This is a genomic window from Caryophanon latum (assembly GCF_001700325.1).
In the GTDB taxonomy this organism is placed as follows: Bacteria; Bacillota; Bacilli; order Bacillales_A; family Planococcaceae; genus Caryophanon; species Caryophanon latum.
Map to the genome: position 1 here is coordinate 1 of NZ_MATO01000035.1, position 57,671 is coordinate 57,671.

A 57,671-nucleotide genomic window follows, 5' to 3' on the forward strand; every position below is an offset into this window, starting at 1 on the left:
GCTAGCTCTTTTTCAAAATGTCCTTTACAAAGGGTACACTTTACTTGCAGCGTTTTTTATCGACGCTCGTTTATGAAGGATTTTTATATCGAGATGAGCAAACGAAGCAATACGAGCTTGGCTTATCAATGCTTTTTTTAGGGCGTCTTGTTGATAAGCAGTCAAGTTTTTTACAAATTGTGAAGCCGATTTTAAAGGAGCTGAATCAATTTTCAGGGGAAAGTGTAAGCTACAACATACTTGATGGTTATGAGCGTCGCTGCGTGCTCAATTTTGAGAGCGTGTACTTAAATAGTCATAAAAGCTCAGTTGGCGATACAGCACCGCTTTATATCGGAGCAACGTCAAAAAGCATTTTAGCGTTTTTACCAGAGGAGGAGCGCGAAGTGTATTTAGCGCAAGTAGTCATTGAGCCGCGCACGAAGCAAACAGTGAAATCGGTGGACGAACTGCGCACACAGCTAGAGGAAGTGCGTGAAAATGGCTATGCGGTAAGCTACGGTGAGCGCGTAGCACATACATGTTCAATTAGTGCGCCAATTCGACTTGTCGACCGCCCAATTGGTTCCGTCACACTCGCTGTGCCGACCGATCGTTTCCATCAATACGACGAACAAAAGCTTGCGAAGCATTTAATGATTGCTGCACAAAAAATTGAGCAAAAGATTCATTCTTAAAACGTTCTATTGGAATGAAAGAATGGTGTAAGAACATATTTTAGTCAATAGCCTTTTAAAAAAGAGGAAAACTTCCACCGAGTATGGTATGGTTAGCTGAATGCAAAAAAATTGCATGTTAGGCTATCAGTGATATCCTGCAAATATACGTGATAGGTGGAAAACGAACGATGGAATACCAAGTATTATTATATTATCATTACACACATATTGAAGACCCAGTTGCATTTGCACAAAAGCATTTAGCCGACTGTAAAGAAATTGGCTTACTTGGGCGCATTTTAGTCGCACAAGAAGGCATTAACGGTACAGTATCGGGCACGATCGAGCAAACGGAGGCGTATGCAGAAATGATGCAAAACGACCCTGTATTTGAAGGCATCGTCTTTAAAATCGATTCAGCAGAGCACCACGCGTTCAAAAAAATGCACGTGCGCCCGCGTCCGGAGCTTGTCAACTTAAGCTTAGAAAACGATATTAATCCACATGAAATTACAGGCGATTATTTATCACCTGCTGAGTTTATGGAAGAAATGAAGCGCGAAGATACGATTATTTTAGACGTGCGCAACAACTATGAATACGAAGTAGGACATTTCCGCGGTGCGATTATGCCTGAAGTCGATACGTTCCGCGACACGCCGGAATGGGTGCTAGAAAACAAGCATTTATTCGAAGGAAAACGCGTCTTAACATATTGCACAGGCGGTATTCGTTGTGAGAAATTTTCAGGCTGGTTAAAGCGTGAGGGTATTGGCGAGTCAGTAGGGCAATTACACGGTGGTGTGGCGACATACGCAAAAGACGAGGAGACGAAAGGGCAGCTGTGGGACGGTCAAATGTACGTGTTTGACGAGCGTTTAACGGTGCCAATTAACCAAGTCGAGCATGTCGTTGTCGGCAAAGATCACTTTGATGGTGAGCCGTGTGAGCGCTGCATTAACTGCGCAAACCCAGAGTGTAACAAAAAAATTATCGCGTCTGAAGAAAACGAGCAAAAGCATTTAGGAGGCTGCACGATCGAATGTACGAAGCACCCACGCAATCGCTTCATCGCGCGCTATGAGTTATCAAAAGAATACGTAGATGCACGCATCGCAGCGCTTGAAAAAGAGCTAGCACAGCACGCATAAACGACAAAAGCGTTAGAGGAAACGATGTAGTTTCTTCTAACGCTTTATTTACGTATATTATCAATTTTGTTTATATCAATGAGCAAAAGGAGTTTCGGACAGAAGTGAATTTTCATTATGCAACTGATAATATTCATCGTGAAAATTTGCTGACGGAGCTCGTGAAGCGGCGACTCCTAGGGGAAAAGAACGTGCCGAGAGACTTGCGATAGCAAGGCTCGAGTGCGGCGGTTGCGCCACGTCCATGTGGCACCGCCCGCATGACCAACATCGTGTTCGCCGCCGTTCCCCCAGGAAAGCGTCCGCGTAACGTAGCGTCGTCAAAAAGTAGACAAGTGCCATTAAGAAATTCTACATTTCCTGATGGCACTTGTTTTGTTTAATTAGAATTGTAAATGAGACTCGATATACGCTTTCACGTCTGCGATTGGCATGCGTACTTGCTCCATCGAATCGCGGTGACGCACTGTTACTTGACCGTCTTCTTTTGAATCGAAGTCGTACGTAATACAGAACGGCGTACCGATTTCGTCTTGGCGACGGTAACGTTTACCGATTGATTGTGATTCGTCAAAGTCTACTGGGAATGATTTGCGTAAGTCCGCCCATACGTCGCCAGCTTCTTCTGATAATTTTTTAGACAGTGGTAATACTGCCGCTTTAAATGGTGCAAGTGCTGGGTGGAAGCGTAATACTGTACGTACGTCGCCGCCTTCTAATTCTTCTTCATCGAATGCATCGCAAAGGAATGCAAGTGTTACGCGGTCTGCACCTAAAGATGGCTCGATGCAGTATGGTACGTAGCGCTCGTTCGTCGTTTGATCGATGTACGTGAAGTCTTCACCAGAGTGCTCCATATGTTGCTTTAAGTCGAAGTCTGTACGGTCTGCGATACCCCATAGCTCGCCCCAACCGAATGGGAAGCGGAACTCGATGTCTGTTGTCGCGTTTGAGTAGTGTGATAACTCGTCGTCTTCGTGGTCACGTAGGCGCATTGATTCTTCTTTCATGCCTAAGTTTAATAACCAGTTTTTGCAGAACTCTTTCCAATATGCGTGCCACTCAAGGTCTTCACCTGGCTTACAGAAAAATTCAAGCTCCATTTGCTCGAACTCGCGCGTACGGAACGTGAAGTTACCAGGTGTAATTTCGTTACGGAATGATTTACCGATTTGTGCGATACCAAACGGCGTCTTTTTACGCATTGAGCGTTGAACGTTTTTAAAGTTCACGAAAATACCTTGTGCTGTTTCAGGGCGTAAGTAAATTTCGTTTGAAGAAGATTCCGTTACACCTTGGTGCGTTTTGAACATTAAGTTAAATTGACGAATGTCTGTGAAATCGATTTTACCGCAATCTGGGCAAACGACTTCTAGCTCGTCCATTTTTGCTTTCATTTGGTCAAATGACATACCATCAACGATAATTTCTTCACCTGTTTTTGCAAGGTTAGCGTCTTCGATTAATTTGTCTGCACGGTGACGCGCTTTACATGCTTTACAGTCGATCATCGGGTCGTTGAAGTTACCTACGTGACCTGATGCTACCCAAGCTTTCGGGTTCATAAGAATTGCGGCGTCAAGACCTACGTTATGCTCAGATTCTTGAACGAATTTTTGCCACCAAGCTTTTTTTACGTTGTTTTTAAGTTCCACACCTAGTGGACCGTAATCCCACGTGTTTGCTAAGCCGCCGTAGATTTCAGAACCTGGGAAGACGAAGCCGCGTTGTTTTGCGATTGATACGATTGTTTCCATTGTTTTAGCCATGAAAATGACCTCCTTTGAATTGGTTGTGTCGATTCGCTTATCGCTGTCTATGCGTGGCGGCTCGCGTTCCTGGGGCGTGGCGTGAGCCTGTAGTCTCACGCTCACGCTGTTCCCTAAGGAGTCTCACCGCCGCACAGTCAGCGAACAAGTCTTTCAACATACATGATGATAGCACGTTACATAGATAGTGACAGATGGCTCGAAACAAGAGGCGGACTCCAGCGGGAAAAGCTCGTGCCTCAAGACCCCACAGACGCGAAGTATGAGCGGCGAGGAGGCTTGAGCCGAGCCCGCGGAAAGCCTGCCTCGATGTGAAGAGCCAGCTTATGCCACCATTTCTATACAATTGTGTAAATCAACAGAAAATGAAAAGCACCCGTCGCTGGGCACTAGTCATGCCCAGGGACGAGTGCTATTACCCGCGGTTCCACCCTGATTGATTTACATGGAAAGTATGCAATGAATTGTTTGAATATTCATCCTTTTATGTAAATCCACTTTATAAAAAAATAGCTCGGGGCTGCCGTTTCGCTTATGTTACAGGCTTTCACCATCCCTGCTCGCTTCGTGTATAAGCTACTTATTAAAATCCCGTCATCGCCTAGTTATGCAATTTGTATACAAAAAACTTTGTAACATGGTATCATTGTAGCACGAGAAACTTTTCTTCGCAATACAAGAAGAATTAGTATATACTAAATAAGAAAAGTATAACACATTATTATAGATTGAGGCGGTGAGTCCAATAGAACTCAATAAACGTCAGGAAGAAATTTTACAAATTGTGAAAGAGAACGGTCCGATCACAGGTGAGCAAATAGCGGAGCGTCTTGGGTTAACGCGTGCAACATTGCGCCCAGATTTAGCGATTTTAACGATGGCTGGTTTTTTAGATGCGCGCCCACGAGTGGGTTATTTTTATGCGGGGAAAAAAAATACCGGAGCGTTAACGGAAAATATGCTCAGCTTGAAGGTAAAAGACTTTATGTCGATGCCGATTGTCGTATCGGAAAATATGACGGTGTATGATGCGATTTGCCACATGTTTTTAGAGGACGTCGGCACGTTATTTGTGATTGATAAAAACATGCGCTTAGCGGGTGTTTTATCGCGCAAAGACTTACTGCGTACGAGTATTGGATCACAAGATTTAAATACAATTCCTGTCCACATTATTATGACGCGTATGCCGAATATTGCGTATTGTGAAAAAGGAGACCCGTTAATTGCGACGGCTAAAAAATTAATTGAACGCGAAGTTGATTCATTACCGGTTATTATTGAGCAGGACAATGGCTTGGAAATTATCGGTCGCTTAACGAAGACGAGCATTACGCGTGCGTTTATTTCTCTTGCAGAAACACATGAACTGTAAGGAGGTATGAAAGTGGAGCAACCATTAAAAGTATTTATCATTTCTGATTCTGTCGGTGAAACGGGCGAGCATGTTGCGAAGGCGGCGATTAGCCAATTTCGCCCGATGCTGCAGCAAGTTGATTTACGCAAGTTTGCTCATATAGATACGGTCGAGCACGTGAAAAATATCGTTAAAATTGCAAAGCAGCAGCAGGCGCTTATTATTTATACGCTTGTGCGACAAGAGATGCGCGCGTATATGGAGCAAGTAGCAGCAGAGGAGCAGTTAGCAGCAATTGATGTGCTTGGCCCAATTATGCATGCGGTGCAGCGAGTTACAAGTGAATCACCTAAGGAAGAGCCGGGACTTGTATATCAGCTAGATGATGGATATTTTAAAAAAATTGAAGCGATTGAGTTTGCGGTGAAATATGATGATGGCAAAGACCCTCGTGGCATTTTAAAGGCAGACATTGTGCTGATCGGTGTGTCACGTACGTCGAAAACACCATTGTCACAATATTTAGCGCATAAAAAGCTCAAGGTTGCGAACATTCCACTCGTGCCCGAAGTTGAGCCGCCAGAGGAATTGTATATGATGGACCCACACAAATGCTTCGGACTTGTCATTTCAAAGGAGAAGCTGCATTCCATTCGTAGAGAGCGACTGCTTGCACTCGGCTTGCGAGATGATGCGTCGTATGCAACTGATGCGCGCATTGAGGCGGAAATTGCACATTTTCAAAAAGTTGTCGAGCAAATCGGCTGTGACGTTATTGATGTAACGAACAAAGCGGTAGAAGAAACTGCGAATGATATTTTACAGCGACGTCGCATGCGTTAAGTAGAGGCTGTCTGAGCCAATCAGATAGCTTCTTTTTATTCGCTTATAACGCAGCATTTGTTTATGTAAACAAATAGCTAGCGCGTCTATGTAGATTGTTTTATAATAAGAGAATTGTGGTAAAAAATATTAACGAATGTTTCAATGTTTTTTTAAAATATTGAAGGAAAATGTGAAGTTGTCACGAATATGTATGTAAGATGAAACGAAAAATAGACGGTGATAAAATGACTCAAAAAATAGATGAGCATAAAATTGAGGAAATTCGTTCAAATTCGGATATCGTCAATGTCATTAGCGATTATATGCATTTGACAAAGCGAGGTCGAAACTGGTTTGGTCTTTGCCCGTTCCACCAGGAGCAAAGTCCCTCTTTTTCTGTTTCAGAAGATAAACAAATTTTTCATTGCTTCGGCTGTGGTGCAGGTGGTAATGTCATTACGTTCGTGATGGATATTGAGCAAGTTCCATTTCCAGAAGCAGTATCAAAACTTGGCGAGCGTGTAGGCATTACGGTTGATGTTGCCCCTCGTGAGCAGCAAGTGAGCACGCCAGAAGCACAACTGCAGCGACGCATGAAAGAGGCACACCAAATCGCTGCTGATTATTATCATCATATGCTCATGCATACGGAAGATGGCGAAGTCGCGCTTCAATATTTAGAAAGTCGTGGCTTTACCGAGGCATTAATTGAAGAGTACCAAATTGGCTATGCGTTGCCAGCGTGGGATGGCTTGACGAACTTGTTAACAGCGCGTGGGCTTGATTTACAAGAGGCAGCGCAAAGTGGCTTAATTGTACAGCGCGAGCAAGATGGCAGCTGCTTTGATCGCTTTCGTGGACGCGTCATGTTCCCGATTCGCGATGAGCAAGGCAAAACGATTGCTTTTTCGGGGCGTATTTTAAATAAGGACGCGAATGAAGCGAAGTATATGAACAGTCCAGAGTCGCCAATTTTCCATAAAAGCGATGTGTTTTTTAACTTAGATAAGGCACGCGCAACGATTCGTAAACATCACCATATTATCATTATGGAAGGGTTTATGGACGTTTTAGCAGCGGTACGTGCGGGTATTTCTAATGCAGTTGCGACAATGGGTACGTCGCTCACACCTCAGCATGTCACAAAGCTCAAACGCTTAGTGCAGCAAGTTACGATTTGCTATGATGGTGACGGAGCTGGGTGGGATGCGGCGAAACGTGCTGGAGAGCAGCTGCATGATGCGAAATTAAAAGTGAATGTTGCTGTGCTACCAGACAAAATGGACCCGGATGATTACGTACAGCAGCACGGAGGATCAGCGTTTAAAGAACACGTAATGGACAAGACGCATCCGTACATCGCCTTCGTTAAAATGCATGCACGACGAGGGAAAAATTTTCAGTTTGATAACGATAAAATGCAATATGTACAAGAGGTGCTAGAGCTACTTGTACATAACACGTCACCGCTAGAGCGTGATTTGTACATTCGTCAGCTAGCAGAGGAAACGACTTTATCAGAAGATGCGATTGCGGCGACGCTTCGGCAAAAAGAAGCGGACGAGGCGAGGCGTACGAAGCGTCAATATAGCGAGGAGCGGTACAGTCCGGTCGTCGTGACGATGCAAACGAAGCTAAACGCTACAGACCGAGCAGAACGGCGCTTGCTTAGTCATATGCTTCACAATGTTGACGTAGTAGAGCGTGTGCAGCGAAGCGATATGCCAAGTCCGTTTATACATGACGTATTTACGGCTGTATATATACGGCTCATCGGCTTTTACGAGCAGCACGACAAGCCTGATTTTCAGCGTTTCCTAGAGCAGCTAGAGGACGTGGAGCTACGCAAAATCGCACTGGAGTCCGCCATTATTGAGCGCGACCCAGATCACGGCGATCAGGAAGTAACCGATTGCTTACAGTATTTAAATAAGCAACGTTTACTGCGAAAAATGGAGCAAAAGCAGCAGCTTGCTATTGAAGCGGAAAAAATGAATGATATTATGAAAGCTGTTACGTTAGCAGAAGAAGTACGGAAGCTGCGAATTGCGTATGCTTCGATGTAGAAGTGTTAGAAGGAGGAGAGTTTATGGCGGATAAGTCTGAACGTTCAAAAGAATTAGAGAATGAGTTAACGTTAGAAGAAGCAAAGAAAATATTAACGGCAAAAGCAAAAAAAGAGCATGAAATGTCAATGAAAGAAATTGAAGAGGTATTAAACGGTTTTGACATTGAAAACGAAGAAATTTTCCATTTCGCTGAAGACTTAGAGAAGTCGTTAAATATTTCAATCGAAGGTAAGGAAGAATTTGAGGAGCAAAGTTTATTAAAAACAGAAGCGACTGAAGAAACGTTCGACTTAAACGATTTAAGCGTTCCACCTGGTGTGAAAATTAACGACCCTGTACGCATGTATTTAAAGGAAATTGGGCGCGTTGATTTATTATCAGCAGCTGAGGAAGTGCGATTAGCTGAGCGAATTGAGCTAGGTGATGATGAAGCACGTAAACGTTTAGCAGAAGCGAACTTACGTCTTGTCGTGTCGATTGCAAAACGCTACGTCGGTCGTGGTATGTTATTCCTTGATTTAATTCAAGAGGGAAATATGGGCTTAATTAAGGCGGTTGAAAAGTTCGACCACCGCAAAGGGTTCAAGTTCTCAACTTATGCAACGTGGTGGATTCGTCAAGCAATCACACGTGCAATTGCAGACCAAGCGCGTACAATTCGTATTCCTGTACACATGGTTGAAACGATTAACAAATTAATTCGCGTACAGCGTCAGCTATTACAAGATTTAGGTCGCGAGCCGTCACCAGAAGAAATTGGTGAAGAAATGGACTTAACACCTGAAAAAGTACGTGAAATTTTAAAAATTGCACAAGAACCGGTATCACTTGAAACACCGATTGGGGAAGAGGACGATTCGCATTTAGGAGACTTTATTGAAGACTCAGAGGCACAATCGCCATCAGACCACGCTGCATATGAGCTATTAAAAGAGCAGCTTGAAGACGTGCTAGATACGTTAACAGACCGCGAAGAAAACGTACTGCGCCTACGCTTTGGCTTAGATGACGGTCGTACACGTACGCTAGAGGAAGTTGGGAAAGTGTTCGGTGTTACTCGCGAGCGTATTCGTCAAATCGAAGCAAAAGCGCTACGCAAGCTACGTCACCCATCTCGTTCAAAACGCTTAAAAGATTTCTTAGAATAGCAATGACGAGGCATAAAGTTCAAATGTAGAACTTTATGCCTTTTTGTATGCAACAAATGTAAGTCGTGTCGATATAATACATAAGTTTTTGTTTAATATTGTCTTTTTATTCAAAAGACATGCATAGTGGGGTTACGTTATGGGAGATCAACGGAAGAAAATCATTTTAAATGAAATTACATTTTGGAAGCAAAATAAGCTGTTGCCAGGGCATTATTGCGACTTTTTAATGACGCTATATACAGAGGGCAATTATGAAGAAGATGCGGAACGAAAACAAGCAAAAGCATCTGTATTAAAAAAGAAGCAAACTAAATCGATTGCGCTCATTGCGTTGCTTGCAGTAGTCATTGGTGCGCTTATTTACGGTTTATTTACGTTCACATCGGTGTCATGGTTGATGCCAGCAGTTGTAGCAATCGTTGCGCTCGCGTTAATGATCGGGACGTTGAAGTTATTGAAGGATAACAATGTGTTTGCGCCACTACTACAAGTATTTGCGGCGCTGCTCATTTTTATGTTGTCGATTCATGTGAGCCAAACGTTTTATCCAACGAGTAATGCGGTGCTATATGTGCTATTAATTGCGAACTGTAGTTTATGGCTCGGTAGCGGTATTTTTTTAAAGGTGCTGTACTTTACGATACCAGGAGCGATTGGGCTGTTGTTAGTCATCGGAAATTTTTTAATGACGATGTAAATAAATGGAGTTGTCTCGTTCAGAAATGTCGGGCAACTCTTTTTGTTGTTTTTCGTCAAGCATGTTTATTCTATCAAGCGTGTTGATTAGCCATTCAACTGGCAGTTCGCGTATGGCGGCTCGCTTTGCCTCTGCGATTACTCGAGGCAGATAAATTCCTGGGGCTCGGCGGCGAACACGATGTTGGTCATGAAGGCGATGCCACATGGACGTGGCGCTAATCGCCTTCCTCAAGCCTCCGCACCGCTCCTACGTCGCGGCTTACGGGGTCTTGAGGCACGAGCTTTTCCCCAAGGAGTCTCGCCCCCACGCCCGCGAAAAAGCCTGCCTCGATGTGGAGGGCCGACGAACAAAACGCTAAAATACGTTCACCGTCTATATAGATACAAAAGTTCAATCTTTATATATTGAGTGTTTTTTGACAGAAATGGCGTTTTAAAGAGAGAAATTTCGTATAAAGCTTTTCGTTTTTGCGTGAATCAAGTACAATTAAATTGTTCAATGTCGTACACAAAAAGAGTAGGAGGGGAACGTGTGAAAAACAATCCAATCATTCCGTACATTTTAATTATGGCACTTGGTATTGGGGTAATTTTTTTCTTATCTTTAGAAGGTATTGGCAATCAAGAGGAAATCGCACAATCGGAGGAAGAAGTGGAAGTGGAAGCAGCTGACGGAGAAGCAGTTGCAAAAGCAAACTGTATCGGCTGTCATGGCGGGGATTTAACAGGTGGCAGTGGGCCGAGCTTAATCGGCGTAGAGGAGTCGCATATCCGTGAAGTCATTGCGAACGGGCAAGGAATGATGCCAGGTGGTTTAGTGACAGACCCCGCGCAAGTGGATGCACTTGTTGAATACATCGTATCGTTAAAATAACAAACATAGGATTGTGCCGTAAATTGCCGCACAATCCTTTTCGTCATGCCGTTCTTGCGGTATACTGAAGCTAATTTGATTGAAGAGAGTAGGGATTTTGTGAACGCACAAAAATTATCACAGCGTTTAGAAACAGTCGCATCATTCGTGCCATCAGGAGCCGTTGTTGCAGATATCGGAAGCGACCATGCATACTTGCCGTGCTATTTAGTGCATCAAGGCGTTGCATCGCGTGCTATCGCAGGAGAAGTTGTGAAAGGTCCATTTGAATCAGCAGAGCGTCAAGTGCGCACAGAAGGATTAGCTAATAAAATTACAGTGCGCCTAGCAGACGGTTTAGCTGCAGTTCAGCCGAGCGATTACGTCGATACAGTAACGATTGCAGGTATGGGTGGACCGTTGATCGTATCGATTTTAGAGAAGCATCCGGAAAGCTTACAAACGGTGACGCGCTTAATTTTACAGCCAAACATTCACGCAAAAGTCATTCGTGAATGGGCGATGCGCAATAGTTGGGCGTTAACGGATGAGGTTATTTTAGAAGAGGATGGCAAAATTTACGAAGTGCTCGTATTGCAGCGTGGACCGATGACGTTAACGGAGCAGGAAATGTTATTTGGCAAGTTTTTACCGATGCGTAAATCAGACGTCTTCATAAAAAAATGGCAGCGTGAGTATGATAACTGGCAGCGCGTCTATGCAGCAATTGAAAACGCGGAGCCGACAGAGGAAAACGTACAGAAAAAACAAGAGCTAACGACATATATGACATGGGCAGAGGAGCTGTTGCGTTAATGGCAGTGAATGGACAAGAAATTATTCGTTTATTTGAAACGTGGTCACCGAAAAAGCTAGCGTGCATGGAAAATGACCCGATTGGCTTAGCGATTGGTACGCTCAACAAGCCGGTATCAAACGTGCTTGTGACGCTTGATGTGAACGATGCGGTTGTGAACGAAGCAATCGACAAAGGGTGCGAGCTCATTATTGCGCATCACCCACCGATTTTTAGAAAGCTAGCAAACATTCGAACAGATAACCCAGCAGGAGCGCTGTACGAAAAGCTCATTAAAAACGACATCGCGGTGTACGCGGCGCATACGAATTTAGACGTTGCAGCAGGTGGTGTCAACGATTTATTAGCAGACGCACTGCAGCTACAAAACTGCACGATTTTAGAGCAAACGTATAGTGAAAAGTTAACGAAGCTCGTCGTGTTTGAGCAGCAGGACAATGCCGAGGCACTGCGCATTGCATTAATGAACGCAGGGGCAGGGACAATTGGGAACTACAAAGGCTGTAGCTTTACATCGTACGGTGAAGGACGCTTCCAAGCAGAAGACGGCGCAAACCCGACGAAAGGACAAGTCGGCACGCTACACGTCGAGCAAGAAGCACGCATTGAAGTCGTATTCCCGCAATCGATGAAAAATCGCGTATTGAAGGCGATGTTAAACGCGCATTCATACGAGGAGCCAGCGTATGACGTGTATACGATGGACATTGACGTCAACGAAATGGGCTTAGGACGCGTCGGACGATTAGCACAGCCGATGACGCTGCGCCAATTTGCCGAGCACGTGAAAACACAGCTAGACGTGCCGTTTGTGCGCATCGTCGGTGATGGTGAATCGATCGTATCAAAGGTCGCAGTCGTCGGCGGTGACGGTAATAAATACATTTACGCAGCAAAGCGAGCAGGTGCAGATGTGTTCGTAACGGGCGATATGTATTTCCATACTGCACAAGACGCTGAGGCGATTGGCTTAAACATCGTAGACCCAGGGCACCACGTCGAAAAGGTCATGATTCCAGGTGTCGCCAACAAAATGCGCTCGCTATGCGACAAGCTAGACGTGCAGTTTATTGAATCAAACGTGCATACCGAGCCGTTTACATGTGTATAACGAAAAAGGGCATTCGCAATTTCGCGAATGCCCTTTTGTTATGCTGTTATAGCGTCGCTTGAATTTGGTTACGCCCATTTTCCTTCGCATGATAAAGTGAGTCATCCGCGGCTTTAATAAGCTGCTCTAACGAATGTTGGTCGTGAATGTCACCGATTGTATAGCCTAAGCTAACGGACAATTCGTTATGGTACGGCGACGCTTCGTGTGGAATGTGTAGCTGTTCAATCGCTTTAAAAATGTTTTCAGCAATAATCGCAGCTTCTGTCTCCGTTGCATGAAACGCCACGACGACGAATTCCTCTCCGCCAAAGCGAGCAGCAAACTGGTGTGGAGCAGATGTAATGCGATGAATCGCTTGTGCGACGCTTTTTAACGCTTGGTCGCCTGCTAAATGGCCGTAAAAATCGTTATAGCGTTTAAACGCATCGAGATCAAGCACGTACACAGCGGCCGTCTTTGCTTGCTCCGCGGTAAATTGCGTTACGAAATTGTATAGTCCGCGACGATTCGGAATGCGTGTCAATTCGTCATGATGTACGAGTGATGCTAAATGTTTGTTTAACGTTTCCATCTCTTGGTTTGTTTCTTTTAATAATAATTCCTGTGCTAAGTTTTTCATTTGAGCACCGTATAAAAAGCGTGCTCCGAGTGTTGCAAAAATAAAGAAAATCGTCACGTTAATACAATGACCTGTCATAATGGCGTAATCTTTTTGATAAATAAGCAGCCCGACTACAAGAAGTGTTGTCGGTAATATGTGTAACAATATGTATGTACGTTTGGGCACGATAAACAGCACGGTCGTTACTAAAAAGTTAGTTAAATACGCTGTGACGTGACCGTATGAAGAGGCTTGGTCAGCGAGTGTTACGAAAGCGCCCCACGTCAGCATAAATATGTAATAAAACATTAAGTAACGGTGTTGAATGGCGGTGCGTGTCGGGTGATTATATATTTTTTTCGTTAGCGCAAAGACGATGAGCGACACGACAGCGAGTGCGAGCAAGCTGATGTAAAGCATTATGTATAAATTAAATGACAAGCCGTAATTTAGAAAACTATGAATAAGCATAAATGATTCTAATACGATAACGAAATACGCATCGATTTTCGCGCGCTCTATGTTGTCTGCTGTTAAGCGCCGATGCAGTATATGTAACTGCAAATCATTTAGTTTATATTGCTGGAGCATGAGCATCATCACCTACATTCGTAATAGATTGTTTTTTGGCTCTTCACCGTCATAACTCGGGGTTGCTTTTCACGTTGAGGCACGCTTTCCGCGGGCGCGAACACGATGTTTGTCATGAACGTAAAACTCGTGTAGTGGCGTTGATCACCTTCTTCAAGCGTCCTCGTCGATTGCGGAGTTTTGAGGCTCGTGCTCCTGCGGTTACTCGTCGTAAAAGAAACTTTCGCTTTTCCTGTTGGAGTCCGCCTCTCGTCTCAAGCAATCTTTATGCGTCAACCTTAGCTTACGGTGATGAATCTGTTTTTTTACTATGAGAGGAAAGTATTGGAATTATATAATTACAATCATACAAATAAATAGGAGAAAATACAATGTTTCAGTCGATTAGCGAACGTATTATGTATGTAATGTTGTCAAAGTTGTTAAAAAAATATCATTCGAAACATGACGTTTCGAATGATATTTTTTGTAGTGCTGCCAAAATGCCTATTAATACGGCATAATTTTGTCAACCGGCTTTGGCGTTTTAATTTTCGGTAAAATTTTATCGAGCGTTACAGTACGTTTAATTTCATGTGTCGATGGGTCGTTTTTGTCAAATTGCTCTAAAAATACCATCACTTCTTTGACGATTGGTGTCGGTGTTGATGCACCAGCTGTAACTGCTACTGTTTCGATATCCATGAGCCATTCGATTTTCAGCTCAGAAATGTCTGATACGCGGTAAGACGGTGTACCCGCAATTTCAACCGACACTTGCGTTAAGCGGTTTGAGTTATTTGATTTTGGATCGCCAACAACAATTAATAAGTCTGCTACACCTGCTTGCTCGGCAACAGCTTCTTGACGCACTTGTGTCGCTAAACAAATTTCTTTATGCACTTCAACATGTGGGAACTTTTCTTGGATGCTTTCCATTAAAAAGGCGACATCCCATTGTGACATCGTCGTTTGGTTCGTCACTAAAATTTTCTGCTCTGGTGCGAAGTTTAATGCTTCAATGTCATGCATCGACTGCACTAAATGCACTTTATCCGGTGCCACCCCAATTGCGCCTTCTGGTTCGGGGTGCCCTTTTTTGCCGATGTAAATAATTTCGTAATCTTCCTTCGTTTTTTCAGCAATGAGCGTATGTGTCACCGTTACGTCTGGACATGTTGCATCGATTGAAACGAGCCCTTTGCGACGCGCGATTTCACGAATTTCAGGTGAAACGCCGTGCGCTGTGTAAATGACCGTACCTGTTTCTACCTGCTCGATAATGTCTTTGCGGTTTTCACCGTCTAACGTAATGATGCCGTCTTGCTCAAATGCATCGGTAACGTGCTTATTGTGGACAATCATGCCTAAAATGTAAATAGGACGTGGTAATGTTTTATCTAATGCGGCATTTCGTGCGATAACCATTGCATCGACAACGCCGTAGCAGTAGCCTCGTGGATTAATTTTAATGACTTTCATATGTAAGCCCCTTTCAACTTGCAGTATATCTATTATAACGGACGCCGCAAATGAATACAAAGTTTCTCGCGCGTTTTGTTGAGAAAAGCAGTTTGCGGTGTCACGTCAAAAAATTTGTCGATTGTACGGCAAAGGAAGCGGTGCTAGTAGAAAAATGAAAACAACGGTGACATGTTCGTTGACTTATGAGCCCTTTCCGCGATAAGATTGTGTGATGTTCATCTTATTGCTCAACGTAGCGCAATAAGAATTATCAGGAGGTACGGAAAATTACATGAGTAAATATACAGATTATCAATTAAAGCCGTTTTTACAAGAAGCCATTGCGAAATTAGGTTTTGTTGAACCAACACCAATTCAAAGAGAGATCATTCCACTTGTGCTCAAAGGCAAAAGTGCAATCGGTCAAGCGCATACAGGTACAGGAAAAACGCACAGCTTCTTATTACCAATCGTGCAACGTCTACAAGAGGACAAGCAGGAAGTACAAGCTGTTATTACATCACCGACACGCGAGCTAGCACAGCAAATTTTTGATGCGTTAAATCAATTAATTGAAGGTACGGACATTCGCACGAAATTATTTATCGGTGGTACGGATAAGCAACGTTCAATTGAAAAATTAAAAGTACAGCCACATATCGTTGTCGGTACACCAGGTCGTATTAAAGACTTAGTAAAAGAAGGCGCGTTACTTGTACATACAGCGCCAATTTTAGTAGTCGACGAAGCGGACTTAGCGTTTGACATGGGCTTCATTGAAGACATCGACGGATTCGCAAGCCACATGCCAGAGAAGTTAGAAATGTTCGTATTCTCTGCAACGATTCCAGAAAAATTACAGCCATTCTTAAAAAAATATATGGACGCACCAGTGCATGTCCACATGAACGATAAGCGTCCAGTAGCAGAAAACATTGAGTTTTATTTACTGCCAGTGCGTTCAAAATCAAAAAACAAGCGCTTAATGGAAGTCATTGAATCGATCAACCCGTACTTAGCGGTCATTTTCTGTAACACGCGTAAAAATGCAGAAGCGGTTGCGCATTATTTAGGTGAGCAAGGGTTACGCGTTGGGCAAATTCACGGCGACTTAGCACCACGTGAACGCGCGCGTATGATGAAGCAAGTGCGCGACTTAGAATACCAATACATCGTAGCGACAGACTTAGCTGCTCGCGGTATTGATATTCAAGGTATTTCACACGTGATTAACTACGAAATTCCATCTGATTTAGAGTTTTTCATTCACCGCGTTGGTCGTACAGCACGTGCCGGTAATAAAGGGACAGCGATTACGTTATTTGAGCCATCTGATGAAGATGCATTAAACCGCGTAGAAAAAATGGGTATTCCGTTCCAGCATAAAGATTTAAAGAACGGCGAATGGATCGACTTAAAAGAGCGTCATGCCCGCGAAAACCGTAAAGGCGACCGTCAAGAAAACGAAATTGACGCAAAAGCAAAATCGATGGTACGTAAGCCGAAGAAAGTGAAACCAGGCTACAAACGTAACATGCGCTGGGAAATGGATAAAATTAAAAAGCGCGAGCGCCGCATTAAAAACCGCAGCACAGCGAAGACGAACAAGAAGAAATAGAAGCAGGTCTGCTGATACGCCACTTTTAGACAGTGGAATTGATTGTTTTCAGTAGCAAGACTGAAATGAAAGCTGCATTTTAGTGGCATGGAGCGTGTGCGAGGTCTAGGAACGCGAGCCGCACTACGCGAAATGCTAGTTGAATGGCTAATCAATACGCTTGGAATAGAAGTCTTTTAAGTGGCTGGACGCATTTTGCTTCCAGCCACAATCACTGTGTAGAAATTTATTTAGCTCTAGAAAAGCAGCTATATACAAGGTGATTGAAATTTAGAATGTAAACGAGGCTCGAAACAAGAGGCGGACTCCTGCGGGAAAAGCGTGAGCAGAGCCGACGAACAAAACGCTAAAATACATTCACCGTCTATATAATTCAAAGAAATACCTCAATCCAGTTAGATGGAACTTTAGAACGTAAAATGGAGGAATCACAATGTTACTTGGTTCACACGTTTCGATGAGCGGCAAAGGGATGCTGCTGTCATCTAGCCAAGAAGCGGCTTCATACGGTGCAAACACGTTTATGATCTACACAGGTGCACCGCAAAACACGCGCCGCAAGCCAATTAGCGAGCTCAACATTCCAGCAGGGCTTGTGCATATGCAGGAGCATGGAATGTCAAACGTCGTTGTGCATGCACCTTATATCATTAACTTAGCAAACACGACAAAGCCAGAAGTGTTCGAGCTAGGCGTTAGCTTCCTACAGCAAGAAATTGAGCGTACAGCGGCACTAGACGTATCACAAATTGTGCTGCATCCTGGTGCTCATGTCGGCGCTGGTGTAGACGTCGGCATCGCGCGCATTATCGAAGGCTTAAACGAAGTATTAACGCAAGATTATCCAGTGCAAATCGCCCTTGAGACGATGGCAGGAAAAGGCTCAGAAATCGGACGCAACTTTGAGGAGCTTGCCCGCATTTTTGATGGCGTAAAAAACAATGACCGTTTATCGGTTTGCTTTGACACATGTCACGTACATGATGCCGGCTACGATATCGTGAACGATTTTGACGGCGTATTAGACGAGTTCGACCGATTAATCGGTATCGACCGCCTAAAAGTGCTACACATTAACGACTCTAAAAACGTGCGCGGTGCTGCGAAAGACCGTCATGAAAACATCGGCTTTGGTGAAATTGGCTTTGATGCACTTTGTCACATCGTGCATCACGACAAGCTCATGCACGTGCCGAAAATTTTAGAAACGCCGTTCGTTGGCACGGATGCAAAAAACAAGCAAGCACCGTACGCAGTGGAAATCGATATGCTGCGTACGAAAACATTTACGCCAGAGCGTATCGACGCACTGCGCGGAGAATAACGAAAAGCGGTAGGGGAGCGAATCCTCTGCCGTTTTTGTTTTATGTATGTTTTGAATCAAGTATGTTGATACGCCTCTTGAATAGGCATTTCGCGTATTGCGGCTTGCGATGCTCCTGCGATTACTCGTCGCAGATAAATCTCATGGTGCTCGGCGGCGAACACGATGTTGGTCATGAAGGCGGTGCTACATGGACGTAGCGCCCACCGCCTTCCTCAAGCCTCCTCGTCCCACGCACGTGGAAAGCCTGCCTCGAAAGCGTAGCGCAACAAGTAGTGATATGCGCGCAAATTCTGACTATTTCTCATGCAAGCATTTGTACTTTACAAAGCACTGCATGTACAGTATATTATAGTGATGTTAAATCGTAATGATTTTGAATTAGAAGGAAGAGATGTAAACGTGCAAAACGTACAAATTGATATTCGAAATGTGTCGTTTCAATATGAATATACGAACGTATTAAATGATATTTCACTACAAGTACAGCAAGGAGATTTTTTAGCGCTGCTTGGACCAAACGGCTCTGGAAAATCGACGCTATTAAAATTAATTTTAGGGCTACTAAAGCCGATGAGCGGAGAGGTCAATTTGTTTGGCGAAAGCTGCGACAAGTTTAAAAAACGCGAATGGATCGGCTACGTGTCACAAAAATCCAATGCGTTTAACTCGGGATTTCCGGCGACGGTGCGTGAAGTGGTACGAAGCGGCTTAACGAAAAAGGTTGGGCTGTTTAAGCGATTGCCAAAGGATGCGAACGCGCGTGCAGAAGCGGCGTTAAAGCTTGTCGGTATGGAGCAGTTTATCGACCGCAATATCGGAGCGCTTTCCGGTGGGCAGCAGCAGCGCGTATTTATCGCACGAGCGCTTATTAGCGAGCCGAAGCTACTCATTTTAGATGAGCCGACTGTCGGCATTGACCATGAAAATGTGCAAGCATTTTACGATTTACTCGTGAAGCTAAATGAGGAGCAAGGCATTACGATGGTGCTCGTGACGCATGACGTGAATACAGTGTCTAACCGCATTTCACATGTCGCGTGCTTAAATCAAAAAATTCATTTCCACGGATTCCGCCGCGAGTTCGATACGTTACCGGAAGAAAAATTAAACGCATGGTACGGGCATGCAGTACGTAAAGTACATTAGGAGGACGCAATGATCGAAGCAATTTTTAATTATGAATTTTTACAAAATGCGTTTTTCTCTGGGCTCATTATCGGTGTTATTGCGCCGCTGCTCGGTGTGTTTATCGTCGTGCGTCGCCTGTCGCTTATTGCGGATGCATTGTCGCACGTCACGCTTGCGGGCATTGCGGGCAGTTTGTATTTAAGCCAAAGTGTGCCAGCTCTTGCGCTATTAAATCCGATTTATTTAGGTATCGTTGCGTCGGTGTCAGGCTCGATTTTAATTGAGCGTCTGCGCAGTTTATATAAGCATTACGAGGAGCTTGCCATTCCGATCATTATGTCGGGTGGGATCGGCTTAAGTGCGATTTTTATTTCGATGGCACAAGGGTTTAACCAAGATTTAATGAGCTATTTATTCGGCTCAGTGTCGGCTGTATCGCGCCAAGATTTATATGTCGTCATCGGTATTGCCGTAGTTGTCATTTTATTTTTATTTTTCATGTTTAAAGAATTATTTTTATTATCGTTTGATGATGAGTTCGCAAAAGCAAGTGGCATTCCGGCAAAATGGGTGCACTTAGCATTTATGATTGTGACGGCGCTCGTCATTGCGGCATCAATGCGCATCGTCGGCATTTTACTCGTGTCGTCGCTCATGACGTTACCGGTTGCGGCTGCTATGCGCGTTGCAAAAGGGTTCAAGCAGGCAATCATTTATGCGATCGTGTTCGGGGAGCTATCAGTCATTATCGGCTTAGTGTCGGCGTTTTATTTAAACTTAGCACCAGGTGGAACGATTGTTGTCACATCAATCGTCATTTTATTAGTTGTGATTTTTGGCAAAAAGATGTCGCTGCTTATGGCGTCGAAAGGGGTCAATTAACATGAATGTAGAACGTGCGTGGGAAATTTTAAAGGAAAACGGCTATAAGAAAACGGACAAGCGTGAAATTTTACTCAACATGTTTGCGGAGACGGAAAAGTATTTAACGGCGCGTGATTTACTGACGGTGCTAAAGCCGCAGTTTCCGGGCATGAGCTTCGATACGATTTATCGCAACTTAGCGACGTTCGTGGAGCTTGGCATTTTAGAGGAGACGGAATTATCAGGTGAGCGCAATTTCCGCATGCAATGTGAATCGGATCATCACCATCACCATTTCATTTGTATGGATTGTGGGCACATTAAAGAAGTGCACTTATGCCCGATGGATTTACTCGGCGAAAAGCTGCCAGGTTATGCGGTTGACAATCATAAGTTTGAAATTTACGGCAAATGTCCAAGCTGTATGGCATAATGGAAAGCGGTATGCAAATGCATGCCGCTTTTTCGCTTTTTCGTATATTGACATTGCCGACATTGCTCGCTATCATAAACAAAGGATTAATTGATATTGATTCTCATTGGATGTTTGGAAGTATATTTACATTACTTTATATAAGATGACACAACTGTCAAAAAGGTAATGACATGTATAGAGCAAAAGCTACTATACGATTGGAGGGAACGAAACATGAAAAAATGGTTACGAGCAGCAGCTGTTGGGGTCACAGTATTTTTAGCCGCTTGTTCGAGTGAAGTTGGTGTTGAAGAAGCACCACAAACACCGGCAGCATCAGGTGGAGAAGAGCGTGTTATCGCGGCGACGTCCGTTGTAGCACATATTGCGGACATGCTTGAAATGGATAACGTCATTGCGGTGCCAGAAACGTCGGTACCATTACCTGCGCGTTATGAGCAGCTACCGAAAATCGGCAATGCGATGAATCCAGATATGGAAATTATCGCGTCGATGCAGCCGACTGATGTCATTTCAGTAACGACGCTTGAAAACGATTTAAAGCCAATTTTTAAGGCGGCGAACGTTTCGGGTACGTTTATGAATTTACAAAATGTCGAAACGATGAAGGACGATATTTTAAAGCTTGGGAAAAAATACGACCGTCTTACGCAGGCGAAAAAAGTGACAGACGATTTGCAAGCACAAATTGACGAGGCAGCAAAAAATGTGCCAGTGAACGCGCCGAAGCCGAGAGTATTAATTTTACTCGGTGTACCAGGGTCGTATTTAGTCGCAACGAATAATTCGTACATCGGCAACATTGTGGAGCTTGCAGGCGGCGAAAATGTGATGGGGCAATTTGAGCAAGAATATTTAGCGTCGAACACGGAATATTTACATGAATCAAACCCAGATATTATTTTACGTTTAGCACACGGCATGCCAGAGGACGTTGTTGAAATGTTTGATGAAGAGTTTAAAACGAACGACATTTGGAAGCATTTCAATGCGGTGAAAAATGAGCGTGTGTATGACTTAGAGGAGCCGCTCTTTGCGACGACAGCCAACTTAGACGTAGCAGAAGCGGTCAATTACTTAATCGAATTATTTTATGAGGACTAGCCAATGAGAAAAATAGCGAGCTTTGTGATCGTCATTGTGGCGCTTTTTGCCGTAACGGTATACGCCGCAATGACAGGCAGTGTAAAGATGAATACGATTGATTTTATAACAGCATTTTTTAATTTTGAGGACGAAACGATGGCGGTGATTCGTGACTTGCGCTTCCCACGTATTATTGTCGCGATGTTTGCAGGGGCAGCGCTATCGGTGGCGGGGGTGCTGCTGCAATCGATTATGCGCAATCCGTTAGCAGACGCGGGGGTAATCGGAATTTCAGCCGGCTCTGCGTTTGTGACGACGTTCGTATTAACGATGATGCCAGCGCTGTTTATGTATGCGCCGCTTCTTGCGTTTTTAGGTGGCGCTGTCGCATGCTTCCTCGTCTTTTCGTTATCGTTTAAATCAGGGTTAAACCCGCTCAAAATTATTTTAGTCGGCATTGCGATTTCGGCGATGTTTACCGGGCTGCGCGAAGCATTTGTGACGCTTTGTGGCTACATGGGTGTCATGGTTGACGGTACAGTGTCGTCGAATTTATCGATGCGCACGTGGAGCGATGTGCAAATTATTACGCTTTACGGTATGATTGGGCTAATACTCGCCGTTACTTTAAGCAAATGGTGTAACTTGCTCGTACTACAAGATAAAACAGCAAAAAGCTTAGGGTTCAACGTTACGCGCGCTCGTGTCATCGTTGCGGCAGTTGCTGTATTATTAGCGGGCATTGCGACGGCAACAGCAGGCGTCATTTCATTCGTCGGGCTGCTCATTCCGCACATTGCACGCCGCTTAGTCGGGCATAACCATAAAGTGTTAATCCCATTTTCAGCGCTTGCAGGGGCATTGTTAATTTTAACTGCGGACACGCTCGGGCGTACGCTTCTTGCCCCGCAGGAAATTCCAGCTTCGACGATCATGGCGATTATCGGCGGACCATTTTTAATTTTCTTACTCAGAAGGGAGAAAAACTAATATGCAAATCGAACAAGTGGTGTTTTCGCATGATGGCAAAAACAATCAATTGTCCGGTGTTAGCGCCTCGATTCCTAAGGGGAAAATTACGACGATTATCGGTCCAAACGGCTGTGGCAAATCGACGCTCCTTAGTTTAATTTCGCGCAACAACAAGCCGATTACAGGCAGCGTACAGCTAGAGCAAAAGGACGTTCTCGATTATAAGCCGAAGCAATTTGCGAAAAAGCTCGCTATTGTGTATCAGCAAAACGACATTCCACCACAAATTACAGTCGAGCAGCTTGTCGGCTACGGTCGCCTGCCGCATCAAAGCTTTTTAAAGCGCGATGAGGAGGCCGATCGTGAGGCAGTTGAATGGGCGTTAACGTGCACGAACTTACTTGCAAAGCGAAATAGCGACGTATCGGCATTATCGGGTGGTGAGCGTCAGCGCGTATGGATTGCGATGGCACTGGCACAACGCTCAGAAATTTTATGCTTAGACGAGCCAACGACGTATTTAGATATTTATTATCAAATTGAGCTGCTTGAGCTAGTGAAGCAATTAAATGAAACGTACGGCTTAACGATTGTTATGGTGTTGCATGACATTAACCAAGCGCTTCAATATAGCGATGAAATTATTTTAATGAAGGCGACGAAGGTTGTCGCACAAGGCGCACCAGATGATGTCATTACAGAGCAAATGATGAAGGACGTTTACGATGTGCGCGTTCTATTTACAGAGCAGCCGTCGATCGGACGATATATGGTGCCGCTAAGCATTTAACAAAACGAGAGCAATGGACATGTTTCCAGCTCTCGTTTTTTGCATTTGAGAATAGTTTTGTATAACGTGTTAGACGGGAACGTATACAGCATAGAGAGGATGATGAGTATGTTGGAGTTTGTTCAAACGATGGATTTACCAGCGTTGTTATTATTTTTAGGCAATATTATATGCATTGTCGTCGTCGTGTTCATTGAGCGAAAGCATCCGAGCTCGGCGTGGGCGTGGATGTTCGTCTTAATTTTTTTGCCGGTCATTGGCTTTTTAACGTATGCATTGCTCGGACGACGACTGCGCAAAAAGCATTTGTATCGCTTTAGCGGCGGGCAGCATACAGGGCTGCTTCAGTTAATTGAGGAGCAAAAGGACGCATTGCAGCACGATGCGTTTACGTTTAAAGACGACGCGGCTGCGCAGCACAATAAATTGCTGTACATGCAGCTTGCGTATAACGGCGCGGTCATTACACAAAATAACGACGTGACGATTTTTACAGACGGGCGACAAAAATTTGAGCAGCTGCTGCGCGACTTGAAAAACGCGAAGCACCACATTCATATGCAATATTACATTTTTCGTCACGACGAGTTAGGGCAGCGCATTTTACAAGTGCTAGAGGAGAAGGCGAAAGAAGGAGTCGAAGTGCGTTTTTTATATGATGCGATTGGCTCAAACCGCTTATTTAAAAAGCATATGCATCCGTTAGCAGAAGCGGGCGGCTTATCTGAAGTGTTTTTCCCGTCTATTTTTCCGCTCATTAATCCGCGTTTAAACTTCCGCAATCACCGTAAAATTGTCGTTATCGATGGGGGCATTGGTTACGTCGGCGGCTTTAACGTCGGCAATGAATATTTAGGTGTTGAGGAAAAGTACGGCTACTGGCGCGATACGCATACACGCATTGAAGGAAGTGCAGTGCATGCGCTACAGACGCGATTTTTAGTCGATTGGAATATGGCATCAAAGGAGCATCGCGTAACGTATGATGATTGCTATTACCCGACGATTGAACGTGAAGGATCAACTGCAGTGCAAATTGTGTCGAGCGGCCCAGATGATGAGCATGATGCGCTCAAATATAGCTACGTGAAAATGATTGTTTCAGCAAAGCGTTACGTTTACATTCAGTCGCCGTATTTCGTGCCAGATGAAACGGTGTTTGAGGCCGTTCGTATGGCGAGCTTATGCGGTGTAGAAGTGCGCTTAATGATTCCTGCTGTGCCGGATCATAAAATTGTGTACGCCGCGACGATGAGCTATATGGAAGATTTATTAAAAGCGGGAGTGCATATCGACTTATATGATGGCGGCTTTATGCATGCGAAAACGATCGTTATTGATGATGAAGTGGCAACGTGTGGCACGACGAATTTTGACGTGCGCAGCTTTAAGCTTAACTTTGAAGTGAATGCTTTTTTATTTGATACTGAAAAAGCGATCGACATGCGCCGTATTTATGAGCGTGATTTACAAGTGAGCAAGCCGTTGACGATGGAAGCGTACAAAAAACGCTCATTCCGCAAGCGTACGCAAGAGTCACTCGCGCGGTTAATTTCGCCGATTTTATAAAAAGAGCTGCTTGCCTTTTGTCAATGCTTGCAATGAATCGTTTTGACAATTCACGATGAAAAATGACTGTTTTGTCACCGTTCATCGCGCCCTCTATATGACAGTTTGTCGAAAAGGCATACACATTCCGCAAAAGTCATGTTACAATAATAAAAAGTTTTTGTTGATTTTACTAAGGGGGCGAACTTTATGATGACCGCGGATAAATTACGATACTCTGTAGAAGAGCTTGCGGCGTGTTATGGAAAATGTTTAGCGCAGCTTAGTGCCACAGCATGTATAGAAGACATTGATGCGATATGCACGTGTATCGAGTGGCCACAAGATGAATTTGACTTTTCTTACCCGAAGTTAGAAACAGGTTTCGATGCATTTGACATCGATTTTAATTTAACATTTTATCAACAACTTTAATTTGTAAAAGGTGGATGAAGTATGAATCAAGTAGAGCAATATTTTTTTAATGGACAATTCCGCGCATGTTATAATGCGATCACAGATGAAATGACACATGCAGCGCAATATAAAAAATTACTTGAGGATTATGATATTCATCTTTTGCCTACATATGCAGATGGACATCATACAGTCGAACGCCCCGACGAAACGTATCCGCAAATGGATGCGTACGCAGCACTGAAAAAAATTGACGATGAGGAAGCATTCCAGCAAGCAATTGCCAAGCTAGAGAAAGCATCAAAGGAAGGTACAGACGAACAAAAGGCACAGTCGTTTTTCACACAAGGTATGCTCTTTTTAAATGCGCATCATTATAACGAAAGTGCACATTGCTTCATGCAGGCAGTGAAGCACAATCCAAATGATGCGGTTTATTGGGGCATTGCTGGACAAACGATGAGTCGCTTCGGCTGGACACCGTTTGAATCGCTTAGCTACATTGAAGGGGCTCTTGATTTAGACCCACACAATCCGCGTTGGCTATGGAATAAATCACTCGTGCTCACACAGCTGTATAAAGATTTACAGCAGCAAGCGTTTTTAGAAAATGCGCTCGTAGCACTTGATGACGCACAGCAATATTGCCGCGAAGAGCAAACGTCGCTACGTGCAGCACTTGTCAATACAGTTGAAAATATGCGTGAGTATGTATTTCAATAAAAAGATAGACGTGTAAAAGGTGTACAAATGTCAAATTTGACATTTGTACACCTTTTTTTATGAGGAACGATCGCGTGCATGATATGATAAATAAGATTGCATATAAACAACGCATCATGAACAAAACTATTAAAGGAAGTGCACATCGTTATGACGAACCAACAAGTCGTGAACAAAATGATCGAAGCGACATTATTTCAACTGACATCAAACGTCAACGTCGCCCAATTTGAGGACGTGATTCAAAAAAACTTGCACGATAAACAAGCACAAACGACATCGACGACACAGTTTTTCGATGCGCTTATGTTAAACATCGTTTACTTTTTAGAAAATAAGCAGCTATGGGAACAGCAAATGGAGGCGATGCTAACGGGTAAACAAACGCTAGCAGTAGACGTGTTTGAGCAGGAAGTGTTAAGTGCACAAATGCATATTCGCGAAAAAATACACGCTCAGCAAGCTGCTTACGTCGAGCAGTTCCATCCGCAATACGACAACCCAGAATTTACCGAGGAGTCGGTGCGCTACGAATATGCGTTTGAATCATTAGCGCATTCACTGCGAGCGGATTTTACGAGCGTTTTCGTGCGCAAATTTGCGAATTCACCAGCGCTCCTTCACATCGATGTAGCCGAAACGATTCGCATTATGAATGGCACGATCGAATACTATGTAAGCAATATCGTGAACGGCATGAGCTTCCGTTAACGTATCGTCACACACGAACAAATATGCTAAAATAGCAGTAATCTGTGAAGTAGAAGGGAAGAACAACATGCAATCACCATACGATTTTAAACATATCGCACCAACATATGCGAATGAAAAGCAGCCAGCCATCTTTTTATTACACGGCATGGGCAGCAACGAGGACGACTTATTTCAGCTAACGACAGCTGTAGACGGCGCATGCCACATTTTTAGCTTGCGTGGACCAATTAGCGCAACACCAGGCTATGCGTTTTATTTAGAGCAAGAGGGCGAGCCGGTACGTCAAGTGTTTGACCAAGTGTTAATGCATACGCAAAAATTTATTTTTGAAGCGATTCAAGAATACGATTTAGATTTAGAGAGCATTTATGTAATGGGCTTCAATCAAGGAGCAGTGCTTGCACAAAGCTTAGCGTTAACGATGGGCAATACGCTAGCAGGCATCGTCGCATTAAGCGGCTTTTTACCGAAGTTCGTTGAGGAGGAATACGCAAAGCGCGATGTGGATCGCATGAACGTATTCATGTCACACGGTACGTACGATTACGTCGTGCCATTTGAATGGGCAGAGCATGCGAAAGAAGTATTTGAAGAGCGCGGCGCAAACGTATCGTTCTTCTCATACGAAGATGGACACGGTGTTACACCGCAAAACCTTGAAGACTTATCGGCATTTTTAAAAGCGCAATTATTACATTAATAAAGGGGCGAATACGGTGAAGAAATGGTTTATAGGGGTTGCTGCGGCTGCGGTCGTGTTAAGCAGCTGTGGTACGGCAGAAGAAAGCATTTCGTATACGAACGGTGACGAATTTACACACGAGATGGAAGGTGTAAACGTGCTGCTTAGCCGTTACAGCGTTGAATCGTTAACGGACGTAACGGAGGAGTACGAGCAACTTGGTTTTGCAGTAGGTGATATTATGATGAGTGCAGTGCTTACTGTACAAAATAATACAGCAGCACCGATTTACTATTCACCAAGCTTCCCTTTATTAATAGGCAATGAGCAGCTAATGAGCGCGAACTTATCGGTCGATAGCGTCATGATTGAGCCGGGAGAAGCGGCGGCATTTAATGAAATGTATCGCATTCCAGACGCATTGTATGAGGCAGAGCAAACGGCAACGATGCAAGTGCCAGCAGCATTTAAACTACCAAACTCGACATCTTCAGGCGATGCGCTCGGCGATTTTGGCGAATGGACGCTGCCAATCAAGTAAACGATGTGTGACAAATGTGCAAATTTGCCACTGCGATAATACGTTTTAGCAAAACTTGCTGAAACATAAAATATGTTACACAAAAATTCGGTGAATATGCTAAAATAAACATGCATACATACAAGGAGGGTTATTTCATGGCTAAGAAAATTAACATGGGTAAAATTACTGAGTCACGTCTGGAAGAAGGCTTAACAGTTCGTAACAACTTAGTAATCGAAACGTTAGTACAAGTATTAGACGAGCAACTAGTAGTTGAGCGCCACATTTTACAAGAGCGTTTAAGCAACTTAGTAGACTTATCGAAGTACGATGAAGAGTTAAAAGATACAGTTCGTGCTTTAATCATGAAAATGTAGTCGCAATAAAGTGAGCTCCTAAGCAATTTTGCTTAGGAGCTCGTTTTATTTAAGCAGCATATAAAGAATTAAAAACGCTGCGCTATATAGTAGCAAAAATAGCACATGCCATTTGCGGTACATATGTAGCAAGCCAATATACTCGCGAGCGAATGCGTTTGGCACGTAATAAAATGCAGTCGTTGCCGCAACGCCTTTTGCATGTAGCCCAACTTGCTTCGCATAAATACTTGCGCGCAGCACATGAAAGTCATTCGTAACAACTGCCCCTTTACCGAGTGTATTACCGAGCAGCTCGTGCAAAATGCGCTTTGAAAACGTTAAATTTTCATACGTTGTCGTCGATTTGTCCTCGGTCACAATTTGGTCGTCACGTAGCCCGTGTTTATCCATTACATATTTTTTCATTGCAAACGCTTCAGATACGAGCTCGTCGCTTCCTTGTCCACCAGATGTAATGAATATTGGTCGTTCGTCGTAGCGTTTAAATAGCTTTACAGCGCGGTCTAAGCGGCTTGCAAGAAGCGGTGGTACGCGGTCACCGATTAAGCCGGAGCCGAGCACGATAATGTATTGTGGTCGTCCAACGAGGGGCGTCATATTGTACAGCACCGCATACATCGCAAGCACGATAAAGAAAAATAAAAAATAGCCTAAAATCGTGACGATGTATATGTACAAAATAGAATTTGCGACCGTTAACGATTGTTGGAACGTCATCCATAAAAAGTAGACGGAATAGCCGATGACAAATAGTAGCGTACATGCCAGTGCCGCTAAAAATAAATTACGAACGCGCTTTCCTTCTCGCTGCATTAAATCTTTACTGTTGAGTAGCATGAGCATCGCAAGCGCAAATAACGACAACGGAATAGCTGCGACGATGAAGTAAATATAAAACTCACTAACGACGTAATAATCGTCTACTTGATATGTGAAAAAGTCGAGCTGGTACGCAAAAAAGACGAGCAATGTCTCGACGATGAGCAAGCCGAATAAAAACACCGTAATCATGCGGCGCGGCTCACGAATGTAAAAGAGCAAAAATAAAATAAATAAAAATAATGAAAGTCCCATACAAGCCTCCTTTTTCTTTAGTGTATAGGCAAATGAAAAAGCACGCCACAAAAAAGATATGGCGTGCGGTTATGTCGTATGTAGTGATCAAATATACGTGTCGTGAGTATTCGTTACAATTTTGAAATGGATACCGTTAATTTCACTGCTAATTTCGTGGCGAATATCATCTAAATTAATAATATCTTCCCCATTTGATGCAGCTTTTAATAGACGGCTCAATAACGCTGTGAAAGCAACGCGGAATAACTCGCGCATTTGATCGAAATCTAAGCTACGGAAGCTGCTGTCGATATCGAATGCTTCAAGAGAATTTAATTTTTTTGATGCGCCTGCAAAACGATCGTCATACACGGTATACGTTTCGTCTGTAATTGCAATAATATGCAATACTTCATTTGTTGCTGTTGTTAGTTCGATGCTTGAACGGACCTTTTTGACATCTTTAATAATGTGAATGCCGTCTTTATGACAAATTTTAAACAAATACATAAGCCACCCATCCTTTAGTATATAGAGTGAAGGCAATTGCCGACAGTATTATATCGGAATAAAGTGGCTCACAATTTACAGTATTGCGTAAAAAATTATTGTTTATTGCTCATATATTCTGCCATCGCTTTTTGGATGAATTCAGCAACCGTTGCAAATGACGAGTTTTCATTGACGAATTGGTCTGCTTCTTCTGTACGAATGCCTTGTACGAAGCCTAAAATGTCTTGTACAGAGAAGCCGCTTTTAGCGATAAATTCTTCAACCGATTGGAAGTCTGTGAACTTTTGGAAAAATTCATTGCTTAAAATGTCTTGGATCGGGAAGTTTTTCAGCGCCTCGCTATTGAATAAGTCCGCAACATTTTGAATGTCGCCTAAGTTTTTTAATAAATCATTGAACATGTGTAACATCCTTTCGTCTATAACGTTACGTGTATCATACCGAACAACGCGCTTCACTGACAAGTAATTCGGCTATTTCTTTTTGCGGGTAATTTGAAAAAAATAGGTTACGTTTAAACGAACGTGGGTAGTAAATAATTACGACACTTGCTTTGTCAGCAAAAACATTCGAGAGGGGTTTTGCGTATGCGTACATTGCGTGTATTAACAGACGAAACACTTGATCAGCTTGGTAATTATTTTACTCATTATCACATTTACGAAAAGTATGGCTTAACATTTGAAATTTTTTTAGATCGTTGGGCAAGAGGTATTTTGAATATTTAAATGTGTGACGATAAACAGCTGACAAAGCATGCACTACATAAGTAGCATGTGCGAAATTCTCGAACATTATTCAATGATAAACGGCTATCCGATATTTCGGGTAGTTTTTTTGATGAAATAAATGTTTTTAGTAGAAAAAAGTTGTTTTAATGCGTTGTTTTTTGAAAATATAGTACAATGAATATACGCAACAAACAGCAAATAAAGGGGTTTGATACTAATGAAGGCAAACAAATTGGTGTTTGAGCATGTTGTTGATGTAAGTCCTCGTAGTGGTGTCATTAAATTAAATAATAAACGGATGGTGCTTACTGCGACCGAGTCATTCGGTTTTTTACGTAAAGATTTAGTCCAAACGTTAGGAATGGAGCGAGCGAAAACGATTTTTATTCGCTATGGTATTTCGAGTGGCTACAATGCTGCAAAAGCGGTGATGAATGAATTTCCATGGCGCACGAAAGAACAATTAATTTTAGCTGGTCCAGCATTACATACGTTAGCAGGAACGGTCATGGTTGAAGCAGAACAAATGGATTTACAAGAAAATTCTTTATATATGCGCGGCAGTTGGCATTACTCATATGAATATGAGGAGCATGTAAAGCATATCGGGTTTAATGAGGAGCCTGTTTGTTGGGAGCTACTTGGATATGTAAAAGGCTATTTACGAGCAGTATATGGTAAAGATATCGTTGTATACGAGGAATGTTGTCGAGGAAAAAAGGATGCACATTGTATATTTGTAGCTTGTTCTCCACATTTAGCACCGCGTGAGCATTTAAATGAGCTGTCGTATTTTGACACAGATTGTTTAGTATCACGCTTTGATGATATGTATCAACAAATGGAGGAGCAGCATACAATTGTTGAGCGAGCGGATGAGCTACAAGAAAAGCTCATGCAAGTATTATTGAAGGAGCAAGGGTTAGAGGCGATGCTCCAATTAATTTGTGACGAGCTTGAAGTTAGTGCCATCGCGGAGCGCAGCATGATTCGGCGTCCGTTTGAGCAAGTATTTTATGAAGCATCGCATAAAGCGTTATATGAGCAATATGCGCGCGGGGAAGCGGTTGATGCTCATATGGAAACATTACATATAAAGAGCAATCAATTGGCGTATGCGAAGCTCGTTTTATTAAGTGATGCGCCCATTGTACCGTACAAAAAGAAAATTGTGCAACGTAGTTTAACGACGTTTATATGGTATTTTAATATGACATTACGCAATTTAAAGCATCATTGGCAGCAGCAAGCGGAGGCATTTGAATTGCTTCTTCAACAGCAAAAGATCGAGCAGTTTGATAATTCGTTATTTACGGTCAACTTTCATGAACCTTTTCGCGTTGTCGTATTAAAAAGTAATGCAACCGATTTATATGAGCAATATTTATGTTTAGAAAAGCATGTCAATGATGTGTTTATGTTAAACGGCGATATCGTTTTACTTGTGCAAGAGCCTACGCATCAAAAAGGAAAACTTGCGCAAGCATGCGTAAAAGATTTTATGAAAGCGTTCCCAAAAAGTAAAGGCTATTTTGGTGTTGGACGTGTCGTCACGAACATAGAAAACATTCAAACGAGCTATGAAGAGGCGATGAAGTTAAGCAATTTTTTAGTGCACTGTTCAAATAAGCGCGTACAAGTTGTGACATATGAAAAGTTGCAACATGTGCTATTGTTTTTAAAAACGACAGACCCTTCACAGCTCGTTTCGTATTATGAAGAAATAATTGGCGCATTGATTGCGTATGATGTAAAGCAAGATACGCAACTGTTGCAAACGTTACAAGCGTATTTTGAGAACAATGGCAATTTAAACAAAACAGCACACCAGCTAAATTTATCATTACCAGGTCTGCGCTATCGTATGGATAAAATCGAATCGCTCATTCATGTCGATGTAAAAAGTGGAGACGGTCGTTTTCAATGTCAGCTCGCTTTACAGTTTTATTATGCGGTGCAAGCAATTAGCGAATAAAATAGTAGAGACAATAGGAAATAGAAAAGCGTTATTAGGGAAATGTATTTTTCTAATAACGCTTTTTTAGTTTGGGATCTATTTAAGATTGATTATTTCTCTTTTGTGTAGTTTATTTCTACCTTACGTTATATATAGTATTTTCGAGAAAGACTATACGAAATATAAATTAACAGAAAATTCTGCAATGTATATAGTGAGAATAACCAAACAATAGCACGTTGCTTTTTGTATGGGAACGATTGTAAAGGGGGAGGCTTATTCAATGGTAATGCAAAAAGAGCAGCAAGCACCAACAACGAAACCATTAACAGGTCAAGAGTATTTAGATAGTTTAAAAGATGATCGTGAAATTTGGCTCGACGGTGAAAAAGTAAAAGATGTTGCCAATCATCCTGCATTTCGAAATTCAGCACGATCGATTGCGCGTTTATACGATGCATTGCACGACCCGAAATACAAAGATGTATTAACAACGGAAACAGATACAGGAAGCGGAGGCTATACGTTTAAATATTTTAAGGCGTCAAAGTCTGCGCAAGATTTAATTGAATCACGAGATGCGATTGCAGAGTGGACGAAATTAACATACGGACAAATGGGACGAACGCCAGATTATAAAGCGTCGTTTTTAGCGACACTCGGTGGGAATCCAGAGTATTATGCACCATTTTCTGACAATGCAAAGTTTTGGTATAAAGAAGCGCAGGAGAAAAACTGGTTTTTCAATCATGCGATCGTAAATCCACCAGTAGATCGCAATAAAGAGGTGCATGAAGTAGGCGATGTGTTTATTCGTGTAGAAAAAGAAACGGATCAAGGCTTAATTGTGAGCGGTTCGAAAATGGTCGCAACAGGGTCAGCGCTAACAAATTATAACTTTGTTGGTACATATGGATTGCCGATTAAACAAAAAGAATTTGCGGTCGTTTTCATCGCACCGATGGATACACCCGGTGTTAAATTAATTAGTCGCGCATCGTTTGAACTTAAATCAGCTGTTATGGGAACACCGTTTGATTACCCGTTAAGCAGTCGCTTCGACGAAAATGACGCGGTGCTCGTATTTGATAAAGCACTCATTCCTTGGGAAAACATTCTCATTTATGAGGACATGAAAAAAACGACGTCATTCTTTGTGGAAAGTGGCTTTATTAACCGTTTCACCTTCCAAGGGGTTACGCGCTTAGCGGTAAAGCTCGACTTTATTATTGGCGTATTAATGAAAGCGCTTAAAACAGCGGGGACGGATGAGTTTCGCGGCGTGCAAGCACAACTTGGGGAAATTATTGCATGGCGTCACATGTTTTGGTCATTGAGCGATTCGATGGCACTCAATCCGACGAAGCTCGAAAATGGTACGGTCATTCCAAATATTAACGGTGGCTTAGCATATCGTATTTTTTTACAAGAAGGTTGGCCAAAAATTAAAGGAATCATTCAGCAAATCGTTGCAGGAAACTTAATTGTGCAGCCGTCTAGTGCGCGCGACTTTTTAAATCCTGAATTCCGTCCGACGCTCGATCAGCTGTATCGCGGCTCAAATGGCATTGATGCCGAAAGTAAAATTAAAGTGATTAAATTGTTATGGGATGCGATCGGTACGGACTTCGGTGGGCGCAGCGAACTATATGAGCGCAACTATGCAGGAAACCAAGATGACATTCGTTTACAAACATTGTATAACGCGCAAGGCACAGGAAAAGCAGATGAGTTTATGGCATTCGCCGAGCAATGTATGGACGATTACGATTTACATGGCTGGAAAGGCGATACGTGGATTAATCCAACTGATATTAACTTTTACGAAAATCGATAAATAGGGGGACTTTTTTATGACAAATGAAGTAAACATTGCACATGAAGTCGCGCAGTTAGCACACGTAGAGTTATACACACCGAAATTACAAGAATCTGTCGCATTTTTTACCGATTTATTAGGAATGCAAGTTTCTGCTACAATGGGTGATTCGGTTTATTTACGTGCATATGAAGATTTTTATCACCATACGTTAAAGTTAACGGCAGGTCCAGAAGCAGGGTTAGGACATGTCGCGTGGCGTGCAAGCTCTCCTGAAGCGTTAGAGCGTCGAGCAATTGAGCTAGAAGCAAGCGGTCGCGGTATCGGGTGGATTGATGGCGATTTAGGGCATGGTCGCGCATATCAATTTACGACGCCAGACGGTCATTTAAATGAAATTTTATGGGATGTGGATTATTATGAAGCATCTGAAAAAGATCGCACGTTATTAAAGAGCCGTCCACAAAAGCGTCCAACACAAGGTGTACCAGTACGTCGCTTAGACCACGTTAACTTAATGTGCCAAGACGTAACACCGAATAAACAATTTATGGCTGATACGCTAGGCTTTAAATTACGTGAGCACGTTGTTGTAGGGCCGAATGAAGAAATTGAAATCGGTGCATGGATGAGCGTAAGTCCACTTGTGCATGAAGTGGCATTTATGCGTGACAACACAGGCAATGAAGGGCGATTCCACCACATTGCGTTTTGGTACGGTTATCCGCAACATTTAATGGATATTGCAGATTTATTTGTTGAAAATAACATTACGATTGAAGCGGGTCCAGGGAAGCATGGCGTATCACAGGCGTACTTTATGTATGTGTTAGAACCAGGCGGTAACCGAGTAGAGCTATTTGGCGATTCAGGTTACTTAATTTTTGATCCAGAATGGAAGCCGATTAAATGGACGGAGCCAGAATTAAAAGAAGCGATTATTTGGTATGGCTCACCGTTACCAGATACGTACTTCATTTACGGTACGCCAGAGCGCGAGCCGGTGTTAGCAGAACAATCGCAAACTACAAAAGAGCCAGTGAAATAATAGTTTAGTAAAAGAGGTGCTGCATAACGTAACGCCTCTTTTACGCTCTGTATAAGAAAGGATGATTTAGATGGAAGATCGTTTATTTCGTGATGCGATGGGGAAATTTGCGACAGGTGTTACAGTGATTACAACTAAGCTGCATGACGAAACGCATGGCATGACAGCGAATGCGTTTATGTCGGTCTCGTTGAATCCAAAGCTCATTGTCATATCGATTGATGAGCGCGCATCTATGCTAGCGAAAATTCAACAAAGCGGTACGTTCGCTGTTAATATTTTAGCGGAGGATCAACAATATTTATCACAGCACTTTGCAGGAAAACGTGAAGAAGGAATAGATGTACCATTTACAACATTGGAAGGATATCCAGTGTTAAAAGATGTCGTTGCTCAAATTGTATGTGATGTGAAGGCGTCGTACGTTGAAGGGGATCATACGTTATTTATCGGACATGTACAAGCGATTCATGTAGAAGGGCGTCCACCTTTATTATTTTATAGTGGGAAATACGAATCGTTGCAGCCATCGCAAACGAGCGTTTAGGAGGATGAACAGATGACGGTAACAACATTTGCACAAGCGTTACAGCAGGCGTATGAGACGAAGCGAGCGATTGCCCCATTAACCGCAACGAACCCAAATTTGAGCGTGGACGAGGCGTATGCGATTCAGCTAGAGCAAATTCATGCTCGCGTCGCACAAGGTGACAAAATTGTTGGGAAAAAAATTGGGTTGACGAGCAAGGTAATGCAAAACATGTTTAACGTTACAGAACCTGATTATGGACATATTTTACAATCGATGGTGAAGGCGGACGGTGAAGAGCTATCGTTAAAGCCGCTGCTTCAGCCGAAAATTGAATTTGAAATTGCGTTCGTGTTAAAAGAGGACGTGCAAGGACCTGGCGTTACAGCAGAGCAAATTATACGTGCAACGAAGTATGTCGTGCCAGCATTTGAAGTTATTGATAGCCGCATTGAAAATTGGCAAATTCGATTTGAAGATACAGTAGCAGATAATGGATCATCTTCTTATGCGATTATTGGTGGTATGCCAACGAAACTTCAAGATGTCGATTTATCAACAGTCGGTATGAATATTAGTCGCAATGGGCAATACATTGATCATGCGACAGGTGCAGCAGTAATGGGAAATCCAATTGCGGCAGTTGTTTGGCTAGCGAATGCACTCGGTCAATATAACATTGCGCTAAAAGCAGGAGAATTTATATTATCAGGCGCATTAACAGCAGCACTTCCGATTCAAGCGGGTGAAACGTATCGCGCAGATTTTGCTCATTTAGGTTCTATTCAAGTGACATTTAAGGAGGAGTAGCGTACATGAAAAAGCTAAAGGCAGCGATTTTAGGGTCCGGCAACATTGGGACGGATTTAATGTATAAGCTAGAGCGTAGTAGCTATGTAGAAATGTCCGTTATGGTTGGCATTGATCCACAATCAGAAGGTCTTCTTCGAGCAAAGGAGCGTGGCTATCAGGCGCTTCATACAGGAATTGACGGTCTTGTTGCAGTGCCGGAAGCGTTTGATATCGTATTTGATGCGACGACAGCCTATGCACATATTGAACATGCGCGTAAAATCGAGGCGCTAAACAAACGAATGATTGATTTAACGCCAGCAGCAATTGGTCCGTTCGTTGTGCCAGCAGCGAATTTGACGCAACATTTACAACAGACGAATGTCAACATGGTGACGTGCGGTGGACAAGCGACGATTCCAATTGTATATGCAATTAATGAAGTAGTGCCGCTCGATTATGCGGAAATTGTTGCAACGGTATCGAGTGCTTCGGCAGGACCAGGCACACGCGCAAACATCGACGAATTTACACGTACAACCGCGCTTGCGATTGAGCAAGTCGGCGGGGCGAAAAAAGGAAAAGCGATTATTATTTTAAATCCAGCAGAACCGCCGATTATGATGCGTGACACGATTCATGTACTGACAAGTGAGGAAGGGCACGATGTGGAAATTGTTGAAGCTATACATAACATCGTAAAAGTAGTACAGCAATACGTACCAGGTTATCGTTTAAAAGGAATGCCGATTGTGGAAGGGAAAAAAGTGACGATTACATTAGAAGTCGAAGGAGCAGGTGACTTCTTTCCATCATACTCAGGCAATTTAGATATTATGACTGCGGCGGCAGCAAAAGTGGCGGATGAACTTGCGAAAATGGCTGTCACAGCACAATAAGGAGGCAAAGGAATGACAAGATCAATTCAATTGCTAGATGTAACATTACGCGATGGCAGTCATACGATGCGTCATGCATATACAGAACAGCAAGTACGAGACGTTGCGCGCGGTCTTGGGCAGGCAAATGTACCGTACTTTGAAGTATCACATGGAGACGGATTAGGCGGCTCGTCATTACAATATGGATTTTCCGCTACAGACGAATTACAGCTAATTGCCGCAGCGAAAGAGGAAGCGCCAAACAGCAAAATTGCAGCGCTCATTTTGCCAGGCATTGGAACGAAGGATGATTTGAAGGCGGCTGTTGATGCAGGCATCCAAATGGCGCGTGTTGCAACGCATATAACTGAAGCGGACGTATCAAAGCAACATATTCAGCTTAGTCGAGAACTAGGGTTAGAGACGGTCGGCTTTTTAATGATGGCGCATATGGCTCCAACGACGAAGCTCATTGAAGAAGCAAAAAAAATGGAAAGCTACGGTGCTGAAATTATTTATGTGACGGACTCTGCTGGTGCGTTGTTGCCGCATGAAGTGAGTGAAAAAGTACGTGCATTACGTGACCATGTTGGGACGAAAATTGGTTTTCATGCGCACAACAATTTAGCGTTATCGATGGCCAACACGTTAGCAGCAGTAGAAGCAGGTGCGACGTTCGTCGATGGAAGCTTACGTAGTTTAGGTGCGGGAAGTGGCAACACACAAACGGAAGTGATGGCGGCAGTATTCGAGCGCATGCAGATCGAAACAGGCATTCATTTAGATCCATTAATAGATGTTGCAAATGATGTGGTGGCGAAGTTTATGCCACGCTCGCAAGAAATTGATGGTGCTAGTTTAATTCTTGGATATGCAGGTGTCTATTCAAGTTTCCTACTATTTGCGCAAGAAGCAGCGAAGCAATACGGAGTAAATGAACGTGAAATTTTAATGGAAATAGGCAACATGCAAGCGGTTGGTGGGCAGGAAGATTTAATTTTTGAAGTGGCGCAACGTCTTGCACAAGGCGTCGCACGATAAGGAGGAGTTATACATGGTACTAGCAACGAATGTAAAAGAAGAAATTACGAATATTTTATTTGAAGCGGAAAAGGAACGTCGTGAAATTAAAAAGTTCGTCGACGATTATCCAGAGCTGACAATCGATGTGGCATATGACATTCAAGAAGCGTTAATTGCAAAAAAGATGGCAGCAGAGCAAACGCGTATTTCAGGTTGGAAACTTGGGCTAACGAGCAAGGCGAAGCAGCAAATGATGGGTGTGCATGAGCCATCATACGGCGTATTGCTTGAAAATATGGCGTTAACACCGAGCGAGCCGATTTCAATGAAGCCGTTTATTCATGCGAAAATCGAGCCAGAAATTGCGTTTGTGTTAAAGGAAGATTTAACAGGGCCAGTTGTGACTGTAGCGGATGTGATTGCGGCGACAGATTACGTGACAGCAGCGATGGAAATTATCGATAGCCGTTATTTGAATTTTAATTTCACATTGCCTGATGTCATTGCGGACAATTCATCATCGTCACGTTACGTATTAAGCACAGAGCGTCATGTAATAGAAGAAATTGATTTAGAGCTAATGGGCTGTGTATTCAAAAAAGATGATGACGTGCTTGCGACGACAACTGCAGCTTCTGTCATGGGCAATCCAGCGCGTGCAGTAGCGTGGATGGCTAATAAATTGCTCGCTCGCGGTCAAAAAGTACAAGCAGGTGACGTCGTATTAAGCGGTGCGCTAACAGGTGCAGAAACAATTGTAGCAGGCAGTACGTATAGTGTATCTTTTGATGGGTTAACAGGCTTTACCGTATCGTTTATAGAGGAAAAGGAGTGAACAAAGAATGCCATTTATTCACGTAACATTAATTGAAGGGCGAACGCCAGAGAAAAAAGAACAGCTCATTGCTGCATTAACACAAACGGTACACGAAGTCATTGATGCGCCGATCGAGAGCGTGCGTGTTTGTTTGCAAGAAGTACCAGCCGCTCATTGGGGAATTGCAGGACAATCTGTTAAAAAGCGAAAAGCGAATCAAAAATAAAAGGGGGAACTACATATGCCGACTGCAACATCTGTAAAAGAAGTTAAATTATTCATTAATGGAGAGTACGTTGAATCGTCACGCAATGAAACGTTTGAAGTGAAAAATCCGGCGACACAAGAAACGATTGCGCGTGTACATGAGGCGACGTTTGAAGATGTAGATCGTGCAGCACGAGCAGCACGTGAAGCATTTGAGCATGGTCCATGGCGCACGATGCCGTTATCTGAGCGCTGCAATAAAATCCGTCGCATGGCAGACATTATTTTAGAACGTAAAGAAGAGCTTGCCCGTTTAGAGGCGTTAGATGTTGGAAAACCGTATACAGCTGCATTACATCATGAAATTCCACGAGCTGCACATAACTTAAAGTTTTTCGCAGATTTCATGGAAAAGCAAGGTGGCGAAACGTATCCGATGGACGACAATTACATCAATTATACGCGCTATGAGCCAGTTGGTGTCGCTTCACTCATTACACCATGGAACTTGCCGTTTATGTTAACGACATGGAAGCTCGGTCCATGCTTAGCAACAGGGAATACGGCGATCATTAAACCTGCTGAGACAACACCATTGACGGTTTCTTTACTTGGAGAAATTGCGAAAGAAGCTGGCATTCCAGACGGTGTGGTAAATGTCATTCATGGCTTCGGCGGTGGTTCAGCAGGAGAGTATATGACGACGCACCCAGAAGTGGATTTAATTTCATTTACAGGAGAAACGTCAACGGGCAAAGCGATTTTAAAAAATGGAGCGGACACATTAAAAAAAGTGTCGTTTGAGCTCGGTGGTAAGGCAGCGAATATTATTTTTGATGATGCCGATTTAGACAAGGCGGTGCCAGAATCGATTAGGGCTGCATTTATGAACTCAGGGCAAGTATGTTTAGCAGGCTCACGTATTTTAGTACAGCGTGGTATTTTTGATGAGTTTTTAACTCGCTTTAAAGAAGCAGCGGCACAATTGGTCGTAGGCGATCCACAACAGGAAGAAACGAATATGGGTCCGCTCGTATCGCAGGAGCATTATGAAAAAGTAGCAAGTTACTTTGAAATTGCTACAATTGAAAACTCACAGCTCGTTCATGGTGGCAAACGTCCAGAGCTGCCAGCACATTTACGTACAGGCTATTATTTAGAACCGACGATTTATGTACAGGAAAATCCGTTAGCGCGCATTGCACAAGAGGAAATTTTCGGTCCGGTTGTTACGATTATTCCGTTTGATACAGATGAAGAAGCATTGCAAATTGCTAATAGTACAGACTATGGCTTAAATAGCATTATTTGGACTGAAAGTTTAAAACGAGCGCACAACATTGCACATAATGTACGAGCAGGCACAGTATGGGTGAATTGTTGGTTCGTGCGTGATTTACGCGCTCCGTTTGGCGGCTTTAAAAAATCGGGTGTCGGTCGTGAAGGCGGTCATCATAGTTTAGAGTTCTTTACCGAAGCGAAAAATATTTGTATCGCACTGAAATAATGACAGGGTATTCTGAACTAAATATTTGATCGTTTCGACGCATGGCGACGTCGGTCACATATGGGCGACGATAAAAAGCAAAAAACCGTTAGCGGAAAAGTGAATCTTTCCGCTAACGGTTTATTTTGTTTCAGAGCCGTTATTATTTAACGTAACTGAAAATGTGCATTGACCCAGCGCTGTGCTTCTTGCCAGTCTGCCACGCGAATGACGTTGCTTGGTACGTGCAGTCGATTGTATGGTGTATCAAACAAAATGACCGGAATATCGAGCTCCTCGGCAAGCATAACGGCATTGTCGTGCTTATCCTCAAAAAAAGCTTCGACTTGACGCTCTTTTGCGACAGCGAGCTTATCGTGCTTGCCGATGCAAATGATTTCGTGAAATGGCACGCCATGCTGCTTGAACCATTCGAATGTAAGCTCAGCGACGTTTTCACCACGAGCAGAAATGTAATGCAATGCTGCTTGTGGTGCCCATGATGTTAAAACGTCCTTTGCGCCAGCTGCAAGCTCCGACGCGCGGTACATGTCCGGCTCGTACTGCTTAAACCACGCATTGAACGCTTCTTTATCGACGTCAAACGCGCACGTAAAGTCGTATTCCGTAATATCGTCGAGCGTTAAGTTGACGTTGTATTGTTTATTAATGTGCGGAATTAATGTTGATGGGCATGTTACAGTGCCGTCAATATCAATGCCAAAGCGCGTTTTATGCATTCGCTTCAGCTGCGCGTTTTTCAGCCATTTCAGCTGCTAGTTTATCGATTTCTTTTTTCAGCTCTTCTACCATTGTTTCTTCAGGCACTTTGCGAACTGTTTTACCTTTCATAAATAACAGCCCTTCACCGCGAGCGCCCGCAATACCGATGTCTGCCTCACGCGCTTCTCCAGGACCGTTTACTGCACAGCCAAGTACCGCAACTTTAAGTGGAACGCTTAATTTTGAAATGTATTCTTCTACTTCGTTTGCGATTGAAATTAAGTCAATCTCGATACGACCGCACGTTGGACAAGAAATAAGCGTTGCCATGTTTGATGCTAAGCCGAATGATTTTAGTAGCTCACGTGCAACTTTAATTTCTTCAACAGGGTCCGCTGATAACGAAATGCGCAGCGTATTACCGATGCCTTTTGAAAGAATCGCCCCAAGACCTGCTGCTGATTTTACCGTACCAGCAAACAGCGTACCTGATTCTGTAATGCCTAAATGAAGCGGATAGTCAAATGCTTTTGATGCTTTTTCGTACGCTTCAATTGCTAAGTTAACGTCAGATGCTTTCATTGACACGATAATGTCGTGGAAGTCTAAGTCCTCTAAAATTTTAATGTGGTGCAGTGCTGATTCGACCATACCGTCAGCTGTCGGGTAGCCGTATTTTTCTAAAATGTGGCGCTCTAATGATCCAGCGTTAACGCCGATACGAATTGGAATGCCTTTTGCTTTTGCGGCGTTTACAACCGCTTCTACTTTTTCACGACGCCCGATGTTACCTGGGTTAATGCGCACTTTGTCGATGCCGTTTTCAATCGCCTTTAACGCTAATTTATAGTCGAAGTGAATATCCGCAACAAGAGGGATATTAATTTGCTTTTTAATGTCTGCAATCGCATTTGCAGCACGCTCATCTGGTACAGCAACACGTACGACTTGGCAGCCAGCTTCCTCTAAACGTTTAATTTCTGCTACTGTTGCTTCCACATCATGTGTTTTTGTTGTACACATACTTTGGATAATAACCTCATTATTGCCGCCAATTGTTAAGTTCCCAACACGAACAGGGCGTGTTTTTGTACGGTGAACGATTTCACTCATTATAAAATTCTCTCCTTTTCAGGCTTGCATGTTTTGTATGTAGCCCATCACTAAAATTATTTTAGCAGTGTGTGCAAATGTGAGCAAGGAACTTTCATTCAATTGCTCGGTTAAATGATATGCCATTGCCTATTTTCTCATGTTTAGACGTTGAAAGCGAAGAAAAAGATTCCTTATTTTGCAGTATTACGACGCGCAGGTGGGAAATGCATTGCCGCTCGCAAGCTATAACCGAGCGTGATGATAAAGGCGCCGATGTAAACGATGCTGCTGGCGTCTTGTATAAACGGTGCGATCGAATAGGCTATGTAATGAATCGTCATTGCCAAAGCAGTCGTGCGCCAAATTTGGCGATATTGAATGCGAAATGGGAACGGACGCATGATGAACATCGTCACGGCAGATAATAGCGAAATGTGACTCATAATGAGCAGCGTGTTTGAAACGAATAAAAATAAAGCGGCAAACGGATATACAATCCACTGCATGCCCGAAGCAGTCATCATATCTTTAATTGACTGTAACGCATTATTTTCAGTAAATCCGAATGCGAAATGGGCAAATGATGCAGCGGTAATGATGGCAATCCAACTAAAAATGTAGCGCATAACAACGCCGATTGATAATAGGCGATGACGCGCTAATGTTTTTGGTGATATTAAACTTTCTTGTAATAATCGCATGAGAAAATCTCCTTTAAACGTCATTTATGTTCATCATACCATATGCGTATAAAACGCTGGCACTGTAGATGTCACGCGGGCTTTGTAAAGATTTTATGACATTGGTAAGGAATAACTTTACAATTACTTTCACTTCGGCTATGTTCGAAAAAGAACAAAAGTGAACTGGAGATGGGGTAAATGGAGATCGATTGGCAACAGTTACTGTTCCAGTTTCTCGGTGGGCTAGGACTTTTTTTATTTTCCATTCAATATATGGGCGAAGGTTTTCAAAAAATGGCGGGGACGCGGCTGCGTGATTGGCTCGATCGCTATACATCGACACCAATTCGAGGCGTACTTGTCGGCATGCTCATTACGATGCTCATACAGTCAAGCTCAGGAACGACCGTTTTAACAGTAGGACTTGTCAGTGCAAGACTCATGACACTGCGTCAAGCAATTCCGGTCATTATGGGGGCAAATATCGGTACGACGATTACCGCATTTATTATAGGCTTTCAGTTTGAGGAATATAGCTATCCATTTTTAGCGCTCGGTGCGTTTTTATTATTTTTCTTTAAAAAGCGAAAGTTCGACAATATCGGGCGTATTTTATTTGGCTTCGGTGGTTTATTTGCAGGCTTGCAGCTCATGAGCAGTAGCTTAATGCCGCTGCGCAATGCAGAGGCGTTTAACGACATTATGCTATCGATGGCACAACAGCCGCTACTTGGTGTCATTGCAGGTATGGCGTTAACGCTCATTATGCAAAGCTCGTCGGCAACGATTGCTATTTTGCAGAGCATGTACGCGAGCGGGCTTGTCGAGTTGTATGCGGCAGTGCCGATTGTGTTCGGTGACAATATCGGCACGACGATTACAGCTATTTTAGCATCGCTTGGAGCAACGGTGTACGCAAAACGAGCGGCACTTGTTCATTTGTTATTTAACGTATTTGGTACGGTAATGTTTTTGCTTATTTTACCGTTATTTTTACAGTATATAACGTCAATTAGTGCGCTATTGTCGCTCGGGCCGGAAATGCAAATTGCGGTTGCGCACGGCACATTTAACATCGTTAACACAATCATTCAGTTGCCATTTATCGGCGTACTTCTCTGGACTGTAAAGAAACTCTTGCCTGCGAGTAAAGATGCCATTCCTGAGGAGTCATTAGAGCTAGATGATACATTCATTACACAAGCACCATCGATTGCAATCGGTCAAGCGAAGGAGGAAGTGTTGCGCATGGGAAGTTACACGCAGCGAGGCTTAGAGGAAACGCGCGCCTTCTTCTTTACGAACGATGAGCGACATGAAATTGCAGTGCGTCAATATGAGGAGGCAATTAATCGCGTTGACGAGCAGACGACCGCGTACTTAATGCGCATTTCAAAGCATACGTTAACGGATGTCGATATTCGTCGCTACCACGTCGTACTCGATCAAATGAAAGATTTTGAGCGCATTGCTGGTCATTTTAAAAGCTTGCTGGAACTCATTCATTATAAGGAGCAGGTGAACATCGTGCTGCCGGAAGAGGCGATGAATGATATTAAGACGATGTTTACGTTAACGATTGAAAACATTCAAATGGCAATTGAAATCGTCAATACGAACGACCGTCAACTAGCGGAAAAATTATTTAAGCAAGAACGTAAAATTGACGAATGGGAAAACCGCATTCGTCATCGCTATATTGGCGGACAAAATCATGATGCGATTACGCGTACAGGCAGTGTGCTTTTAACGGATATCGCGAGCCACTTAGAGCGCATTAGTGACCGTACTGCGAGCATTGCAAACGCGATGCTTGATTTATGAAACCTTTTTTGTACTGTATACGTAAAGTAAGGAACGATCTGTATGGACGGACAAACGCATATTGTGTAAGCAGTTCGTCAACACAGTGAATAAATTATTACAGGTGAAAGAAGGAATCGTTATGGCATCATCAGTTGTCGTTTGGTCGATTATTATCGCGCTATTTGTCATCGCGTTTATCGGGCTCATTTATCCGATTATTCCATCCGTGCTGTTTATTGTCGCAGGCTTCATCGTTTACGGCTTTGCGTATTCGTTTAGCGACTTGCCGTGGTGGTTTTGGGTCGGGCAGGCGCTGTTCGTCATTTTATTGTTTAGTGCCGATGCGCTCTCAAACTATGTCGGTGTGAAAAAATTTGGTGGAAGCAAGGCGGCGATTTGGGGAAGTACGATCGGCTTATTAATTGGTCCGTTCGTCATTCCAGTTGCCGGCATTTTAATCGGACCGTTCGTCGGAGCGGTTGCAGCAGAGCTTATCGTTAATCGCACCGATGTTGAACAATCAATCAAAGTCGGTGTCGGCTCACTCGTCGGCTTTTTAACGTCCGTTGTCACAAAAGGCGTTATTCAAGCTGTGATGATTGTTGCGTTTATCCTCGTCATTTAACGGCGAGGATTTTTTTTGGAAACATGTTTTAAGTTGCAATATATCGGGAAGTAATAAAAGTGCAGTCATATCAGGCATTCGGGCAAAAGACTGAAATGAAAAAAAGTAAGGTTTTTTCGTTGAATGGTGTGACTATTTTTGTTAATCTAGTTATGCAAACACATCTAATCCACTAGGAGGAATATTATTATGGCATTTGAAGTAAAACCATTATCATACGCTTATGACGCGTTAGAGCCACATATCGACGCATTAACTATGGAGATTCACCACTCTAAACACCACGCTACATACGTAACAAACTTAAACGCAGCAGTAGAAGGCACTGAATTCGCTGACAAAGATATTAACGAATTAATCGCTAACTTAGACGCGTTACCAGCTGACAAGCAAACTGCAGTACGTAACAACGGTGGCGGTCATGCTAACCACACATTATTCTGGGAAGTAATCGCTCCAGGCGGTTCTAACACACCAGTAGGTAACGTAGCAGCAGCAATCGATGCAAAATTCGGTTCATTCGATGCATTCAAAGAAGAGTTCGCTAAAGCAGCGACAACTCGTTTCGGTTCTGGTTGGGCTTGGTTAATCGTTGATGGTGACGGCGTTGCTGTAACATCTACACCAAACCAAGACTCTCCAGTAATGGAAGGCAAAACACCAGTATTAGGTTTAGACGTTTGGGAGCACGCTTACTACTTAAAATGTCAAAACCGTCGCCCAGAGTACATCGGTAACTTCTGGAACGTAGTAAACTGGGATGTTGTTGAAGAAAAATTCAACGCAGCTAAATAATTACGTAATTGAAAAGGGATGGGCTTCAAGTCATAATGACTTGAAGCCCATCCCTTTTTCGTTTAGCGTTTCGTATGGAAGCCGCCCTTTTGTTGTGATGCTGCTTCTACATTTGCAGCAACCTCGTCTTCGCTCGTTGCGTGCGTCTGTAACATTTGTTGAACGTCGTTGCGTTTTTCCTCACATGCGATACAAAGCGCGCCTGTTGAGATCGTCGTGCCACATTCTTTACATGGGTAGTTGCTTTGTGTAGAATTGCTTAAAATGATGCGACCTTCCTGTAAAAATTGATAAATGACATCTAAGTCAACGCCTGTTTCTTTACTTACTGTAATGAGCTCAATCGTTTTGTTGCGCTTTAAAAACAGACGGATTTTTTGAAAATCTTCCTCTTCCTTTTGCACACATGCTGGGCAAATGTCTTTTACCTTTTTATGAAATAAGGCACGACATCGTTCGCAGTTTTGAATCGTCATTTTATATGCCTCCATTAAACTTAATATGTAGTGCACGACTATATATACATGCTAAGTCGTCCGTTGCATGTATTTGTACGTGAAATGTCCTTTTAGTGTACACCATTTTTATGCGTTATGTCCTCGTTTTCCTGTAATTTCGACACACTTTTTAACACGACGGAACTCGCAGTCGAAAAATACGTTCATAATACGTGACAAGCATTTTTTTCTGTGGCATACAGTGTTATACTAGCATGTAGATTGTTTTTTGGAGGTGGGGGGTTTGCGCAAGCAGCAACCGACAAAACGAACCGGCAGTGGGAAACCGAAGTCGGCTCGTTCGAATTTAACATTTCGCATGAATGTATTATTTTTCTCCATCTTTATTTTATTTTCAGCACTCATATTCCGTTTAGGGTATTTGCAAATTGTAAAAGGGGAAGACTACGTACGTGCGTTAGAGCAAACAGAGGAAATTTCAGTGAATACAAGCGTGGCACGTGGGCGTATTTACGATAGTATGGGGCGCATTTTAGTTGATAATCAGCCAGAAAATGCGATTACGTATACGAAAATGCCGTCGACGAAGCGTGACGAAATGCTTGAAATTGCATCAAAGCTAGCGGTGCTAATCGATATGCCAACCGATAAAGTAACGTTGCGCGACAAGCAAGATTTCTGGATTGCTCAAAACAGAGAAGAAGCGTATGGACGCGTATCAAAGAAAGAGCAAGATGCGATTCGTAAGGACAATCCAAAAATGGAAGAGTCCGAATTTAACGCAGCGGTTGATCAACTCGTACGCGATCGCATTACCGATGCCGATTTATTAACACTTGAAGGAGATCAGCTTGAAATATTAGCGATTTTCCGTGAAATGTTAACAGGCTATGCGTTATCGCCACAAATTGTAAAAGGCGAAAATGTATCCGATGAAGAGTTTGCCCGCGTATCTGAGCGCTTAACGGAGCTGCCAGGTGTTAATACGACGACTGACTGGCGACGTGTCAAGCTATCATCACTAGCGATTTTAGGGCGCACAACAGTACCGAGCAAAGGAATTCCAAAATCAAAGCTGTACTATTACTTAGCGCGTGATTATTCACGTAATGACCGCGTCGGTGAGTCGTACGTAGAAGCGCAGTATGAGGATTTATTGCAAGGACAAAAGGCAGTTGTGAAAAACGTCACGAATAAAGCGGGGCAAGTAGTCGACATGGTGACGACGTTTGAAGGCGAGCCAGGAAAAGAGCTTGTGTTAACGATTGACTCAGAGCTAAATGCAGCAGCTGATGAAATTTTAGAAAAGCACTTATTACGCTTAAAGTCATACAGTTATTCACATTTATTAGATCGTGCCTTTTTAGTGATGATGAATCCAAATACTGGTGAAGTGCTATCGATGGTCGGTAAAAAAATCGAGCGCGATGAAGAGACAGGGCGCAACTACATTGTAGACTATTCATACGGGGCGTTTACGACAGCGTATGAAGTTGGTTCGACGATGAAAGGTGCGACGATTTTATCTGGTTATACAGACGGCGTTATTTCACCGAACAAAGTGCTTGTCGATGAGCCGATTTATTTAGCCGGCACGAAAGTAAAACGTTCACTATTCAACCAAAGTGGACGTTATGCAATTAATGACATTACGGCGTTAGAGCGTTCATCTAACGTATACATGTTTAAAATTGCGATGCTCATGGCAGGCCGCAGCTATTACCGCGGAATGGGCTTCGCAGTTGATCCAGCTGTATTCCAAAAAATGCGTAATTATTATGCGCAATTTGGTTTAGGTGTACCGACAGGCATCGACTTACCGAACGAGACGTCAGGTGTACAAGGACCGACGCATCAAAGTGGTAAAGTGCTCGACTTAGCGATTGGACAGTTCGATACGTATACGCCGATGCAAATGGTGCAATACATTTCAACGATTGCCAATGGTGGTAAGCGTGTACAGCCACATGTTGTAAAGGAAATTCGTGAGCCATCGCCAGACGGAGAAACGTTAGGACCGCTCGTAAGTGAAGTCGAAACGAAAGTGTTAAACTACATCGACAACACGCCCGCGGAAATTGCACAAGTAAAAGAAGGAATGCGTCGTGTATATCGAGGTACAAACGGTTCAGCACGTAAAATTTTCGCTGATGCACCGTATGAGGCAGCTGGGAAAACAGGAACAGCTGAAGTTGTATATTACGATTCGAAGCGTGAATATTGGGGAAGCGGCGCGATCTCAATTGCGCACGTTGGATTCTCACCGATTGATAACCCAGAGGTCGCATTTGCGGTTATGATTCCTTGGGTAACGACGGTGTACAATCCAGCGATGACGAATGCGAGTGAAATCGGTCGTGAAGTGCTCGATAAATATTACGAAATTAAAGCGCGTAACGTAGCGACAGATATGGCGAATGAAAAAGGCCAGCCGAAAATTTTGCCAGCATACTCAGATGATCTTATTCAAGAAACAGAAGAAGAGCAAACGGTACGCTAATGCGATGACGAAGCTGTGTTAATTGTCGATTTCGACTTTTAACACAGCTTTTTTGTTTTTCATGTATGACGTCGAGTAGACAATGCAATAAAACGAAGTTGCTCACGGTTCATTAGTGCGACAGTCGCAGCTGTTTCTTATAGGACAATTGTATTGGATATGTATAGTTTGTAAACGTATCTTTACAATTCGGAATCGTGTAAATAGACAGAAAAGTAGGAATTATATACATTTGGAGCGCTTTTAACAGAGGTGCTTCTTTTTTTGCGTGTTTTTTTCTTTATGCAGTCTTAACATTTTGTTCATGTACGCTCAATATCGTCTGTTTATAGTGAATATAACAACAGCAACACAACTTATACGGAGAATGTGGAGGAAAGACAAATGAAACAAGTAAAGTATGGAACATTAGCAGCAACATTAACAGCAGCATTATTTTTAGCAGCATGTGGAGATGATACAGAAAACACCGATGCAAACGCAACAAATGATGCAGGTGAAGAAACTGCTGAAACAGAAGCAACATTAGCTGGAGAAGTGTTAGGGGACGGTTCTTCAACAGTTGCACCAATTACAGAAGGTTTAGTAGAAGAATATAGCGCAGCACAACCAGACGTGCGTGTATCAGTTGGTATTTCTGGTACAGGTGGCGGCTTTGAAAAATTCATTAACGGAGAAACAGATTTCTCAAACGCATCTCGTGAAATTAAAGACGAGGAAGTTCAAAAGTTAAACGAAGCGGGCATCGCATACACGGAGCTTGAGCTTGCATATGACGGTCTATCAATCGTTGTAAACCCAGAAAACACATGGGCACAAAACTTAACGCTTGATCAATTAAAGAAAATTTGGATTGAAGACGGCACAGTGAAAAAATGGTCAGATATCGATCCATCTTGGCCGGCTGAAGAAATCGTCTTTTATTCACCAGGCTCAGATTCAGGTACATATGATTACTTCGATGAGGTTGTGTTAGAAGGTGCAGACCTTGTGAAAGCAGCAACACTTTCAGAAGATGATAACGTTCTTGTACAAGGCGTACGCGGCGATAAAAATGCAATCGGCTTCTTTGGCTACGCATACTACTTAGCGAACAAAGAAACGTTAAAAGCAGTATCAATTGACGGCGTGTTACCGAGCGGCGAAACGATTGCATCAGGCGAGTACACACCACTTTCTCGTTCGCTATACGTTTACGTGAATAACGAATCAGTGAAATCAGAAGAAGCAGTATACGATTTCATGAAATATACGCTTGAAAACGCTGGTGAAATGTCAGAGCTTGTTGGCTACGTTCCTTTAAATGATGATGAATACGAAGCGGGCTTACAATTACTAGAAGGCTTACGTTAATGAACAGCTGGTGTGTCGTCAACGGCGGCGCACCAGCTTTCACTTTGACTGAATCAACATTTGATAATTTGAGAGGAGTAGCATTATGCGCACGAATGAACAATCTCCATCGGTACAAGCGATGATCGCCGCATCCCGCAACAAAAAAGGGAAGCGCTTATTAGAAAAAACGATGCCAAAGCTTTTATTGCTCACTGCACTTATTTCCGTATTAACGACGTTTGGGATCGTCTTTACATTAATTTTTGAAACAGTTGAATTTTTTAATCGCATTCCGTTACTTGATTTCATTACCGGAGTGGAGTGGCTACCGTTCGCAGGTGAAGCGCAGTACGGTATTTTACCACTCATCGCCGGTACGATGAAAGTAACAGTCATTGCGGTGCTTGTCGCGGTACCATTAGGGCTTGCTGCTGCGATTTATTTAAGTGAATATGCATCAGATAGCGCTCGCCGCATTATTAAGCCTGTATTAGAAGTATTAGCAGGTATTCCGACAATCGTTTACGGTTTCTTCGCGTTAACGTTCGTCACACCAGTACTTCAAATGATTTCACCAGATATTAAAATTTTCAACGCACTCAGCCCAGGAATTGTAGTCGGCATTATGATTTTACCGATGATTACGTCTTTATCAGAGGATGCGATGTCTTCTGTACCGAAGTCAATTCGCGAAGGTGCACTTGGCTTAGGCTCAACGAAATTTGAAGTGGCGATTAAAGTTGTATTACCAGCCGCACTATCAGGTATCGTTGCATCGATCGTACTTGCGGTATCACGCGCAATCGGAGAGACGATGATCGTTTCACTTGCAGGTGGTTCAACGCCGACGCTTGATGCGAACGTCACAGGCTCGATTCAAACGATGACCGCTTACATCGTACAAGTATCAACAGGGGACGCTGGGTACGGGACGACAATTTATTACTCAATTTACGCGGTCGGATTTACGTTATTTATTTTCACACTTCTAATGAATTTACTAGCGCAATACATTTCGAAGCGCTACCGAGAGGAGTATTAATATGCGCTACATCGAAGAAACAAGCGTCATGCAAAATATGAATAAGCGATTGTTCCGCAATAAATTGTGGAAGGCGCTATTTTTAGGTGCTGTTACGATTGCACTTGCATCACTTGTCATTTTACTATATCGCATCGTTACGCAAGGTGCAGATTACTTAACGTGGGATTTCATGACGAACTTTGCGTCGCGTTTCCCGGAGCAAGCAGGTATTAAAGCAGCACTTGTCGGCTCACTTTGGTTAATGCTTGTCGTAGCACCGGTTTCGATGACACTCGGTATTGGAACGGCGATTTATTTAGAGGAATATGCAAAGAAAAACAAATTAAATGATTTCATTCGCATGAACATTTCAAACTTAGCAGGTGTACCGTCGATCGTCTTCGGTTTACTCGGTTTAACGATTTTCGTTCGTATGCTTGATTTAGGGAAGTCAGTACTTGCAGCAGGTTTAACGATGAGTTTACTCATTTTACCGGTCATCATCGTCGCGTCACAAGAAGCGATTCGTGCCGTACCGAAAGAACAGCGTGAAGCGAGCTTTGGCATGGGCGCAACGAAATGGCAAACGATCGTACGTGTCGTATTACCAGCGGCGATTCCAGGTATTTTAACAGGTAGTATTTTAGCGTTATCTCGTGCGATTGGTGAAACAGCACCGCTTGTTGTTATCGGTATCCCAGTAATCTTGCAGTTTTTACCGGACGGACTTCTTAGCTCATTCACTGTATTACCGATGCAAATTTTTGACTGGGCGAAGCGACCACAAGAAGAGTTTTTATTCGTCGCATCTGCCGGCATTATCGTCTTAATGGTTTTACTCATTATTATGAACTCAATTGCGATTTTCATTCGAAATAAATTCCAACAACGATATTAAAGGAGCGTGACTTTTATGGTACAGTTAGCGGTACAAGAAGTGAAAAAAGGTAAAATTTTAGAGGTTAATGGCACGCCTGCAGCAGCACCGAAAAAAACGGTGTATGATACAATCGGGTTAGACTTATGGTACGGTGAGCACCACGCGTTAAAAAACATTGACTTAGCGATTGCAGAAAATGAAGTAACGGCGATCATCGGTCCATCAGGATGCGGGAAATCAACCTATTTAAAAACGTTAAATCGCATGGTTGAGCTTGTGCCAGTTGTGCGCACATCAGGTGTTATTAACTACCGTGGTCGTAACATTTTAGACCGCAACTATACGGTAGAGGAACTGCGTACGAAAGTGGGGATGGTATTCCAAAAGCCAAACCCATTCCCAAAATCGATTTATGACAACATCGCATACGGCCCGCGCATTCACGGCATTAAAAACAAAAAGATTTTAGATGAAATTGTCGAAAAATCACTTCGCGGTGCAGCAATTTGGGACGAAGTAAAAGATCGTTTACACGAAAATGCATACGGCTTATCAGGTGGTCAGCAGCAACGTATTTGTATTGCACGTTGCTTAGCGATCGAGCCAGACGTCATTTTAATGGACGAGCCGACGTCGGCACTTGACCCAATTTCAACATTAAAAGTGGAGGAGCTTGTGCAAGAGTTAAAAGATAACTACTCAATCGTTATCGTGACGCATAACATGCAACAAGCGGCGCGTATTTCGGATAAAACAGCGTTCTTCTTAAACGGAGAAGTTATTGAGTTTGATAATACGGACCACATTTTCTCAACGCCAAGCGATAAGCGTACAGAAGATTACATTTCAGGACGATTCGGATAAGGAGCATAACTATGAACGTAAGAGAACGATTTGAATTAGCATTAATGGGCATTCAGCACCAATTAACAGAGCTGAGCGATTTAAGTATTGAGGCGTTAGAGCAAGCTTTCACAGCGCTGGAAAACCGCGATTTAGAATTAGCATTAAACGTCATCGAGGACGATATGCACATTAACCGCTTAGAGGAAATGATTAACGACCAAGCGATTTTACTTATTACACGCCAGCAGCCAGTCGCAAAAGATTTACGTCAGCTCATGGTCATCGTAAAAGCAGCATCGGATATGGAGCGCGTCGCTGATTACGCGGTAGATATCGCAAAGGAAACAATTCGCATCGGTGAAAACGCACCGACTGTTGATTTAACGCATTTACGTGACATGCATCAAAAGACGGTAACGATGCTGCGCTCATCTGTTGAAGCGTTTGTAGAGCGCGATATGATCAAAGCAAAAGACGTTGCACAACTAGACGATGAAGTCGATGAATTATACGGCGTAACAGTACGCGAGTTGTTAGAGCTAAGTGTAGCCGACTCATCTTGCATTAAAGTCGTATCACATTTATCGTTTGTGAGCCGCTTCCTAGAGCGCTGCGCCGACCACTCAACGAACATTTGTGAGCATTTGTTCTACTTAGTAAAAGGCGAGCATTACGAGTTAAACAACTAAAAAAAGGTGTGCGAAACTTTCGCACACCTTTTTTGCGTTACATCGCGATTGCTGGGCCGAAAAACTCGACGTGAATGCGTGATGCATCGACATGTAGTTGTGTTAACGCATTGTGTACCGCTTCCATAAACGGTGTCGGACCGCATACGTATACGTGCGTGTCAGCCGTTAGTAGCGCTTCAATCTGCTCCTTTGTAATATAGCCTTCTGTATCGGAGTAAATCGTTTTGTACATGCCGCCGAGCGCTTCTACTTTTGCGGCAATTTGTTCGCTAAATGCTGCGACTTGTGCATTGCGCGCGCATTGAATGAACGCTACGTCTCCTGTCGTTACTTGCTGCAGCATGGCGTGAAGCGGTGTCACTCCGATGCCGCCACTAATAAATAGTGTAGACGGTGCTGCTTCATAAACGAAATCACCTGCTGGTACGCTAATGTCTACGGTTGTTCCAATAGGTGCATCGTGTAAATAATTCGATACGACGCCGTCACCTTCTTCACGCTTAACTGTAATTTCATAAGCGTTTGCTGTCGCGTGCGTGATCGTATATTGGCGATTGCATAAAAATGGTTCACCTGGAATTGCTGTGCGCAGTGACACGTATTGCCCTGCACGGACAGCAGGAAGCGTTTGACCGTCTACTGGTGTTAACGTAAACGTCGTGGCTACATCGCTTTGTGCCACTTTCGCAGCGATTTCAAATGGCTTAAAGAAGCGCCAGCCGTTGTTTGCCTCTGCTTGTTGATATAAATCTTCCTCGACCGAAATGAAAATGTCGGCAATGACGCCGTATGCTTGTGCCCAGGCGTTTAAAATATCGTCTGTTGCGGCTTCATGAAGCACTTCTTTAATGGCGCCGAGTAAAAATTCACCAACGATTGGGTAATGTTCCGGCAGTACACCTAAGCTGCGGTGCTTATGTGCAATTTTTAAAACAGCTGGTAGTAGCGCTTCTAAGTTTTCGATATGCACTGCTGCCGCGTACACCGTGTTTGCGAGCGCGGTTTGCTGGCGTCCTTTTTGCTGATTTGTACGGTTGAAAATATGAAATAACGCAGGGTGCGCGTTAAATAAATTGCTGTAAAATGTTTTCGTAATCGTAACGCCGTGCTGCTCGAGTACCGGAATCGTTGCTTTGATCGTATCAATTGTTTGTTGTTGTAACATGTTTGAACACGTCCTTTCGACATGACTATACGCCGCTAACACATTAAAAACAATATATTAAATACATCTTTAACAAAGCTGTCACAAAACATATATAAAATATGAATGTTTTAATGCACCTCTTGACACAGAAATGAACGATTCATTCATTGCGCAGTGCAACACCGTTTGTTACTCTTGTATATAGAAAGAAGAATGGAGAGAAAGTAGATGAAAATACTTATACAGACGATTCTGGTCACCTTATTGTTAATTACAATGACTCCAAACGTAAATGCGGCGGAATTTCGTGATGTGTTACGAGACCGCTCACTTTATGAAGAAATTCATTTTTTAGTTGATGAAGGGGTTATTAAAGGCTATGAGGATGGCACGTTTCGACCAAGCCAGCTCGTGAGCAAAAAGCATATTGCGTCAATGCTCGTGAAGGCATTAAACTTACCGATGACAAATTTGCAAAATCCAGGCTACAAAGATGTACCTGTGACACATGCTTATTATAAAGAAATCGCAGCAGGTTATACAGCAGGCATTTTTTCGAAGGCACAATATTTTAATCCAGACTCGAACATTTCGCGCGCTTTTATGGCAAAAATTTTAGCGCACGCCTATCAATTAGAAGTTATTATGGGCTCAGAAGATACGGGGTTCTCAGATGTATCGACGGAGAGTCCATTTTTTACGCCCATTTCTAAAGTTGCCTCAAATCAAATTGCAGGTGGCTATAGCGACGGTACATTTTTACCGAATGCGCTCATTTCACGCGCTCACTTTGCTGCGTTTTTAGCTCGGGCGATGTCGCGTACGAATGCACCGATGACGAAAAACAAGCTGTACACGTATTATTATGAGCAAGATAATGAAGTAAGACGCTTTGAATTTGTGAAAACGTACGACGGGGCTGATTATTGGGACGTGTACGACGATGCGACAGGCAACTATTTACATACTGACATTTATCGTCAAAATGGCACGTTTTACGGAGAAACGATGGCTGGCTATGGCGGTTACTTTTTAGCAATTCCAACGCCGTTTCGTATCGGGGATGTGCAGGCAAAGTACCCAGCAGATGCGGACGTAACGATTTTAAATACGCGTGGCTTTTTAACGGTGCGAGGAACGAGCTACACGAACGTACTCGTGTTAAAGGAAGTACGCGCATCGAAGCAGACGATCATTTCGTATTATGCAACGGACGTCGGCTTGCTATTATCGACGACAGAAGACGGTCGCGAGCTTATCGTTTTGGCAAAAAGGCAAAAGAAATAATGAGGAATAGAAGCTATGTTAACAGCAGTTAGCATAGCTTTTTTGTGACCATTAGTAGCGGAAACATGTCGATTAACCGTCATAGATGAAGCGAGTGCATCATGATTTTCGCTACATCTATTCAATTTGACGAACGTGTCGAAAAAAAGGCTTTTCTCTATGTTCATTTTAGAAACGGTTTGATACGATGTAATTGAGAATAATTATCGATGAAGGAGAGAAAAGCGATGTCAAAGATGAAGGTATTTATCATGAGCTTAGCAGTTGCAGCACTTGCCGCATGTGGCGCAGAGGAAGAAGCAAAAACAGAGACAGTAAACGCGACGACGGAGGAAGCATCGGCGTATACGATTGTTGACGCACTTGGCGAGTCGCATACGTTTGCCGAGCCACCAGAAACGGTTGCGACATTAAACCCAGGGGAGCTTGACGTATTAGTGAAGCTGGAGGCAAATGTCGTGGGACGCCCTGAAACGTCAACGGAGCCACCAGCGGAAGTAAAAGGTGTGCAAACGATCGGTAACCCGCATAACCCGAGTTTTGAGCAAATTGCAGCAATCGGAGCAGACGTATTGATCGCACCACCGTCGTTTATGAAGTTTGAGGAAA

General features: G+C 43.2%; 58 protein-coding genes (1 of these 58 running past the window's edge). 47 read left to right on the forward strand and 11 right to left on the reverse strand.

All coding sequences use genetic code 11. The annotated features are described in order from the left end of the window. The first annotated feature begins 44 nt into the window (after positions 1-44). A complete protein-coding gene (locus A6K76_RS09425) occupies positions 45-677 on the forward strand; it encodes an IclR family transcriptional regulator (RefSeq protein WP_169818004.1) in 633 nt (210 codons plus the stop codon). Between the two features lie 170 nt (positions 678-847). Next, positions 848-1,810 (forward strand): oxygen-dependent tRNA uridine(34) hydroxylase TrhO, encoded by a 963-nt coding sequence (trhO, locus tag A6K76_RS09430; protein ID WP_066464441.1) that lies wholly within the window; start codon positions 848-850, stop codon positions 1,808-1,810. Positions 1,811-2,193: 383 nt separating this feature from the next. Here trhO and A6K76_RS09435 read toward each other — a convergent pair whose 3' ends face one another. Further along, entirely contained in the window at positions 2,194-3,567 is a 1,374-nt protein-coding gene (locus A6K76_RS09435; protein WP_425393878.1) for a glycine--tRNA ligase, read from the reverse strand. Between the two features lie 748 nt (positions 3,568-4,315). On the opposite strand from A6K76_RS09435, the gene ccpN reads away from it, so the two are divergent. The 8 genes from ccpN (at position 4,316) to A6K76_RS09480 (ending at position 12,461) form a co-directional block, all read left to right on the forward strand. Then, a complete protein-coding gene (gene ccpN / locus A6K76_RS09440) occupies positions 4,316-4,954 on the forward strand; it encodes a transcriptional regulator CcpN (RefSeq protein WP_066464447.1) in 639 nt (212 codons plus the stop codon). 12 nt (positions 4,955-4,966) lie between these two features. Beyond that, positions 4,967-5,779: a pyruvate, water dikinase regulatory protein gene (locus tag A6K76_RS09445; RefSeq protein ID WP_245671976.1), complete on the forward strand. Its 813-nt coding sequence runs from the start codon at positions 4,967-4,969 to the stop codon at positions 5,777-5,779. A 227-nt stretch (positions 5,780-6,006) separates the two neighbouring features. Continuing rightward, positions 6,007-7,827 carry a DNA primase gene (dnaG, locus tag A6K76_RS09450; RefSeq protein WP_066464571.1) on the forward strand — a complete coding sequence of 607 codons (1,821 nt, stop codon included), beginning with the start codon at positions 6,007-6,009 and terminating at the stop codon, positions 7,825-7,827. A gap of 23 nt (positions 7,828-7,850) precedes the next feature. Further along, positions 7,851-8,978: an RNA polymerase sigma factor RpoD gene (gene rpoD / locus A6K76_RS09455; RefSeq protein ID WP_066464452.1), complete on the forward strand. Its 1,128-nt coding sequence runs from the start codon at positions 7,851-7,853 to the stop codon at positions 8,976-8,978. 139 nt (positions 8,979-9,117) lie between these two features. Next, positions 9,118-9,678 carry a hypothetical protein gene (locus A6K76_RS09460; protein ID WP_066464455.1) on the forward strand — a complete coding sequence of 187 codons (561 nt, stop codon included), beginning with the start codon at positions 9,118-9,120 and terminating at the stop codon, positions 9,676-9,678. Between the two features lie 534 nt (positions 9,679-10,212). Beyond that, positions 10,213-10,554, forward strand: coding sequence for a cytochrome c550 (gene cccA / locus A6K76_RS09470; RefSeq protein WP_066464461.1), 342 nt, complete (start codon positions 10,213-10,215; stop codon positions 10,552-10,554). A 99-nt stretch (positions 10,555-10,653) separates the two neighbouring features. Then, a complete protein-coding gene (locus tag A6K76_RS09475; RefSeq protein WP_066464463.1) occupies positions 10,654-11,349 on the forward strand; it encodes a tRNA (adenine(22)-N(1))-methyltransferase in 696 nt (231 codons plus the stop codon). Beyond that, complete coding sequence (locus A6K76_RS09480; protein ID WP_066464465.1) at positions 11,349-12,461, forward strand: Nif3-like dinuclear metal center hexameric protein; 1,113 nt, start codon at positions 11,349-11,351, stop codon at positions 12,459-12,461. Before A6K76_RS09475 ends, A6K76_RS09480 begins: the two co-directional genes overlap by 1 nt. 46 nt (positions 12,462-12,507) lie before the next feature. Here the strand turns inward: A6K76_RS09480 and A6K76_RS09485 are convergent, their stop codons facing one another. Both A6K76_RS09485 and A6K76_RS09490 read right to left on the reverse strand, forming a co-directional pair. Further along, entirely contained in the window at positions 12,508-13,656 is a 1,149-nt protein-coding gene (locus tag A6K76_RS09485; RefSeq protein WP_066464467.1) for a GGDEF domain-containing protein, read from the reverse strand. A gap of 489 nt (positions 13,657-14,145) precedes the next feature. Further along, positions 14,146-15,117 carry a 4-hydroxy-3-methylbut-2-enyl diphosphate reductase gene (locus tag A6K76_RS09490; RefSeq protein ID WP_066464468.1) on the reverse strand — a complete coding sequence of 324 codons (972 nt, stop codon included), beginning with the start codon at positions 15,115-15,117 and terminating at the stop codon, positions 14,146-14,148. Positions 15,118-15,391: 274 nt separating this feature from the next. Between A6K76_RS09490 and A6K76_RS09495 the strand changes: the two genes are divergently transcribed. The 15 genes from A6K76_RS09495 to A6K76_RS09565 all read left to right on the forward strand — a co-directional run bounded on the left by A6K76_RS09495 (position 15,392) and on the right by A6K76_RS09565 (position 28,304). Next, positions 15,392-16,717, forward strand: a complete 1,326-nt coding sequence (locus tag A6K76_RS09495; protein ID WP_066464469.1) for a DEAD/DEAH box helicase — start codon at positions 15,392-15,394, stop codon at positions 16,715-16,717. Positions 16,718-17,150: 433 nt separating this feature from the next. Beyond that, the gene (locus A6K76_RS09500; RefSeq protein ID WP_066464471.1) at positions 17,151-18,041 is read left to right on the forward strand and encodes a deoxyribonuclease IV; all 891 of its coding nucleotides are present in this window, start codon (positions 17,151-17,153) and stop codon (positions 18,039-18,041) included. Between the two features lie 402 nt (positions 18,042-18,443). Continuing rightward, positions 18,444-19,190: a metal ABC transporter ATP-binding protein gene (locus tag A6K76_RS09505; protein ID WP_066464572.1), complete on the forward strand. Its 747-nt coding sequence runs from the start codon at positions 18,444-18,446 to the stop codon at positions 19,188-19,190. A gap of 9 nt (positions 19,191-19,199) precedes the next feature. After that, positions 19,200-20,054 carry a metal ABC transporter permease gene (locus A6K76_RS09510; RefSeq protein WP_066464473.1) on the forward strand — a complete coding sequence of 285 codons (855 nt, stop codon included), beginning with the start codon at positions 19,200-19,202 and terminating at the stop codon, positions 20,052-20,054. A 1-nt stretch (position 20,055) separates the two neighbouring features. Further along, positions 20,056-20,469, forward strand: a complete 414-nt coding sequence (locus A6K76_RS09515) for a Fur family transcriptional regulator (RefSeq protein ID WP_066464474.1) — start codon at positions 20,056-20,058, stop codon at positions 20,467-20,469. Positions 20,470-20,685: 216 nt separating this feature from the next. Continuing rightward, positions 20,686-21,576, forward strand: a complete 891-nt coding sequence (isdE, locus tag A6K76_RS09520) for a heme ABC transporter substrate-binding protein IsdE (protein WP_066464475.1) — start codon at positions 20,686-20,688, stop codon at positions 21,574-21,576. A gap of 3 nt (positions 21,577-21,579) precedes the next feature. Next, entirely contained in the window at positions 21,580-22,548 is a 969-nt protein-coding gene (locus tag A6K76_RS09525; RefSeq protein ID WP_066464476.1) for a FecCD family ABC transporter permease, read from the forward strand. A 1-nt stretch (position 22,549) separates the two neighbouring features. Next, a complete protein-coding gene (locus tag A6K76_RS09530) occupies positions 22,550-23,320 on the forward strand; it encodes an ABC transporter ATP-binding protein (RefSeq protein WP_066464477.1) in 771 nt (256 codons plus the stop codon). A gap of 108 nt (positions 23,321-23,428) precedes the next feature. Continuing rightward, the gene (cls, locus tag A6K76_RS09535; RefSeq protein WP_342669497.1) at positions 23,429-24,889 is read left to right on the forward strand and encodes a cardiolipin synthase; all 1,461 of its coding nucleotides are present in this window, start codon (positions 23,429-23,431) and stop codon (positions 24,887-24,889) included. Between the two features lie 189 nt (positions 24,890-25,078). Next, positions 25,079-25,303 carry a hypothetical protein gene (locus A6K76_RS09540; protein ID WP_066464481.1) on the forward strand — a complete coding sequence of 75 codons (225 nt, stop codon included), beginning with the start codon at positions 25,079-25,081 and terminating at the stop codon, positions 25,301-25,303. 21 nt (positions 25,304-25,324) lie between these two features. Next, positions 25,325-26,008 (forward strand): tetratricopeptide repeat protein, encoded by a 684-nt coding sequence (locus A6K76_RS09545; protein WP_066464483.1) that lies wholly within the window; start codon positions 25,325-25,327, stop codon positions 26,006-26,008. Positions 26,009-26,158: 150 nt separating this feature from the next. Next, a complete protein-coding gene (locus tag A6K76_RS09550; RefSeq protein WP_066464484.1) occupies positions 26,159-26,719 on the forward strand; it encodes a hypothetical protein in 561 nt (186 codons plus the stop codon). Positions 26,720-26,786: 67 nt separating this feature from the next. Beyond that, positions 26,787-27,422: an alpha/beta hydrolase gene (locus A6K76_RS09555; RefSeq protein WP_066464485.1), complete on the forward strand. Its 636-nt coding sequence runs from the start codon at positions 26,787-26,789 to the stop codon at positions 27,420-27,422. Positions 27,423-27,438: 16 nt separating this feature from the next. Then, entirely contained in the window at positions 27,439-27,945 is a 507-nt protein-coding gene (locus A6K76_RS09560; protein ID WP_066464487.1) for a hypothetical protein, read from the forward strand. A gap of 137 nt (positions 27,946-28,082) precedes the next feature. After that, entirely contained in the window at positions 28,083-28,304 is a 222-nt protein-coding gene (locus A6K76_RS09565) for a phosphate-starvation-inducible protein PsiE (protein ID WP_066464489.1), read from the forward strand. Between the two features lie 45 nt (positions 28,305-28,349). On the opposite strand, the gene A6K76_RS09570 is transcribed toward A6K76_RS09565, so the two are convergent. From A6K76_RS09570 to A6K76_RS09580, 3 genes are all read right to left on the reverse strand, one after another. Next, a complete protein-coding gene (locus tag A6K76_RS09570; protein ID WP_066464491.1) occupies positions 28,350-29,381 on the reverse strand; it encodes a YdcF family protein in 1,032 nt (343 codons plus the stop codon). Positions 29,382-29,468: 87 nt separating this feature from the next. Continuing rightward, a complete protein-coding gene (locus A6K76_RS09575) occupies positions 29,469-29,873 on the reverse strand; it encodes a hypothetical protein (RefSeq protein ID WP_066464493.1) in 405 nt (134 codons plus the stop codon). Between the two features lie 95 nt (positions 29,874-29,968). Further along, positions 29,969-30,277 carry a hypothetical protein gene (locus A6K76_RS09580; protein WP_066464494.1) on the reverse strand — a complete coding sequence of 103 codons (309 nt, stop codon included), beginning with the start codon at positions 30,275-30,277 and terminating at the stop codon, positions 29,969-29,971. A gap of 186 nt (positions 30,278-30,463) precedes the next feature. On the opposite strand from A6K76_RS09580, the gene A6K76_RS16780 reads away from it, so the two are divergent. The 11 genes from A6K76_RS16780 (at position 30,464) to A6K76_RS09630 (ending at position 41,187) form a co-directional block, all read left to right on the forward strand. Then, entirely contained in the window at positions 30,464-30,604 is a 141-nt protein-coding gene (locus A6K76_RS16780) for a hypothetical protein (RefSeq protein WP_169818005.1), read from the forward strand. Between the two features lie 220 nt (positions 30,605-30,824). Next, positions 30,825-32,582: a XylR N-terminal domain-containing protein gene (locus tag A6K76_RS09585; protein ID WP_066464495.1), complete on the forward strand. Its 1,758-nt coding sequence runs from the start codon at positions 30,825-30,827 to the stop codon at positions 32,580-32,582. Between the two features lie 265 nt (positions 32,583-32,847). Further along, the gene (locus A6K76_RS09590) at positions 32,848-34,401 is read left to right on the forward strand and encodes a 4-hydroxyphenylacetate 3-hydroxylase N-terminal domain-containing protein (protein ID WP_139108680.1); all 1,554 of its coding nucleotides are present in this window, start codon (positions 32,848-32,850) and stop codon (positions 34,399-34,401) included. A gap of 16 nt (positions 34,402-34,417) precedes the next feature. Beyond that, positions 34,418-35,431 (forward strand): catechol 2,3-dioxygenase, encoded by a 1,014-nt coding sequence (locus A6K76_RS09595; RefSeq protein WP_066464496.1) that lies wholly within the window; start codon positions 34,418-34,420, stop codon positions 35,429-35,431. Positions 35,432-35,501: 70 nt separating this feature from the next. Further along, the gene (locus tag A6K76_RS09600; protein WP_066464498.1) at positions 35,502-35,978 is read left to right on the forward strand and encodes a flavin reductase family protein; all 477 of its coding nucleotides are present in this window, start codon (positions 35,502-35,504) and stop codon (positions 35,976-35,978) included. Between the two features lie 12 nt (positions 35,979-35,990). After that, a complete protein-coding gene (locus A6K76_RS09605; RefSeq protein WP_066464500.1) occupies positions 35,991-36,770 on the forward strand; it encodes a 2-keto-4-pentenoate hydratase in 780 nt (259 codons plus the stop codon). Between the two features lie 5 nt (positions 36,771-36,775). After that, complete coding sequence (locus A6K76_RS09610; RefSeq protein WP_066464502.1) at positions 36,776-37,651, forward strand: acetaldehyde dehydrogenase (acetylating); 876 nt, start codon at positions 36,776-36,778, stop codon at positions 37,649-37,651. A 12-nt stretch (positions 37,652-37,663) separates the two neighbouring features. Next, positions 37,664-38,674: a 4-hydroxy-2-oxovalerate aldolase gene (gene dmpG / locus A6K76_RS09615; protein ID WP_066464503.1), complete on the forward strand. Its 1,011-nt coding sequence runs from the start codon at positions 37,664-37,666 to the stop codon at positions 38,672-38,674. A gap of 13 nt (positions 38,675-38,687) precedes the next feature. Further along, complete coding sequence (locus A6K76_RS09620; RefSeq protein ID WP_066464504.1) at positions 38,688-39,491, forward strand: 2-keto-4-pentenoate hydratase; 804 nt, start codon at positions 38,688-38,690, stop codon at positions 39,489-39,491. 7 nt (positions 39,492-39,498) lie between these two features. Next, complete coding sequence (locus A6K76_RS09625; RefSeq protein WP_066464505.1) at positions 39,499-39,699, forward strand: 4-oxalocrotonate tautomerase; 201 nt, start codon at positions 39,499-39,501, stop codon at positions 39,697-39,699. A 15-nt stretch (positions 39,700-39,714) separates the two neighbouring features. After that, positions 39,715-41,187 (forward strand): aldehyde dehydrogenase, encoded by a 1,473-nt coding sequence (locus A6K76_RS09630; RefSeq protein WP_066464508.1) that lies wholly within the window; start codon positions 39,715-39,717, stop codon positions 41,185-41,187. 146 nt (positions 41,188-41,333) lie between these two features. Here A6K76_RS09630 and A6K76_RS09635 read toward each other — a convergent pair whose 3' ends face one another. From A6K76_RS09635 to A6K76_RS09645, 3 genes are all read right to left on the reverse strand, one after another. Further along, positions 41,334-41,906 (reverse strand): hypothetical protein, encoded by a 573-nt coding sequence (locus A6K76_RS09635; RefSeq protein ID WP_066464512.1) that lies wholly within the window; start codon positions 41,904-41,906, stop codon positions 41,334-41,336. After that, the gene (ispG, locus tag A6K76_RS09640; protein ID WP_066464515.1) at positions 41,899-43,002 is read right to left on the reverse strand and encodes a flavodoxin-dependent (E)-4-hydroxy-3-methylbut-2-enyl-diphosphate synthase; all 1,104 of its coding nucleotides are present in this window, start codon (positions 43,000-43,002) and stop codon (positions 41,899-41,901) included. Before ispG ends, A6K76_RS09635 begins: the two co-directional genes overlap by 8 nt. Before the next feature lie 173 nt (positions 43,003-43,175). Then, positions 43,176-43,685 carry a DUF1189 family protein gene (locus tag A6K76_RS09645; RefSeq protein ID WP_066464516.1) on the reverse strand — a complete coding sequence of 170 codons (510 nt, stop codon included), beginning with the start codon at positions 43,683-43,685 and terminating at the stop codon, positions 43,176-43,178. A 180-nt stretch (positions 43,686-43,865) separates the two neighbouring features. On the opposite strand from A6K76_RS09645, the gene A6K76_RS09650 reads away from it, so the two are divergent. The 3 genes from A6K76_RS09650 to A6K76_RS09660 all read left to right on the forward strand — a co-directional run bounded on the left by A6K76_RS09650 (position 43,866) and on the right by A6K76_RS09660 (position 46,893). Further along, on the forward strand, positions 43,866-45,491 hold the full coding sequence (locus A6K76_RS09650; protein WP_066464518.1) for a Na/Pi cotransporter family protein: 1,626 nt from the start codon (positions 43,866-43,868) through the stop codon (positions 45,489-45,491). A gap of 121 nt (positions 45,492-45,612) precedes the next feature. Then, positions 45,613-46,098: a DUF456 domain-containing protein gene (locus tag A6K76_RS09655; RefSeq protein WP_066464520.1), complete on the forward strand. Its 486-nt coding sequence runs from the start codon at positions 45,613-45,615 to the stop codon at positions 46,096-46,098. Positions 46,099-46,287: 189 nt separating this feature from the next. After that, the gene (locus A6K76_RS09660; protein WP_066464523.1) at positions 46,288-46,893 is read left to right on the forward strand and encodes a superoxide dismutase; all 606 of its coding nucleotides are present in this window, start codon (positions 46,288-46,290) and stop codon (positions 46,891-46,893) included. Between the two features lie 62 nt (positions 46,894-46,955). Here the strand turns inward: A6K76_RS09660 and A6K76_RS09665 are convergent, their stop codons facing one another. Then, positions 46,956-47,369, reverse strand: coding sequence for a hypothetical protein (locus tag A6K76_RS09665; RefSeq protein ID WP_066464525.1), 414 nt, complete (start codon positions 47,367-47,369; stop codon positions 46,956-46,958). 265 nt (positions 47,370-47,634) lie between these two features. On the opposite strand from A6K76_RS09665, the gene A6K76_RS09670 reads away from it, so the two are divergent. The 6 genes from A6K76_RS09670 (at position 47,635) to phoU (ending at position 54,625) form a co-directional block, all read left to right on the forward strand. Next, on the forward strand, positions 47,635-49,851 hold the full coding sequence (locus A6K76_RS09670; RefSeq protein ID WP_066464527.1) for a penicillin-binding transpeptidase domain-containing protein: 2,217 nt from the start codon (positions 47,635-47,637) through the stop codon (positions 49,849-49,851). Between the two features lie 384 nt (positions 49,852-50,235). Next, entirely contained in the window at positions 50,236-51,204 is a 969-nt protein-coding gene (locus A6K76_RS09675; protein WP_066464531.1) for a PstS family phosphate ABC transporter substrate-binding protein, read from the forward strand. Between the two features lie 85 nt (positions 51,205-51,289). Then, positions 51,290-52,228, forward strand: coding sequence for a phosphate ABC transporter permease subunit PstC (gene pstC / locus A6K76_RS09680; protein ID WP_066464534.1), 939 nt, complete (start codon positions 51,290-51,292; stop codon positions 52,226-52,228). A 1-nt stretch (position 52,229) separates the two neighbouring features. Then, positions 52,230-53,108, forward strand: coding sequence for a phosphate ABC transporter permease PstA (gene pstA, locus A6K76_RS09685; RefSeq protein ID WP_066464537.1), 879 nt, complete (start codon positions 52,230-52,232; stop codon positions 53,106-53,108). A 15-nt stretch (positions 53,109-53,123) separates the two neighbouring features. Continuing rightward, on the forward strand, positions 53,124-53,954 hold the full coding sequence (gene pstB, locus A6K76_RS09690) for a phosphate ABC transporter ATP-binding protein PstB (protein WP_066464542.1): 831 nt from the start codon (positions 53,124-53,126) through the stop codon (positions 53,952-53,954). 11 nt (positions 53,955-53,965) lie between these two features. Beyond that, on the forward strand, positions 53,966-54,625 hold the full coding sequence (gene phoU, locus A6K76_RS09695) for a phosphate signaling complex protein PhoU (RefSeq protein WP_066464546.1): 660 nt from the start codon (positions 53,966-53,968) through the stop codon (positions 54,623-54,625). Positions 54,626-54,662: 37 nt separating this feature from the next. On the opposite strand, the gene A6K76_RS09700 is transcribed toward phoU, so the two are convergent. Beyond that, entirely contained in the window at positions 54,663-55,793 is a 1,131-nt protein-coding gene (locus A6K76_RS09700) for a globin domain-containing protein (protein ID WP_066464548.1), read from the reverse strand. A gap of 210 nt (positions 55,794-56,003) precedes the next feature. Between A6K76_RS09700 and A6K76_RS09705 the strand changes: the two genes are divergently transcribed. Further along, positions 56,004-57,062 (forward strand): S-layer homology domain-containing protein, encoded by a 1,059-nt coding sequence (locus tag A6K76_RS09705; RefSeq protein ID WP_066464553.1) that lies wholly within the window; start codon positions 56,004-56,006, stop codon positions 57,060-57,062. A gap of 227 nt (positions 57,063-57,289) precedes the next feature. Next, positions 57,290-57,671 carry the start of an ABC transporter substrate-binding protein gene (locus A6K76_RS09710; protein WP_066464555.1) on the forward strand. The gene runs 560 nt beyond the window's last position, so the window shows 382 of its 942 coding nt (coding positions 1-382); its start codon is at positions 57,290-57,292; its stop codon lies beyond the right edge, outside the window.

Excerpts from the sequence above, each read along its gene's own strand:
- trhO (WP_066464441.1), top strand. The coding sequence starts at position 848 with ATGGAATACCAAGTATTATTATATTATCATTACACACATATTGAAGAC.
- A6K76_RS09435 (WP_425393878.1), bottom strand. The coding sequence starts at position 3,567 with ATGGAAACAATCGTATCAATCGCAAAACAACGCGGCTTCGTCTTCCCA.
- dnaG (WP_066464571.1), top strand. The coding sequence starts at position 6,007 with ATGACTCAAAAAATAGATGAGCATAAAATTGAGGAAATTCGTTCAAAT.
- rpoD (WP_066464452.1), top strand. The coding sequence starts at position 7,851 with ATGGCGGATAAGTCTGAACGTTCAAAAGAATTAGAGAATGAGTTAACG.
- A6K76_RS09460 (WP_066464455.1), top strand. The coding sequence starts at position 9,118 with ATGGGAGATCAACGGAAGAAAATCATTTTAAATGAAATTACATTTTGG.
- A6K76_RS09480 (WP_066464465.1), top strand. The coding sequence starts at position 11,349 with ATGGCAGTGAATGGACAAGAAATTATTCGTTTATTTGAAACGTGGTCA.
- A6K76_RS09485 (WP_066464467.1), bottom strand. The coding sequence starts at position 13,656 with ATGCTCCAGCAATATAAACTAAATGATTTGCAGTTACATATACTGCAT.
- A6K76_RS09490 (WP_066464468.1), bottom strand. The coding sequence starts at position 15,117 with ATGAAAGTCATTAAAATTAATCCACGAGGCTACTGCTACGGCGTTGTC.
- A6K76_RS09495 (WP_066464469.1), top strand. The coding sequence starts at position 15,392 with ATGAGTAAATATACAGATTATCAATTAAAGCCGTTTTTACAAGAAGCC.
- A6K76_RS09500 (WP_066464471.1), top strand. The coding sequence starts at position 17,151 with ATGTTACTTGGTTCACACGTTTCGATGAGCGGCAAAGGGATGCTGCTG.
- A6K76_RS09510 (WP_066464473.1), top strand. The coding sequence starts at position 19,200 with ATGATCGAAGCAATTTTTAATTATGAATTTTTACAAAATGCGTTTTTC.
- A6K76_RS09515 (WP_066464474.1), top strand. The coding sequence starts at position 20,056 with ATGAATGTAGAACGTGCGTGGGAAATTTTAAAGGAAAACGGCTATAAG.
- isdE (WP_066464475.1), top strand. The coding sequence starts at position 20,686 with ATGAAAAAATGGTTACGAGCAGCAGCTGTTGGGGTCACAGTATTTTTA.
- A6K76_RS09525 (WP_066464476.1), top strand. The coding sequence starts at position 21,580 with ATGAGAAAAATAGCGAGCTTTGTGATCGTCATTGTGGCGCTTTTTGCC.
- A6K76_RS09530 (WP_066464477.1), top strand. The coding sequence starts at position 22,550 with ATGCAAATCGAACAAGTGGTGTTTTCGCATGATGGCAAAAACAATCAA.
- cls (WP_342669497.1), top strand. The coding sequence starts at position 23,429 with ATGTTGGAGTTTGTTCAAACGATGGATTTACCAGCGTTGTTATTATTT.
- A6K76_RS09540 (WP_066464481.1), top strand. The coding sequence starts at position 25,079 with ATGATGACCGCGGATAAATTACGATACTCTGTAGAAGAGCTTGCGGCG.
- A6K76_RS09545 (WP_066464483.1), top strand. The coding sequence starts at position 25,325 with ATGAATCAAGTAGAGCAATATTTTTTTAATGGACAATTCCGCGCATGT.
- A6K76_RS09550 (WP_066464484.1), top strand. The coding sequence starts at position 26,159 with ATGACGAACCAACAAGTCGTGAACAAAATGATCGAAGCGACATTATTT.
- A6K76_RS09555 (WP_066464485.1), top strand. The coding sequence starts at position 26,787 with ATGCAATCACCATACGATTTTAAACATATCGCACCAACATATGCGAAT.
- A6K76_RS09565 (WP_066464489.1), top strand. The coding sequence starts at position 28,083 with ATGGCTAAGAAAATTAACATGGGTAAAATTACTGAGTCACGTCTGGAA.
- A6K76_RS09570 (WP_066464491.1), bottom strand. The coding sequence starts at position 29,381 with ATGGGACTTTCATTATTTTTATTTATTTTATTTTTGCTCTTTTACATT.
- A6K76_RS09575 (WP_066464493.1), bottom strand. The coding sequence starts at position 29,873 with ATGTATTTGTTTAAAATTTGTCATAAAGACGGCATTCACATTATTAAA.
- A6K76_RS09580 (WP_066464494.1), bottom strand. The coding sequence starts at position 30,277 with ATGTTCAATGATTTATTAAAAAACTTAGGCGACATTCAAAATGTTGCG.
- A6K76_RS16780 (WP_169818005.1), top strand. The coding sequence starts at position 30,464 with ATGCGTACATTGCGTGTATTAACAGACGAAACACTTGATCAGCTTGGT.
- A6K76_RS09585 (WP_066464495.1), top strand. The coding sequence starts at position 30,825 with ATGAAGGCAAACAAATTGGTGTTTGAGCATGTTGTTGATGTAAGTCCT.
- A6K76_RS09590 (WP_139108680.1), top strand. The coding sequence starts at position 32,848 with ATGGTAATGCAAAAAGAGCAGCAAGCACCAACAACGAAACCATTAACA.
- A6K76_RS09595 (WP_066464496.1), top strand. The coding sequence starts at position 34,418 with ATGACAAATGAAGTAAACATTGCACATGAAGTCGCGCAGTTAGCACAC.
- A6K76_RS09600 (WP_066464498.1), top strand. The coding sequence starts at position 35,502 with ATGGAAGATCGTTTATTTCGTGATGCGATGGGGAAATTTGCGACAGGT.
- A6K76_RS09605 (WP_066464500.1), top strand. The coding sequence starts at position 35,991 with ATGACGGTAACAACATTTGCACAAGCGTTACAGCAGGCGTATGAGACG.
- A6K76_RS09610 (WP_066464502.1), top strand. The coding sequence starts at position 36,776 with ATGAAAAAGCTAAAGGCAGCGATTTTAGGGTCCGGCAACATTGGGACG.
- dmpG (WP_066464503.1), top strand. The coding sequence starts at position 37,664 with ATGACAAGATCAATTCAATTGCTAGATGTAACATTACGCGATGGCAGT.
- A6K76_RS09620 (WP_066464504.1), top strand. The coding sequence starts at position 38,688 with ATGGTACTAGCAACGAATGTAAAAGAAGAAATTACGAATATTTTATTT.
- A6K76_RS09625 (WP_066464505.1), top strand. The coding sequence starts at position 39,499 with ATGCCATTTATTCACGTAACATTAATTGAAGGGCGAACGCCAGAGAAA.
- A6K76_RS09630 (WP_066464508.1), top strand. The coding sequence starts at position 39,715 with ATGCCGACTGCAACATCTGTAAAAGAAGTTAAATTATTCATTAATGGA.
- A6K76_RS09635 (WP_066464512.1), bottom strand. The coding sequence starts at position 41,906 with ATGCATAAAACGCGCTTTGGCATTGATATTGACGGCACTGTAACATGC.
- ispG (WP_066464515.1), bottom strand. The coding sequence starts at position 43,002 with ATGAGTGAAATCGTTCACCGTACAAAAACACGCCCTGTTCGTGTTGGG.
- A6K76_RS09645 (WP_066464516.1), bottom strand. The coding sequence starts at position 43,685 with ATGCGATTATTACAAGAAAGTTTAATATCACCAAAAACATTAGCGCGT.
- A6K76_RS09650 (WP_066464518.1), top strand. The coding sequence starts at position 43,866 with ATGGAGATCGATTGGCAACAGTTACTGTTCCAGTTTCTCGGTGGGCTA.
- A6K76_RS09655 (WP_066464520.1), top strand. The coding sequence starts at position 45,613 with ATGGCATCATCAGTTGTCGTTTGGTCGATTATTATCGCGCTATTTGTC.
- A6K76_RS09660 (WP_066464523.1), top strand. The coding sequence starts at position 46,288 with ATGGCATTTGAAGTAAAACCATTATCATACGCTTATGACGCGTTAGAG.
- A6K76_RS09665 (WP_066464525.1), bottom strand. The coding sequence starts at position 47,369 with ATGACGATTCAAAACTGCGAACGATGTCGTGCCTTATTTCATAAAAAG.
- A6K76_RS09675 (WP_066464531.1), top strand. The coding sequence starts at position 50,236 with ATGAAACAAGTAAAGTATGGAACATTAGCAGCAACATTAACAGCAGCA.
- pstC (WP_066464534.1), top strand. The coding sequence starts at position 51,290 with ATGCGCACGAATGAACAATCTCCATCGGTACAAGCGATGATCGCCGCA.
- pstA (WP_066464537.1), top strand. The coding sequence starts at position 52,230 with ATGCGCTACATCGAAGAAACAAGCGTCATGCAAAATATGAATAAGCGA.
- pstB (WP_066464542.1), top strand. The coding sequence starts at position 53,124 with ATGGTACAGTTAGCGGTACAAGAAGTGAAAAAAGGTAAAATTTTAGAG.
- phoU (WP_066464546.1), top strand. The coding sequence starts at position 53,966 with ATGAACGTAAGAGAACGATTTGAATTAGCATTAATGGGCATTCAGCAC.
- A6K76_RS09700 (WP_066464548.1), bottom strand. The coding sequence starts at position 55,793 with ATGTTACAACAACAAACAATTGATACGATCAAAGCAACGATTCCGGTA.
- A6K76_RS09705 (WP_066464553.1), top strand. The coding sequence starts at position 56,004 with ATGAAAATACTTATACAGACGATTCTGGTCACCTTATTGTTAATTACA.